The sequence below is a fragment of the Halosaccharopolyspora lacisalsi genome, from assembly GCF_014137975.1.
GTDB classification, from domain to species: domain Bacteria; phylum Actinomycetota; class Actinomycetes; order Mycobacteriales; family Pseudonocardiaceae; genus Halosaccharopolyspora; species Halosaccharopolyspora lacisalsi.
On the sequence record NZ_JACGWZ010000001.1, the window covers coordinates 1,140,341 to 1,195,828 of the forward strand.

Consider the following 55,488-nt stretch of genomic DNA (forward strand, 5'->3'; position numbering starts at 1 on the left):
CCTCGGAATCGCTGGGTGAACTCGGTGCACTGTGGACATGGCGTGCCGGTGGTCTCACCACGGTCGATCTGCTCGGTGCGGATTTCGTTGCCGCACGCCATGCGTACCAGGCCGCCTTGTAGCTGTTCGACGGATTCGTGCACGTAAGGTGGAAATTCGCCGGTTCCCTCGGAGCGGTAGACGACCCGCATCAGTGCGACACCACCCGAAGCTGAGGACGACGGGGAGGGGAAGTCGTGACCGCGGTGGAGCGCTCTGCCCGACTGGGCGTGTGGGTGCGCATCCACTGGCCGAGCAGCTGTGTGCCGGCCAGGGTCAGCTCGGCGGGGACCCATTCGTCGGTCGAGGTGGTGTGGTGAGCGAGTTGGACGTAGCCGTCTCGGCGAAGCATGAACAGGGCGCTGATCAGCCGGGATGACAGCTCGTCGGTGCGATGCCGCAAGGTTCCGGTCGCACCGGCTGCGCCGATCTCGCTACGGGCGACCTTGCGCAGTGCGCGGTACAGAAACGCGTCGAAGACCGGGGGGTTCGACATGAGGGGAGCTCCATTCGTTGAGGGGAGGCCCGCACGACCTGGCGGTAGTACCCAGGCCGTGCGGGCCTCCGTCGGCACGCGGCTGGACCGGGTGCTTGGGTCCGTGGTGTTCGCCGCGTACCCGCGAATCACGCGACGGTCGAGAACACCGTCGACGCGGGCTGGTGCGGTTCGCCCTCGTCGCGTGGGGCCAACACCGGGGGAGGGGATGATGTTGGCCTCGGGTGGAACCCGGCGTGCCGTGCGGGGTCGGGGTCAGGCACGGTACGCCGGGAGTCGGGATTTTCGTCGGGTGTGGCCGACGGCGGGTTCGCTCGGGGCGACTCGGTGGTTCCGAGCCCGCACGATAAGGTGGAACTACAACTTGAACTCCAACCTGGCTGGCGAACCTGCTGGTAACGAGCATAAAACTGTAAGTACAATCTGTAAATACACCTAGTCGAGTGAACTTTCCGCCGCGGCAGCGGCACTCCCGGGAGGGCTTCGATGTCAACGCCGTCCGCGACGATCACGATGCAGCAGCGCCAGCTCGGCAACGAGCTGCGCAAACTCCGCGAGGCAGCCGGGCTCAACCAGGACGAGGCCGCCGAGCACCTGGGCAAGGCGTCCAACAAGATCAGCCGCGTGGAGAACGGCAAGGTGGGCATCTCCAAGCTGGAACTGGACGCGTTGCTGACGCTGTACAAGGCTTCGGACAAGGACAGGGTGTGGTGCCGCGAGCTGGCCAAGGGAGCTCGCCGCCGTCGTGGTCGCCCCACGGAGGAGACCACCGTCTACCTCGGTCCGAAGTGGTTCCGCGCCTTCCGGGACTTCGAGCAGAGCGCCTCGGAGGTCATGATGGTCGGTTCCGAGATCGTGCCGGGCATCCTGCAGACCGCCGACTACACGCGCGGGATGTTCGCCGGCCGCGGCGACGATCCCAACGGCAAGATCGCCGAAGACACCGTCCGGGTCCGCCAGGACCGGCAGGCGATCTTGAGCTGGGACAAGCCGCCGCGCTTCTCGTTCGTGCTCAGCGAGTCCACGCTCCGCCGGGAGATCGGCGGATCGGAGGTCATGGCCGCGCAGCTGCGGTACCTGGCCGAGGTGGCGTTGTCGGACCACGTGAGCATCCAGGTGATCCCCTTCGACACGGCCTCCTACGGAGACATGGGCTACGACTTCGTGCTCTTCCGGTTCGACGAGGACACCAGCACCGACATCGTCTACATCGAGATCTACGGCGACGCCCTCTACCTCGACAAACCACCCGAGACCGTGCACCGCTACACCGAGCTGCTGGGCAGGCTCTACGGCATCGCCCTGGGGCCGGTCGAGTCGCGTACCTTCATCCTGGAGCTGGCCGACCAGTTCGCCGGAAGGAAGGCGGGGAAGGACTGAGCATCATGAGCACCAGTGGGATCGACTGGACCGCGGTCCGGTTCACGACGTCGTCCTACAGCGGTTCCGACCAGGGCAACTGCGTCGAACTGGGAACCGCAGCGAGCACCGTCGGCGTCCGCGACTCCAAGCTGGGTACCACCGGCCCGGTCCTCGAGTTCGCCGAGGTGAGTTTCCGGATCTTCCTGGACGCGACGAAGGCCGACAGCTTCGACATCCGAGGCTGACTGGCCGGCGGCTTATTCCTGGGGCCGCACCGTCCCTGCGAGGGGTTCCGCTCTACGGCTCGGCGCAGAGGGCGCGTACGCGATCGAGCTGGTGGTGGAAGTCGCCGGAGCGGGTGGTGCGGCGTTTCCAGAGCACGGCCAGCCAGCGCAGTGCGCAGAGCCGCCGCGCGGCGCGGAAACGTTCGCAGGTGTGTTCCTCGATCACGCCGAGCTCGGGCAGGAACTGCTCCCACTGCTCGTCGGGGAACTGGTGGGCCAGCTCGCGGGTGCCGGGGTGTTCGAGGAGGTCGGCGGCGTCGAAGGCGGTATCGCTGTAGCCGGCGAATTCGAAGTCGACCACGCCGAGAGACTGGTTGGGTTCGTGCCAGTGCCAATTGAGCAGGTTGGAGTCGCCGCGACTGAGCACCCGCTGCGACGCGGGCACTTCGCCGAGCAGGGTGGTGTCGCCGCTGTCGCGCCACCGGTTCAGGAGCGCGAGGAGCTCGTCGGTCAGTGACTCGTCGGGGTGCTGGTGCAGCTGTTCGGGCCACGTGGTGATGACGCGCCGCAAGTACGTGGTGACGGTGTCAGCGCGGGAGAATTGGGCGAACGGGCCGAGCGGAACATTCCGGATCTTGCGCTGGAGAGCGATCACGGCGGAGATCGCAGACCGCGCATCAGACAGCTGCGGAACTGGTGTGCCCGGAAGCAGGCTCATGGCCACGGCGGGCAACTCCAGATCGGGGTCGTACCACAGCGGTGCGGGGATTCCGGGCACGTCGTGCGCGGCGAGGTGGTTGAGAGCCTGCCATTCGCAACCGGCGCGGTCGCGCTTGTCGATCTTGTACAGCTTCAGGCAAACCTGGCCCCCAGGACTGTCCCAGGCGTAGACGTGGTTGTTGCGACCTCCGGTCAACGGGCGGAGCCGCCAGTCGTGAACGGCCTGGTCGAGCTGGCCGCTGCGATGCCGTGTGCGCAGGTCGTGCAGCAGCTCGGTGGGGACGGTCGTGAGGTCGTGGGTCACGGCGTTGCTCTTTCTCGGAGAGTGCTGGGCAGGGAGGCGATGGGTGAGAGCCGGTCGTTGACCAGCGCGCGAATGCGGTGATGGAGCTGGTCAGCGGTAGCGCCACCGGTCTCGCAGCGCAGCAACTGCTCATCGCGCGCGACGAGCTCGCGATACGCTTGATCGACGTCGGTGAGAAAGGCCTGCTGCTCGACTCTGGGAGCATGGTTTCGGCGCCTGCTCCAGCACTCGATAGCACGAGTGATATCGCAGCGCAGCCATAGCGCGAGGTCGGCATCGGGGCCGGCCATGAGCGCGAAGGACTTCAACCAGGCGATCGCCGCGTCGGTGTCCAGGTCGCGATGCTGACGCAGCAGTCGGGCGAGGCCGTAGCTGTACATGGTGTGGGCACCGCGGTCCTCGATGACGACGTCGTACTGGTCCAGCGCGGGCTGCAGCATCGTAGCGACGATCTCGGCGCGCATCGCGGCGGCCAGGAACGTCTCGGTCGTGACGTCGTCGTGCCGCATGAAGGGATCGTCCGAGGCCGACATCAAGCTCAGCAGGCTCGTGCCGAGCTCGGTGCTCTGCCCCTGGGACAGGTCCGGCAGGTAGGCGGTGCGGTAACCGTCCTCGCGCAACCGCTCGGTCAGCAGCCGAGCTTGGGTGGTCTTCCCCGATCCGGGAAGACCTTCGAAACTGATCAGCACGGCGTTCTCCTGAGATGAGAGTCCGGGAGCGAGAAGTGTTCCAGGCACTGCTGTACGCACTGCTCCACCGGTCGAGCGGTGTCGAGGACGAGCTTGGGTTCGGGAACGGGGGCGGCCTCGTCCTGAAGGCTGCGGTACAGATCCGCGCTCCGGTTTCTGGCGACGTGTGTGCCGTCGGACTGGTCGCGCTGCAAGCGGTCCAGCGCGACGGAGTCGGGGCAGGAGCACTCGACGAGACTGAAATCGTCCTGCTCTACGCGCAGCCGATGCAAGAGATCGACTTGTTCGGGGCGGGTGAAGGTGCAGCCGTCCAGCAGGACAACGGTGGTGGATTCGCGATCGAGGAGCCACCCGGCGGTGCGGCACAGCAGCTCGACGCAGAAATCGTCCTGCTCCCAGGAGTAATCCACGTACGAGGGTGGAAAAACCTGGGCACGTAGGTGATCCTTGTCCAGGATGACACCGCTCAGCCAAGGGGCGAGTGCGCGAGCGAGAGTGCTCTTGCCGGTGCCTGGGAGCCCGGCCATGGCTACGAGCATCAACGGTCTCCCGCTGACTCGGAGAGCACGAGGTACTGGCTTACGTGCGCCACGAGCTCATCCAGCGTTGTCGCGATGGTCGACAGGATTCCCGTGATCATGAGGTTGTTGTTCGTGCCGCTGAAGCGGCGGGCGTCGGTCTGCAACCCCACGCAAGGGGTGTTTTGGGCGTAGGCGATGCCGAGTTCCACGCAGGCGCCCTCGTCGGGGACTCGTCCGTCGAGCACCATGATGAGTAGGTCGCAGGTGCGTAGAGCGGTGACATCGGCGGTGAACAACTGCGCGCGGACCGTGCCGGGCTCGGCGCCGCGGGCGACCATGGCCGCACCGTCACCACCGTCGCGCTGAGGCAGGTAGGTCCGGAAACCGGCCTCGTGGAGTCGGGAGTCGACGGTGAGGTTGAAGGCTTTCTCGGCGTCGTTGAACAGCGGGGCCGCGATGTAGGCGGTGGTCATTGCTTGCTCCTGGGCTCAGGGGTGGATGCCGACGGTGGCCAAGGCGGTGAAGAACTCCCGGGAGCGGTGTTCGGGGTAGATGCCGTCACGCATCGCGGGCACGTAGTAGTCATGCACGCGTGGCCACTCCCAGGGAGTTGCGGCGAAGGGGGCTTCGACGCCGTTGTTGGCCAGGGCGATCCAGCGCCGCAGACAGCTCGGACAGCGACCGCAATGCTGTCCCGCGCTCCTGGGCTGGAGGCAGGAGAAGGTCGTCAGCAGGTCCTCGACGGGCAGCCCCTGATCGAGGTACCAGCGCACGATGTCGGTCTTGGTCATCGCCCAGAAAGGACTGTCGAGGCGGACCGGCTGCTCGGTGAACTCGGTGAGCATCCGCGAGACCTCGAAGAAGGCGTGCGGACTCTTGTCAGCGGTGTGGTCACCCTTGACCCCGGCGCACCAGATGGTCCGGGCACGGTGCGAGGCCAGCATCGCGAAGTAGACGTTGCGCAGCGGGATGATGCCGTCCTCGGCCTCCCACCGAGCGAGGTCGAGTTCGTTGCTGATGGTCAGCGGTATGGAGTGGCGCTCGGCCAGGGTTCGGATGGCGGCGAGTTCGTGGTCGCGGGAGCGGTGCCGGAGGTCGCAGTACAGCGCGGGCGGGTGGCCCAGGTAGTGCCAGGCGCAGAAGCTGTCCAGCCCGGCGGAGTACAGCAGCAGTTCGCTCATGAGGAAGCCCTCGCTGTCGTGGGAACGCGAAGCAGTTCGGCCGTGCTGGCGGCGATGTCGGTGAACACCTCGTCAGGGCCGCGCTGTCCGACCGGGACGCGCATGGTGCGCTTCGGGGAGCTGTCGACGACGAAGCGATAGGCCGCGTCGTAGTGGGGCAGAAACAGCAATCGCTCGCGCGAGGAGGACTGGCACTGATCCCCTCGATTACGAGCGATGGCCCGCTGGCGCGCCTGCTGCCACGGCTGGTCGAGGAAGAACGCGCGGTCAGGTGCCAACCACCACGGGCTGCTGATCGCGTGCAGGCGCTCCAGCAAGGCCTCTTGAGTAGCGTGCGGGTGCTGCTCGAGCAGGACCGTGATCGCGTAAGCCAGCTTGGAAAACGCCCCTCGGTCGCTGATGACGACGTCGTGACCGGCCAGCATCGGGGCGTAGAGCTCGCGGTGCTGGTAGGCCTCGCGGCACTGCCGCAGCAGCACGTCCACGGTGGCGTGGTGCGGTTGTTCGTACCCGCCGTCGCCCTCCCTGCTGCGCAGCGGCTGCTTGTCCAGCACGGTCGAGAGCTCGCTGATCACCCCGTCGTGGACTCCGTCGTGCAGCACCGTCGCACGAAAGCCCTGCTCGGACAGGTGCGCGGCCAACCGGCGGGCGTTGGTGGTTTTGCCCGCTCCCCAGACACCTTCCATCGTGATGAACCAGCCCCGACGGGGACCGAGGATCAGGTCAGTGTCCATGCTGATTCCCCCAGATCGTGACGTGCAGTCGCGGAGTCAGAGACCATCCGCGGACCAGGGCATGATCAGCGAGGAGGCGCAGTCCCGTCCGCACGACCGGTTCCGTGATGCCCTCCGGCATCAACCACACCTGTCGAAACGGGTGCTCGGTGACGAGCTGGTCGGCTTCGGCGAGGTCTGCGTCGCGGTGGGCGGTGGTGACGACGAATTTGCAGATGCTGTCGGCCTCGACCAACGCTGACAGCGCCTCGGGACGGTAACGACGCGAACGTGAGACGCCGCTGCTGGCCAACTTGGGACTGACGTTGAACCGGACCCCGTCGCCCCGGATCTCCGGCAACGGGGCGATGGTCCCGTTGGTTTCGATCTCGACGCGCTTGCCGCCGGCGACGAGCGCATCGACGAGTCCGACAAGCTGCTGCTGGTGCAGCAGAGGCTCGCCGCCGGTGATCACTACTAGCTCGGTGGGATGCGTCTGCGCCCATCGGGAGAGCTCCCGCACCGTGTGCGTCCTGGTGTGTTCCTGGAGATCGAAACGACTCGTGTCCCAGGTGTGCGGCTCGTCGCACCACTGGCAAGTGAGGTTGCAGCGCGACAGCCGGATGAACAGGGCCGGTTCACCGAGGTTCGGCCCTTCGCCCTGCAGGGTGGGGCCGAAGGTCTCGGTCACCAGCAGTCGGGCGGTGTCTGCCGCTGGTGGCATCAGCCTCTCACCGCCCGAGGCCGGAACTCGACGCTGAGGTCGTCGCCCTCGCTGACGGTGACGGACTCCAGCCGCCCGTGGACGGTCGGTTCGAGGTGCTGCTGGCACCAGGCGGCCACGAACGCGGCCAGGTTCTCCGAGGTCGGTGAAACGGGCAGGACCGCGTTGAGGTCCTGGTGGTCCAGGTGCTGCTCGATGAACCGGGCCAGTGGAGCGAGGTCACCGAAGTCGGTGACCCACCCCGGCCCGGTCAGTTCCTCAGCGTTGATCGCGACCCGGACGCGCCAGGTGTGTCCGTGGTTGCGGCCGCACTTGTGGCCGTCGGGAAGGCCCGGTAGGTGATGGGCGGCGGCGAAGGTGAACGTCTTGCTGATCGTGTAGCGACCGGCGATTGCCGTGGCGAGCGTGGAAACGGGCTCGATCGGAGCACGTGCTTTCGTGAGTGCGTTCTCAGGCATGGAAGTTTCCATAGGGGGATTGGTCGGTGGGAGGTTGCATCCACCCGCGAAAGGTTTCGGTGGGTGAACTCGAACTCGCGGGTGGTGGGCGGCCCGGTAATGCACGTATTCCTTCCTGAACCCGGTGCATCATGCCTTCCGGTAAGTCGGGGTCGTTACGCGGCCACTCCCACTGCTGCTCGGGGGATAGGTAGACCTCGTCAGGCAGGTGAGTGCCGGGTTTGCGCTGGGGAAGGGCGGACATGATGAGGTTTCCTTGAAAGCTCGGGGAAGCTGACTGCGGCGAGACGCTCGGGGGTACGCCCCGCCGCAGCCGGGGAAAGTCAACCGCTGCTTCGGGGGGTGAGAACAGAGCAACACCACTGCAACTTCGCTGCACGAATGCTGCGGGTAAAGCTCTGAACTGTCAGAACGGGAAGCATCACAAAAACCACCGCGAATGTGGGTATAGTTCACCGCGACGATGTCGAGGAGGTCGAGCGGAGGAGGTGCCGTGTCCGCCAAGCGACAGCGCCTCGTACGTCGCCGTCAGGCTGTCGGACTGACGCAGGAGGACCTCGCCGGTGAGCTCGGCGTCGAGCGGTCGACGGTGTTTCGGTGGGAGTCCGGGCAGACGCAGCCGGTCCCCGTCCAACAGCCTCTCCTCGCCCGACTACTGGACGTCTCGCTGGCCGAACTCGCGGAGCTGCTCCTCCCGGAACAACCGAGCGATCCGCGTCTCGAGCATGCTCAACGGCACCCGTCATCGGTGGATTCCGCGGTGGTCTCCGACTTGCAGCAGCGCGTCTGCGAGCTCGACGACCAATATGACCACATGCCGTCCACGGCGCTGCTCGCCGACACCGGGCGAGTGCTCGGGCACCTGCGTGCTTTGGCTCGAGAACCACTGGGTGATTCGCTACAGCGTGAACTGCGCACTGCGGAAGCTAGCGCTGCGACTCTGATGGGCCAGTTGGTTTGGGACTCCTCTCAGCGTCGCGACCAGCGGACCGCGCGTGAGTATTTCCGCCAGGCGATCCAGGCCGCCCGCGAGAACGGCGACAGCGTGGCCGAGGGGCATGCTGCCCTGCGCACCAGTTACCTCGCGCTCTACGGGGACAAGGATCCTGTTGGCGGGCTGTGCTGGACCGAGCGCGCTGCGACGGTGGCGTGTACGAGCAGCGATGTGCTGACCGGCCTGGCGCACCTGCACTCCGCCGAGGCGCACGCCATGCGCGGTGACGCCAACCGGTGCGATGCGGCACTGGCCGCAGCCGAGACCTCCTTCGCCCGCATCGCGCCGAGTGATCCAGCCGCGGGCGCGTTCTCCTCGTCCCAGTTCGATCGGCTCGCCGGGTCGTGCTCATTGTTCCTGGGGGAGTATCAGCAGGCGAGCCGGATTCTGGGACGAGCGGCTACCGCGCGAACCGCTGCCAGCAAGTCCCGTGCGATCGTCCTCGGCAACCTCAGCTTGGCCTACATGCACCAGCGGGAGCTGGAGGCGGCCACGCACACATTGCACGAGGCGATGGACGTTCTCGAGACCACGCGTGGGGGAGGTGGGCTGACCATCGTGTTCGACGCCGGGCGCAAGCTGGGCCGTTGGCGCACCGAGCCGGTGGTGCGGGATGTCCACGATCGTCTGCTTGGTCTGATGACCCTGGCCTGAGGAGCACCGTGATGACCGAAATCGATGACCGCAAGAACGCCATTCGACACCGGGTCTGGTCGTTGCTCGATGACAACGACGCGGTCATCGGTGGTAGCGCCCAGGGACGCATCCCGAACTTCGTCGGAGCCGAGGCCGCCTCCGACCGGCTCGCCACGTTGGCTGTCTGGCGCGAGGCGAGCGTGGTCAAGGCCGTGCCCGACAAGGCACAGCTGCCCGCGCGGGCGCGAGCGCTGCGTGAGGGCAAGCTCGTCTACATGGCCGTGCCCAAACTGGCCAAGCCCAATCCCTTTTACCTGCTGGACCCGGCTGCCCTGACCGTTCCGGCCGAGCAGGCCGCCTCCAGTCGCACCGCGCCCGAAGTGGCGCGCACGGTCGGCCTCGACGATCTACGGCCGGTGGATCTCGTCGTGTGCGGCAGCGTGGCGGTCACCCCCGGCGGGGTGCGCCTGGGCAAGGGCGCCGGCTACTCCGACATCGAAATCGCCCTGCTGGCCCGCACCGGCCTCATCGGCGAGCACACCACCATCGCCACCACCGTGCACCCGCTGCAGATCGTCGACGAAACCATCCCCGAGACCTCCCATGACTTCAGCGTCGACCTGATCATCACCCCCGACCGGACTCTCGAATGCTCCCCACCTCGCCGCCCCACCGACCTCACCTGGGACGACCTGACACCGGAGCAGCTCGAGGCCATGCCAGTGCTCAAGTCGCTTCAGCGCGCGTCCTGAGCCGTGGTCATCGGCTGATCACTTCCGGGAGGCTCCGGTGTGTTGTACCGTGTACATGATCGCGATGTCTTTGCCGTGGGAGGCTGCATGACGTGATCGGCTCGGGCCGGTTTTAGTACGCCGAGGCGTGTACGTGTCCGACTTCCGGCGCGCTGCTGTGGACGGGCTTTTCAGGCGGGTTGAGTGTGTTGTGACCTGCGATTTTACTCTCGGGTCCTCATCGTCCCTACGAGGGATCGCAACTGTATTGTTGAGGTTATGACAGTGAATATGACACTGTCCTCATTGCCCCTACGAGGGATCATGGCGGTTCCAGAGATCTGATTTCGGCTGGTCCTCAGCCGGTGTGCACCGAGTTCAGAGCAGCACCTGCGCCCATGTTGTGCGCTGAATACGAGACGGTGTTCAGGTTGCCGGGACAAGCACCGTGCTCCTACGTCATTGCCGATGCCGAGAGTTATCCGGTGAGGAGGAGGGTGGCGAAGGTGCCGATGAGGAGGAAGGTGCCGAGGGGGAGTGCTTCGCCAGCCTGGTCTCGGCGAACAGCCCGGAGGAAGAGCTGAGCGATGGCTGCAAGCGTCCATCCGAGGAGCAGTCCGGCGAAGACAGCTGACCACGCTGCGCTTGCCAGGACCGCGCCGAGTGGCCCGGCTATCTTGACGTCTCCGCCGCCGAGTTGGCCGGGGAAGAGGACGTAGAGCGTCCCGCAGAACGTCAGCAGAAGCAGTGCGCCTGCCAAGGTGCGCAGCGCGACTTCGAACGCTCCCGTGCGCAGCGCCGCCATGGCGGTGGCACTGGCGACGAGGGCGTAGGTGTGCAGCATGAGCCAGTTCGGGAGACGGCGGGTACGCGCGTCGAAGATGGCAAGTGGGGCAGCAGTGACGGCGAGCGCGATGGGGACGAGCGCCTGTGTGCCCAGGCCGTACCGCTCGGCGAGCATGATGAACAAGGCCGCTGTCGCGCTGAGCTGGAGCGCCACCTGCCACCAGGGGCAATCCTCCCGATGACGGATTGCGAGAAGGAGCATGGCAGCTCCTGCGGTTGCGCCAAGAGCAGTCGATGCGATAAGCGCCGGAGCTGAAATGAAGTCCCCTTCCTCGGCGAATGCTGCTTGCCACCGATGCTTCCCAGAAAGCTGTGTTCGGAGAGTAAACCCTCGTGTGATGGTGTGCCGGTGATCTAAGCTGATCGGGTGAGATTCGCTCTGATAGGTACGTGATCGGCTGCGGAAACGCCGTTTCGATTGGCGCGCCGCGTCATTCCTGCGGTAGAAGTTGACCAAGCTCGAAATCGTTTACTCATCGGGGGTCGGGATGGGGGCTACGGTGGTCTTCACAGCGTGGTGGCGCGGATGGGTGCTCACGGGGACGGCCTTGTGCGTGCTCGCGACCGCGGCGTGTCAGGCTCGGGATTCTTCCGTGTCGCCGCTCCCGCAGGGTAAGGACACTCCACCCAGTGCTACGACGTCGAGCTCTCCGCCTTCGAAGCTCTCTGCAGCGGAGAAGGCAGGTCGCCGGGCCACCGAAGCGTATTTGGGCATGTGGCAGGCGATGACGCGTGCGGGGCACACGTCGAACTGGAAGTCTCCGGAGCTGGGGCGATACGCGGCCGGGAACGCGTTGACCACCATCACGCGAAGCCTGTACGCCGACCACTTCAACGACGTGGTGACCAGGGGAGCGCCGGAGAACCATCCGGAGGTGACCTCGGTGGCTCCGCCGAAGGCCCCGACAAAGGTGATGATCGAGGATTGCGGTGACTCGAGCGACACGCTGAAGTACTACGAGGGCACCGACAAGCCGGTGAACGACACCCCCGGTGGTCGTCGGTTGATCACGGCCGAGGTCAAGAAGCAGTCGGACGGGTCGTGGAAGGTCACGCGTTTCGCGGTACGGGGGTTGGACTCATGTTGAGACGTGCGGCTGTCCTCGTCGGCTCGATGTCCACGATGGTCATCGCGGCTGCGGGGACGACCTACGCCGATGGCCTCTGGGGCAATGTGGATTGCAGCCAGACCTCCTACGCGGGATGCCAGCTGGGAGTGGGGAAACATCCACCGAGCCAGCGACCGGACCAGCCGAACCCTCCCGAGGCGGGGACGTCGCAGGGTTCGCAGCAAGACGCGGGAGCAGGCTCGTCGGGCTCCTCGAGCGATTCCACTTCGCGGCCTGCGCGGGGGGATCGCATCGTGGGTGGTGTGGATCCGAATCGGGCGCATTGCCGGTACGTGCCCACGGATTACCACCGACCACCTGGTGGGGTCGTCCCTGCGGGATATCACGAGATGCCCACCGAGGGGGCGGTGACGGTGCGGCCGGCGGTGTACCGACCGGCGTCAGCGGCGGCGCGGTTCGCACAGCAACCACCGGAGCAGTCGGGGGCGTGGTACGTGTACAAGTGCTCCGGCGAGGGATGGGAGGACCCGCTGTATCGACCGCCGGTGTGGATCGCGAACGGGCAAACCTCGTCTCCGGCGCCGTCGCCGCAGCAGGTGGCCCAGCAGGCCTACGGTCAGCTGCGGCTTCCATCTCTGAAGATCCACGCGAACCCGAAGGGTGCCCAGCTGGTGCATCTGCCGACCTGGCTGTGGTTGGAGTCGGACCAGTGGAAGCCGCAGTCGGCCACGGCCTCCCTCCAAGGGGTGTCGGTGACCGCGACGGCCACCCCGCGGTCGGTGACGTGGTCGATGGGTGACGGCACCACGCTCACCTGTCCCGGCCCCGGAGCTCCGTTCCCCGAGGGCACCGACCCGATGAAGCAGTCTCCCGACTGCGGGCACACCTACCGACGATCCTCGCTGGGACAACCCGGTAACTCCTACGAGGTTTCGGCCACGGTGCACTGGAGCGTGGACTGGTCCGGCGCCGGTGACAGCGGAACCTTCGAGGACCTGACCACGACCTCGACCACCTCGTTCGACGTCGCGGAATCACAAGCGTTGAACACGAACTGAGCAATTTTCAGAATACTGCTGCGGTAACTCGAATTCGGCCACTCGGAACTCCTCCTCTTGCGATGGGAGGCGTGGTGTGTCGTGTTCGTCTGGAGAGCGTCACAATGCCTACCACTACATCCACGCAGGAATCCGATCCTGAAACGCCGACACCGTCCCGTTCTTGGGCCGGTCGTAAATCCGGTGGACCGTCACGCCTCGTTCGACGAAACGGACGACGACGGCGAGTTCCCTACTTGCTCCTGGGCGTACTGCTCGTCGTGCTGTGCACTGCCGGAGCGATAGTCACGGTCTTGCGGGTGGGCGAGCGCGAACCCGCACTGGTGCTGGCACGAGACGTCTCAGTCGGTCACGTCCTCACCGCCCGGGATCTGCGCAAGGTACCCGTGAGCACCGAATCCGGCCTGAACATCGTCCCGGCCGGTCAGGCGCGATCCGTGCTGGGCAAGCCGATCGCCTACTCCCTGCCAGCGGGCACTGCGCTGTCGCGAACCGTTCTGGGAAAACCCCAAGTCCCACCGAATGATCGGGGCTTGGTAGCCGTGGCACTGCAGCCGGGTCGCTTTCCGCCCCGACTCGCGGCGGGTACGCACGTCTCGGTCGTTGTGACTCCCGAGGACGACACCGGAACCAGGGCGAGCTCGTCAGCAGGACCGTGGTCGGCGGCGGTCGTGCACGTCGCTCCGCAAGCCAATGGACAGACCACCGTGGTGTCCCTGCAGCTGCCCACCGCGGGCGCCCGCCGAGTCGCCGCGATCCCGCCCGGTCAGCTGTCGTTGGTCGCGATGCCGGCTGGAGGCCAGTGATGTTGATCGGACTGTGCTCGGTGAAGGGCTCTCCCGGGGTGACGACCACGGCGCTGGCCGCGGCCGCGCGCTGGCCGGTGGGAGACCCGATCGTGGTGGAAGCGGACCCCTCGGGCGGTGACCTGGCGACCCGGTTCGGCCTGCCGACCACTCCGGGAATGGTGTCGCTGGCGACGGCGGCTCGTCGGGCAGCGGACCCGGGGACGGTCGCCGGACACGCCCAGAGGTTGCCCGGCGGTGTGCGGGTCGTGGCCGGCCCGGTCGCCTCCGACCAGGCGCGAGCGGCGCTGGGCGTGCTGGCCAAACGTGGCACTCGGACGCTGCACCCCTCCACGGACGGTGATTCCCCGCTGATGGTGGACGCGGGCAGGATCGACCATGTCTCGTCCGCGCTGCCGGTCGTGCGCGGAGCTGATGCGCTGCTGGTGCTGGCCCGCCCACGCGCCGACGAACTGGCCCACGTGGCCTCCATGCTGGAGGCCGTTCCGACGTGGACGCGCACTCCGGGGTTGGTGCTGGTCGGAGCGGGTTATTCGTCCCGCGAAGTCGAGCGCGAACTGCAGGTACCCGTGCTGGCCGCGTTGCCGAACGATTGCCGTGGGGCGGGTGTCCTGTCCGGATCGTCCATGGGACCGGGGCCGGATCGCTCTCAACTGGGACGAGCAGCAGCACGTCTGGCCGAGGCAGTGCTCGACCACGTGCGCACGAACGAGCCCGCCGGGTCGGAGGAGCCCGAGGAAATGCTGCTGACCGAGCCGGAACATGTCGCATCGAGCGGAAACGGAGTGGGGCCGCGATGACGAGTGATTCGCCAGTCACGATGGATTCGGGCGAGCATCCCGGAGCGGCCGCGCTGCGGGACAAGGTGCGCCAAGCGGTCTCGGCCGGCTTGGCCGAGCGCATCCGCGCCGACGAGCAGGCCGGCCGCCCGAGCCTGGGCCATCAGGATCGTCGTGACATGGCCGAGAAGCTGGCCGCCGAGGCCGCCGATGAACACGCGGCCGCCGAGCTGGCCAACCCCAGCGAGGCGGGACTGATCCCCGATGAGGTGGAGCGCCGTGTCATCGCGCTCGTGCTGGACGAGGTGTTCGGCATGGGCGGGTTGCAGCCGCTGCTGGCCGATCCCGACATCGAAAACATCAACATCAACGGGTGCGACCAGGTCTTCGTCCGCTACGCAGATGGCCGACGCGCTCAGCTGCCGCCGGTGGCGACCTCGGACGCCGAACTGATCGACCTGGTGCGCTCGCTGGCGGCCCGTTCCGGGGTGGAGGAGCGGCGCTTCGACCGCGGATCGCCGGGCGTGAGCGTGGAATTGCCGGACGGGTCGCGGATGTTCGCGGTCATGGCCGTGACCGGTAGACCCGCGGTGGCGATCCGACGTCACCGGTTCCAACACGTCACCCTGAGCGGCCTGCGCGAACTCGGCACGATCGACGCCGGTCTGGAAGAGCTGCTCGGGGCGATGGTGCGCGCTCGGTTGAACATCCTGGTGTGCGGCGGGACCGCGATCGGCAAGACCACCATGCTGCGCGGCCTGGCCTCGGCGATCCCGCCCGAGGAACGACTGATCACCGTCGAGGACGCTTTCGAACTGGCGCTGGACCGCGATCCCCAGCACCCGGACGTGGTGGCGTTGCAGGCTCGCGAGGCCAACGTCGAAGGCGAAGGAGCGATCTCGCAGACCGACCTGGTGCGGTGGGCACTGCGCATGTCTCCCGACCGCGTCGTCGTCGGCGAGGTGCGCGGTCCCGAGGTCGTGCCGATGTGCAACGCGATGAGCCAGGGCAACGACGGCAGCATGGCCACTCTGCACGCCTCCACGTCGCAGGGCGCGTTCACCAAGCTCGCCTCCTACGCCGCCCAAGGCGTCGAGCGGTTGCCGCTGGAGGCCACCAACCTGCTGGTCGCGTCGGCCTTGCACGTAGTGGTGCACTTGGCTGAGGCCCGCGACGACAAGACCCGCGTCGTCTCCTCGATCCGTGAGGTCGTCGACGCCGACGACAAGCAGGTCATCTCCAACGAGGTTTACCGACCGGGCCCGGACGCGCGGGCTGTGCCCGGAGTGCCGCTGCGCACCGAGACCGTCGACCGGCTGGTCGAGGTCGGTTTCGATCCGGACTGCTTGGACCGGGCTGTGGGTGGGTGGCAGCCATGACTCTCTCCACCCTGCTCGCGGGAGCATTCGGAGCCGGGATTGCTGCCGGACTGATCCTGCTCGGCGTCGGTGTCCGTGGACGCTTCTCCACCGGAGAAGCGCGATGGCGGAAATGGTTGCGGCAGCGGCAGCACGGCTCTCCGCGCTGGCCAGCCGCAAGCATCATCTCCGGGCTCGTGGTCGGCTGGTTCACCGGCTGGGTGGTCGGGGGACTCCTCACCGCGCTCGCGATGTGGTCCCTGCCCCGTGTGCTTGGCGGCGACAAGGAGCACGACCGCCGCGTCGCTCGGATCGAAGCCGTTGCGGCGTGGGCGGAGATGCTGCGCGACACGTTGGCCGCCGCGGCCGGTCTGGAGCAGGCGATCACCGCGACCGTCGACACGGCACCCGAGGCGATCCGCGACGACATTCGTGAACTGTCCGTGCGTCTCGAACGCGGTGACCGGTTGCCCGTCGCCTTGCGCGAACTGGCTGATGACCTGGCCGACCCGACAGCGGACCTGGTGCTGTCCGCGCTCGTACTCGCCTCCCAGCACCAAGCGCGTCAGCTCACCGAACTGCTCGGGGAACTGGCCACGGAGGCCCGCGAACAGGTCTCGATGCGCCTGCGCGTCGAAGCAGGTCGGGCACGCACCCGCACCAGCGTGCGCGTCATCGTCGGCACCACTCTGGCCTTCGCCGCCGGACTGGTCGTGCTCAACCGGGGCTACCTCGCTCCGTACGACGGCGTCGCGGGGCAACTCATGTTGCTGATGGTGGGCGGCCTGTTCGGGCTCGCGTTCTGGTGGTTGGGCCGAATCACCCGTGCCAGCGAGCCGGAGCGGTTCCTGACCCATCTCACCGCCTCCGCGCACGATAGGCGGGAGGTCCCGGCGTGATCACGACAGCATTGGTGCTCGGCGCCGGGATCGGTCTCGGCCTGTGGTCGATCCTGGTCTGGCTGCTTCCGGCCCGGCCGACGCTGGCCAGCGCGCTGGCCGCGACGCGCACGACTTCGAAATCGTCTCCCGTCGCCGCTGTTCACGACGACGAAGGATGGGCCGCGCAGTGGGGTCGTTTCGGCGTTCGCCCGCTGGCCGCCCTCGGGCTCCCCGGCCAGAAGAGGCAGCGGGACCTGCAAGTGCTCGGCCGACGCCCGGAAGCACTCCTGGCGGAGAAGGCCGTACTCGCGGTCGCCGGATTGTTCCTCCCGCCGGTGCTCTACTTCGCCCTCGCCGTAGTGGGAACCAGGATGCCCTGGCAACTTCCCTTCGCCGCCTGCCTGGTCTGCGCCGCCGGAGGCTTCCTCCTGCCGGACCTGGACACACGCCAGCGCGCGGAACAAAAACGAACGGCCTTTCGCCACGCGTTGTCGGCCTACCTGAACCTGGTCCGAGTGTGTCTGGCCGGCGGTGCCGGTGTGGACGGGGCGCTGACCGACGCGGCGAGGATCGGGCAGGGATGGGCTTTCGCCCAGATCCGGCGCGCGCTGACCACGGCCACCCTCACCCGCAGCACACCGTGGTCCAACCTGCGTCAGCTCGGCGAGGAACTCGGCGTCCGTGAGCTCGTGGAGCTGTCCTCATCGGTGTCGCTGGCCGGAACCGAGGGCGCCAAGGTGCGCGCCAGCCTGGCAGCCAAGGCCACCGCCATGCGCACCCACGAGCTGACCGAGGCCGAAGGGGAGGCGCAGGCGGCCACGGAACGCATGAGCCTGCCGGTGATCTGCCTGTTCGCCGGCTTCTTGATCTTTATCGGGTATCCCGCCGTGGCCACGGTCCTCGGCAGTCTGTGAGAGGAGAGAGTGATCATGCTGGCCTACCTCGCCCTGGTCACCACGACGATCCGCGCCCGCATCGAGCGGATCCGCGCCGACGAGCGCGGCTATTCCACCGAGACCGTGCTGGTCACCGCCCTGCTGGTAGCCGGGGCCATCGTGGTGCTGGGCATCATCGTCGCGGCCGTGACCAACAAGGCCAACGAGATCAGCAACAAGCTGTGAATCCTCATGGTCAGGCGTACGCAAGTCAGACCGAGCCGGCGACGCGGAGACGGTGAGCGAGGAGCGGTCTCGGCCGAACTCGTCCTCGCCGTACCTGCACTGCTGGTACTCATCCTGCTGATCGCGCAGTTCGCGATCTGGGCACATGCCACCAACATCGCGCATGCCGCGGCTGCCCAAGCTCTCTCGACCACGCGCGTGCAAGGTGGCACTGTCTCCACGGGACGCACCGAAGCCGGCGAGGTCCTGAGTCAGCTCGGCGACGGGCCCCTGCGCGAGCCGCACGTCACGGTTCACCGGAGTGCCGAGCAGTCCAGCGTGGTCATCACGGGGACGGCTTCCAGCGTCGTGCCTTTCCTGACCCTGCCGGTCCAGGCTCGCGCTGTCGGTCCCAGCGAACGGTTCGTCGCCCCGGGAGCCGCCGCATGAGACTGCTTCGCCGCATGGTCAGGGACGAGCGGGGCTCCTCGGCGACCGAGCTCACTCTGCTGGCACCTGCCTTGATCGCGCTGATGCTGTTCGTCGTGCTCTGCGGACGAATCGCCGAGGCTCAACTGCACGTCGACGACGCGGCACACCAAGCCGTCCGAGCCGCCACCCTGGCTCGCAACAGCACCCACGCCCGCGCACAAGCCCGTGAGACAGCCACCACCGCGCTGCGCCAAGCAGGCGTGACCTGCCAGCACCTGACCGTCGAGACCCACTTGGACGGCTTCCGACCCGGAAGCACGGCCACCGTCTCCCTGGCCTGCGAAGTCGGCCTCGCGGACCTGACCGCACTCGGCGTACCCGGCACTACGACGGCCACTGCCGAAGCCACGTCGGTCATCGACCAGTGGCGCGGCATCGCAGGCGGGAGCAGCCGATGACACGACGAGGACGTGGGCTCATCACGGACGAACAGGGACGAGTCACCGCGTTCGTCGTGATCCTGACGACCGCGTGCCTGCTGTTCGCCGGCCTCGTGCTGGACGGCGGCCTCGCTTTGGCGGCCAAGATCCGCGCGATCGGCCACGCCGAGGAAGCCGCTCGCGCCGGAGCTCAAGAACTCGCCCTGACGGTGTATCGCGACAACAGCACCGTGCAGCTTCAACCCGCCGCGGTCAGAGCGGCGGCCCGCCAGTATCTCGACACCGTCGGCGCCCACGGCACGGTCACGGTCGCCGACAACACCGTGAGCGTGACCGTCACAGCTGAGCAGCCGACTCAACTGCTGGAGCTGATCGGCATCACGACGACCACCGTCTCCGGATCCGGACACGCTCAGCCCCACCAAGGACAACTCGGAGGTCAGTGATGCGCGTCGTCGTTCGCACCGCGTCCAAGCTGGGGCGGCTTGTCGGTGCTCTGCTGGCCCTGGCCGCACTCGGAGTGCTGCTGGTCGGTGTGCCCTGGGGACTGTGGACCTACATCGGCTGGCCCCTGCCCGGGCACGTGCCGAGTGGTGACGAGGTCGAAGCGCTCCTGCTGCATCCCATGTCGGTCTGGCTGCTGCTGGACGTCCTCGCCTGCATCGCCTGGCCTGCATGGCTGGCTTTCGTCGTCGACGTCGCTCGCTGCGTCCCCGACGTGCTGCGCGGTACCCGGCCGCCTACAGCAGGACCGCTGCAAGCCGTGGCCGGGTTCTTGCTGGTCGCTATCCTGCTCGGCGCCCCGGGTACGCGCGTCACGACTCCTGCGGCATCCGCGCTCACCGAGCGGGTTCCCGCGCCGATCACTGCCACGACGAGTGAACATCCTCCGGAGAAGCTGTCCGGCCCTGCCTCGCAGCAGGGCACCGTCACCGTCCGACCGCCGCAGAACGGGGTGCACGACAGCTTGTGGCGGATCGCCCAGCGCGAGCTCGGAGACGGGACCCGATGGCGGGAGCTCTTCACTACCAACTACGGCCTGACGCAGGCTGACGGTGAGAGCCTGACGGACCCCAACATCATCCATCCCGGCTGGGTCCTGCTGATCCCGGGCCACACGGCGTCCCGGCCGGTGACCCCGGAACCGTCGAAGCATCCAACCCCGCCGACCGTCTCCGAGGAAGCGCCGCAGTCGCCGTCAGTACCGCGGGAGACTCCCGAACCAGCGCCTCGCGATGAACAGCGGTCCTCCCATGCCGTGGGCATCGCGGTGGTCACCGGTGGATTTCTGTCAGCTGCGCTGGCTAGCGCGGTTGCCGTCGCTCTATGGGCGCGTCACCGCCGTCGACTCCGCGGCTACCGGGCTCCGAGGGACAGCGAGCCTTCGCTGGCACCAGTGGTGCGCGCGCTGCGCGTTGCCGACGATCAGTGTCAGTTCGACCTCGACGAAGTCGAGGAGAGCGAACCCACCGTCTCCGTGCCGGAGGCGACTCCTGAGACTTCGGTGGACATCGGTGTTCGCGACGGACAGGCCTGCGCCATCAATCTCGCCGCTGTGCACGGATTGGGTATCACCGGTGCGGGCGCGGAGGCCACTGTCCGCGCTCTCTTGGTACATCTGCTCGGCACCACGACGACCACCGTCGTCATGCCAGAACCCGATGTGGTCGCTCTCCTGGGAACCGACCTGCCGGACTCGCCACGCCTGCGGACCGCACCTGATCTCGACACCGCTCTTGCCGACCTCAGCGCCCTTTCCGAACACCCGAGTCCTGACGGGAATCCCGTGGTGACCGTGATCGCCACCGCCGATCCCGCTCATGCCGGACTGCGGTCCTTGCTCGACCACGGCAGTGAGCGCGGAATCGCCGGGATCGTGCTCGGCTCGTGGCCTGCCGGCGCCACCATCCGCGTACGTTCCGACGGCACTGTCGCCGCCGCCAGCCCGAGCATCAGTTCAGCTTTGGACGGGGCACGCCTGTTCCACGTCGATGCCGCCGACACTCGCGATCTGCTCGACCTCTTCGGCCAGTCCGCCACGCCCCCGGAATCTACCCACGTCGAACCCGACACCGCAGAGGAGGAAGTACCGCCACTCCCGGAAGTCGAGGTGGAACACGTCGATCAGAGCGAGGCCGAGCCTCCGCCGGAACAACTGGACGAAGTCTCCGAGTCCGTTACGGTGGCCAACCGCAGTGACTCCTCCCATGCGCTGACTCTGAACGTATTCGGGCAGGTCACCCTGAGTTGCAGGACGAACGGAGTCGGCGACCTGACCTCGCGGCTCACTCCGAAGCACAAGGCTCTCCTGGTCCTGCTGGCTCTACATCCCGGTGGCACCACGCGGGAAGTCGTGCGGGAAGCCCTTTGGCCCGATGCTGGAGGACGGCGGCCCTTCAATTCCTTCTACGCCACCCTGTCCCAGATCCGCAAGGTCCTGACCAACGCCACCGAGGGGCTGACGGTCGACCTCATCGACCAGCACGGCGATCACGTCGCCCTCAACGCCGGGCTCGTCGACGTGGACTACTGGAACCTGCGCGAGGCCGAACGCGACCGCACCACCGCCACCACCGACGAGCAACGGGTGGAAGCCTGTTCCCGCATCGTGGCGGCCTATCGCGGCGAGCTGGCCGACGGTTTGACCTCACTCTGGCTGGACGGCCCTCGCGAAGCTGCCCATCGCAGCGTGGTCGACGCCCTCGCGACCATGGCCGCCTACTACCGCGACATCGATTCCGAACGGCATCTCCAGTTCCTCGAACACGCTCGCCTGCTCAACCCCGAGAACGAGGACATCTACCGCGACATCATGCGCGTGCAGGCCGAACTCGGACGCATCGATGCCATCAGCCGCACCCTCCAACTGCTGACCACCGCCCTTGCCGAGATCGGCGCTCGTCCTGACACGAGCACCCTCACTCTCGCTCGTGCCCTTCAGGAACGCGAGTACCAGCGAACCGCCACTGGTTGAAATTCCGCAGGGCACCGAAGCCTGGTGTGCTTCGCGGTGACCAGTACGGTTGTGCTCGTGGAGTCAGCCTCCATCTGGGACTGTTTGACACAATACTTCGTGGGGGAGCTGTGGCGTAAGGGTGAAGCGCTCGCTTTCGACTCCGAGCTGAAGTTGGATATGGTGACGCGGGCCGGAAAAAACGGTCGCTCGCGGTCGGCCGAGGAACCAAAATCGGCGCCGAAGTGAGTGTGAGCCTCTCTGGGGGGCCGGAAACTCTGCAGGCTCTGTGCTCGTGGAGGTTCGGCTCCTCGAACTCGGCCAGATTCGGAGTAATCCCGTCCCAATAGGGTGCTTCGCGCCGAAGGGGTCGCTCTTGATCGTTGCTGCTTTTGGGCGGCCCTGCTCTTCTACCTGCTCTGCTGCCTGCTCATCCGCCAGCTCGGCTTCCCATTAAACAGGAAGCCCCTTCGCGCGGCAACGTTGCTGGCCACAGCTTTGTTGTCCCTTCCTGAGGTTGCCCAGCCTCGGTACCCAACGGGAACCTGTTGACGACTGAAGGTGTGCGATGGGCACCGAAAACAGGGCACACCTGGACAGTGCGAAACTCAACGATATCGGTATACCTGTATTTGTGTTGACCAATCTTTCTAGTGTTGAATACATTCTGTCTCTCGTTTTGAACAGTGCATTCCTTCTGTTGTGTACAGGTTTCTGCTACCTCGTATTGGTGCTTCTGCGAATTCCCTGAATACTTCGAAGTCCTGCTTTCTATTACTCGAAAGAGTGACAAAAAATCGGCCAGAAAAGTTGCGATACTCCCGGTTTGACGCTATGATGGTGACATCGCAAACAACGGGAAAGCGTCATCGCTCCGGTTGTTGTGAGCACTGCGGGTAGGGATTCGCACCCCGCTACGCCCGCCAACCACAATGCCATTGAAAAAGAGGTTCTCTCATGACACGTGTGCACGTGGTCGGTTACGGATATGGGGACGGCTGGCTCGAGACCGATACCCAGGAGTGGATCGACGATCGTGGGGAGTACGCGCAGGAGCTCACCGAGGATCTGCGCGACTGGATGGCTGAGCACGACCACGAGTGGCCACATGACGATGTGCTCGCGCAGTGGGTCACCGACCGCACCGGTCAGCAGCCGTGCGGGCTGCACGGTGATGGTCTGATGTGGCATCACCAGCTGTGCAACTTCGCGGACCACTTGCTGGACGACTTCGGTTTCGTGCTGCTGTCCACGGTCGAACACGACGACCTGATGGTCATCGTGAGCGATCAGTGTGGACGGATGGTCCAGCCGGAGGTGTATCGCTCCACGGAGCTCGAGCTGGAGACGTGGGCCGATTACTCCCGCGCCACGGGGGAGTGCGCGCGGGGTCACCGCTGGATGACCGAGGACACGGTCACTCTGCGCGCCGAAGACGGCAGGCACTCACAGAGCTACCGAGTGGCCGAGCGCATCCGAGTGCCGTTCGACGACAGGGACCGCGCCTACGTGGCCTGCCCGGACTGCGGCAAGGCCGTGCACTTCGAGACCTACTGACTCGCTCCGGGCCGGCCACCATACCGGCGGTCGGCCCTCCCACCCTTCCTACCCGTATCGCTCTTGTGAGGTGCGCTGTGTTCAGCCTGACCGCCAACGGTTCTCCCATTCTCCCCGCGGACGTCGACGACTCGCCGATGATCGTGCTCGAGAACGACGAGGACGCGCCCCAGTGGCGCTGCACTGCCTGCGGTGACTACCTGACCGAGATGCCCGACGGCTGGACCGACGAGTCCGGCGACCGAGTGTGCTGCGCCTACGATCCGACCGACCCGATGGAAACGGAATCCGTCGAGGGGCCGCACTCTCCGGAACGAGTGGCACTGTCCTGGGCCAACAATGCCGGAGTGCGCGCCGATACCGAGGAGGACTCGTTCACGGTCACGATCAGCGTCGGTGATCCGCGCGGAGCTTTCGCGTTCACGGTGCGCCGCATCCCCGATGGCGATCACGAGCACGCCGGCTGCCTGGTCCTGCACTCTCCGCATCCCGAGGAGTCGGCGCCACACGCGCGCCTGACCGAACTGCATCCGGGAACGTTTCTCATCGGCTGACAGTCGCCGCAGGGGCGTCCGGTCCGCGGGCGCCCCGCTCCACAAGCGGCCGACTACGTCACCGCACTCGGGTTGAGGGAGTCATCACCATGCTGATCTCGTGTATCGCTGGGGTGCGTGCCGTGCCGGAAGCACGGCCGACGGTCTCGCTGGGCTACCCTGGGAGTGCCGCCCTTCGGGGCCGGCGCCCTTTCTCAGGGCATTGTGGTGGCCGGCGGATCGTGCGAACACCTCTCGAGGTGGATCCGTCGGCCCTTCACCAGCGGAGTCAGCCCTCTTGTCCGCGGTACGGCGCCCGGGCACCTCCCGCACTCCTCGTCGTCGACGGTTTCCCCTTTTCGTTGCTTTCAAGGAGTGTGTGATGTCTCGGACCATGGGTCATGTCGAATTGCTGGGACGATTGCTTCACGCGGTCAACGGTGCGGGAGACACCGTTTACGCGCCCGCTTCGCAACAGCAAGGATGCGCGTACTTTCACGAGGAGTTCCCAGGATGCCTGCACGGACACGTGTTCGCCGCGCTCGGGCACGATCGCGACAGCATGGGGACGAACAATGAGAAGCCCGCGCCGTTGGCGTATCCGGCACTGGGATACGCGCTGACTTCGCGGGCGGAACAGCTCGCCGCGGTCAGTCAAGACGCTCAGGATCAGGGGGAGACGTGGGGCCGAGCTATCGACGCGGCCGTGAGCCTGATCAGGGCGCCTGAAGTGCGGCGGGATCGCCGTGTCGGTGATGTGCCCGTCTGGGCCACGCTGGATCACCTGGTCAGCCGGTACGGCGACCGGCCGAGCGTGTTGGACGCTACGGAACGGCCGTGCTTCCACCCCTACCGCGAATCCAGCTCGCTGCTGTCTTACGCGTTCGCGCTGTGGGGCGTGAGCGCAGAGGAGGCTAAGCGGGTCGCGTCGGGCGACGAGTGTCTCTGGTCGGTGGATGTGCTGGCGCGGCTGGACTGGCATCTCTCGGCACGGGCGTGGGTGGTGCTTGTGGCGACCGAGTCCGCCGAGGTTCACGGGTTCTCGTGGGCGGCGGTGGCGGAACTGGCTCGCCAGGTGCGCGTGAATCTCGAGTTCCGCGAGGAGGTCGACCAGTGAAGACCTCCGCACAACCCGCGTATGCGGCGATGATGACGACAGCGGCCGTGTTGGCGCGGTTGCCGGTGGAGACTCCGCCGGAGCACGTCCGTGCACTGGCCATCGAGCTCGCGAGGGCCGCGCAAGATCTGGACGCTCGAATGCGGGCGGGGCTGGCGTTGCCGGTGGCGTGGGCCCCGCAGCGTCCCGTGACGGTTCCGGAACGTTCCGGGAGCGATCTTCCGGAGGAGCCGGCGCCGGGCGCGGTGGTGGTTCCTGCTCAGCCCACGGAGGTCACCCGCGGGAGGTCGTGGCGCCGGAGGGCTCCTCGACCGGATGGACGCGAAGCGTGGGTACCTCAGCACGGCACCGGTGCCGCGCAGTCGTGGGCGGCTGTTCTGGATCAGTGCGGGGGAGCGGTTCGGGTGACCTACCCGGCCGCTGTGGCGGCTCGCGTGCTGCGGCGCCACTGACCGTTCGACCCTGACTCCCGAATTCATTTCTCTTTCGTGAATACCTCATGCGCCACACGTGTGTCTGACGCATGCCTCGATACAGAAAAGGAATTGTGATGTCTGTTATCTCGCTGAAGACCGCGGGCGACTTCGTGGCGGCGATTCCCCACTTGCTGGGATTCCACCCGTATCGATCCCTGGTCGTGGCCGCCCTCGGTGAGGACGAGCGGATCGGTGCGGTCCTGCGTGCCGATCTCGACGACGGTGATCACGGCGGTATGGTCGCGGACCTGCTGCGGATGCTCGACCGGAGTCGGCCGAACGCACTGCTGATCGCTCTGATCGATGACCGCATCCGCGACCTCACCCACCCGCCACGCCGCCCCGCTGCGCTCGGCGACGTCATGCGGCACGCCGAGACACTGCGAATCGGCGTGCGAGGAGTGGTGTGGGCCAGCGCAACCAGCGCCGGCGCTACCTGGTGCACCACGGACAACCACGGGCACGTACCCGACCCGCGGAGCACGACACTGGCGGCCACCATGGCGCTGCGAGGACACGTCACCCATGCCAGCCGCGAGGAACTGGCCGCGCTGCTGAACCCCCCTGACCCCGACACGCTCGCTCGCCGCGCCGCCACACTCCGCCACCCCGTCTCGCTGCCTCCGGACGGAGCGGCGATGCGGCACGTTCGCGGAGCCGTGCAGCGTTCTCACGAAGGCACGATGCCCGAGACCGAGGCCGAGATCCTCGTGCTGGCTCGCGCGTTGACGGATCCGAACGGGCGCGATACCGGACTCGTGCTCACCGCCGACGCCCCTGGGCGTGCCCGGGAGCTGTGGCTGATGTTGACCCGGGCGGTCCCCGAACCGCACCGGGCGTATCCGGCCGCGCTGTTGTCCGTGGCGGCTTATCTCGACGGTGACGGTGCCCTGGCGGAGATCGCGCTGACCGCGGCACTGGAAGCCGACCCGGAGCACTCGCTGGCCGAGCTGCTGCGTCAGGCCCTGCACGCCGGAATCGGACCGGCCGAGTTGGCCCGTGGGTTGCGGGACTCCGTCCGTCAGCTCGGCATCGACTACCACGGTCAGGAGTAAACGATGGGGACTGGCAACCGTGTGCCACGGGATTCGCAGCATCGGGCCGTCGCTATCGGGGAAGCCGTCGATGCCGCTTGGCATCGTGCGCACAGCGCCGGGCGTCTCGACGTGCCGCTGTCGGTGGTGGCTGCCCTGGCACTGCTCCGTCAGCACGATTCGAACGGACCGGATCCGGCCGAGCAGCTTCGCGGCCTGACCACCGACGATTTCTTCGGGCTGGTGCGGCAAGTCTGGACCGAGGTCGCCAACGCCCGGCCGGACCTGGTGACCGCGCTGTACCCACTCATCGCGTGGTGCTTCGACGAGCCCGATCGGCAGGTGCGCGCGGCCGCCCACGCCACGGCGACAGCGGCGATGAAGGCGGGGCAGCTGGAGGTGACCGGCACCGACGCCCGGCACGAGGTGGACGTGCTCGGAGTGGTGTTGGCTCTGCTCAAGTCCCGCTCGGCCAAGGGGGCACGCGGCCAGTTCTACACGCCCGCCCCCCTCGTCGAGGCCGCGGCGCGCTTCCTGACTCCGGATGAAGGGCAGACCGTCAGTGACCCGGCCGTGGGCACTGGTGGTTTGTTCCGCGCCGTGGCTGGAGCTCTGCGAGCAACCGGCCGCGATCCGACCACGGTCACCTGGGCGGGCTGCGACGTCGACGAGCTCGCCGTCGCCGCGGCCGCCGTGAATAGTCTGTTGTGGAACCTCGGGCCGCGTGTGCTGCTGTATGCCGGTGATGTGCTGGCCGAGCCGGACTGGATCGCCCACGCCCGAGCGCAACGCGCCGAGATCCTGCATCTGACCGACACCGTGCGTCGGGACAAACAGCTGCTCATCGCCCTGGACCGGCTCACCGACCCCTGTGAGGAGGTGGGCCAACAACCGACTGAATGATCCACACTGCTTGACGATCTTGTACGCTGTCCCCGCTCCGTGCTCCCGGTGGCTCCCAGGCCGGTCGAGCACGGAGCTTCTTTTCCCGGGAGCCATCGGTGATGGCCGTAGGCTTGGTGGTGTGCGGATCACCGTGTTGGGGGCGTGTGGGGCGTGGCCCGAGGTCGGGCGGGCGTGCAGTGGTTATTTGGTGGAGCACGGCGGGTTCCGGCTGGTGATGGATCTGGGGTATGCCACGCTGCCCCGCCTGCTGGAGTACGCGGAAGCGCACCAGGTCGACGCGGTGCTGATCAGTCATGGTCATCCCGACCACTGCGCGGACCTGAACCCGTTGCTGCGCGCTCGGGCCTTGTCGAGTCCTGCGGCGCCGCCGTTGCCGGTGTACGCCCTCCCCGGAGTACTGGATGCGGTGCTGGCCCTGGACGAGCCGCACATGCTTGCCGACGCCTGCGCGTTGCATCCGCTCACCGGTGGTGATCACGTCGGGCTCGGCCCCTTCACGGTCCGCACCGTCTGGTTGCCGCACTTCGTGGCCAACGTCGGCTTTCGCCTCTCGGCGGGTGGCTTGGTGGTGGCCTACACCGGTGACACCGGGCCGAGCCCGGCCGTGGTCGAGCTGGCCCATCGGGCCGATGTGCTGCTGGCCGAGGCCACTTTCGTCGACCACGTGCCGGACTCCGACGCCGGTTTTCTCACGAGTGCGGTGCAGGCGGGCCGGCAGGCCACCGCGGCCGGTGCGCGGCAGCTGGTGCTGACCCACCTGTGGCCCGGCACCGACCCCGAAGCAGCACGCCGAACCGCCGAAGACACCTTCCCCGGCGACGTCCGCGTAGCCCGCAGCGGACTCGTCCTCGACCTCGCACCCTGAGTCCGCAGGAACGAGCCTCACGAAGAGACGTGCTGAGCACACCGGATTTCGGGCATCCACTGCGGCACAGCGAATAGGCGACAGGAAGCCGTGCAAGCAGCCGAGCACCCGGGTCACTCGGGCGCCGCTGATCCCGGCGATCTGCGCTGACCACAGTCCTGCCCCGGAACCCCGCTGGTCACCTCAGGCGCAGTCGGACCTCTGAAACCACTGTCATCCCTTGTAGGGGCGATGAGGACTTTCGGACGCTGCACGGAGACCGGCCGGCCGTTGACGTTGCGATCCCTCGTAGGGGCGATGAGGACCCAAGAGTAAAATCGCAGGTCACAGCGCACTCAACCCGCCTGAGAAGCCTGTCCACAGCAGCGCACCGGAAGTCGAACACGCACACGCCGCAGCGTGCTGAAACCGACCCGAGCCGATCCTGTCATGTGGCCTCCCGGCTCAGCGACGTCACGATCACCACACGCACAGTACCGCACAGAAACGCCCGCAGACACAATCAAGCATCACCCCGACACCACGGTGCGAACCACGGTCGGTGGCACCGTGTTGGAGTGATGCGGTGGAGATGACTGGGGCGGTTCTGAGATCACGAATGTACTTTAGGTGCACACGATGACGACGACCCCCCGACAGGTAACCATCCTCGGTGAGCGTTCCGATGGGTGCTTCGTGCCAGTGCACGGCAGTGTAGGCCCCTTTAGGAGACGCGGCGTGTGGTGGCGGCTGCGACGTTGCCGAGGATGAGCGCGCAGCCGAGGAGTTGCAGCGGTGTCGGTCGTTCGTTGAGGACGACGGCGCCGAGGGCGAGGGCGCCGACCGGTGTCAGCAGGAGCAGGAGTGCGCCGACGTGGCTGGGTAGGTGGGGCAGGTGCACGGCGATGAGCAGCCATCCCAGGACTTGGCCGCACACGGCTACGAGCAGCAGCCATCCGAGCGTCGCCCAGTCCGGGGCGAGGTCGACGCCCTGCCACGCGGTTCCCAGCGCCGCTGATGCCACCGCCGCTGAGGCGATCACCACCACGTACGACCGCACGGTCTGTCCGCTGTGGCCTCCACGGCGTAGCAGGAACAGGAATCCCGAGTAGCATAGCGCGGCGAGTGCGGCGTGCACCGTTCCCCGGAGGGGGTCCGCGCCTGCGCCGCCGCCTTCCAGCACGCCTGACGTGAAGAGCACTCCGAGCAGCACCACCGGGACGGCGAGCAGATAGCGGCGCATCACCGGTTCCCGGTCCACGAGCCACGCGAGCGCGGGAACCAGCACGACCTGGAGGTTGACGAGGACGGCGGTCAATCCGGCGCCGACCTCGGCGATGGCCTGGGTCCACAGCAGCATGTCTCCGCTGAACAGCACCCCGGCGGCCACAGGCCGCGCCAGTTGTCGTGGCGGTGGTGTTCCTTCGTCACGGCCTTCCCGCGTTGCCAGCAGTGCCAGGAAGGGCAGTGCGAGGACACATCGGTAGACCGAGGCCGTTCCCGGCGAGGTGTCCGCCAAGCCGACCCATATCCCCGTCGTTGCGACGAACAGGGCGCCGACGGCTGTGCCCGACCGGGGACGGGACGCGCCGGCCGCGGCACTCGGAGAGGCGCTGTCGGCACGGATCAATCCGGTCCCCTTCGTAATGTGGACGATCTCGTCGCGGGAGTGGTGGGCGCGGAGTGGCCCAGCCGCAACGACGGTAGAGCCAACGTCCTCGTGCGGCCAGCGATTTATTCCGCCACTGGACGCACCCAGCGCGCAGGAGCTCAACGAGCCATCACCACCATGACAACCATCCACTACCGAAGGGGCCGGTCACCAGCGATGCGAGTGGATCGCCGCGGCGGAGGAACCACCCGAGACGTCCTCCGGAAGCGGGTGTCGCAGGCTTCTTTGTCGCGCCTGCGTCAGGGTCGCGGGTATTGGACCTGCTGCCCCGGGATCTCTGCGGGTGGCATGATCGGACTGTGCTTGTTGATCTGAATCCTGGGGACACACTTCTGCGGCGTGCAGTGCACGCCCGGTATGGCGGGAACCAGCAGGGAGGGATCACCACATCCCGGAAGATCACCGACGTAGTGCTCTTCTTTACTGATCCGGCGAAAGGCCACCGCCACGGCTACTACGACGGGTGGGGAACGGACGGATGCTTCCACTACGTGGGTGAAGGGCAGCAGGGCGATCAGCGGCTTGTGCGGGGCAACCAGCGGATCCTGAATCACTACGGCGAGGGACGCACCCTGGAGGGGTTCCGCGCGGACGGCAGGTCGGTGACCTATCTCGGTGAGTTCGACCTCGTGGGCCACTACTTCACGGACGCCCATGAAACGAACGATGTGGAGGCCCTACGGCAGGTTGTCGTGTTCCGCCTGCGCCCGCGGAGCTCGGTGCCGGTGGAACTCCCGAAAGTGCCCCTGAGCCCCGTATCGGCGGCGCGGGCTGAGGTTGTTCCGGTCGAGGAGCGGCACACGGAGCGAGCGTTCGTGTCTCCGGATCGGGAGCCATATCGGCTCGAACGACGCGAAGCCGAACTCGTCCAGCGCTACAGCCAGAGTCTTGTCGACCAGGGGCACGAGGCTGGCCGGCTGCAAATCGTGCCTCCCGGAGAGTCGCGTCCCCTGTACAGCGACGTGTGGGACAAGACCACCAACGAGTTGGTGGAGGCCAAAAGCAGCGTCACCCGGGATCAGCTGCGTACTGCCGTCGGACAACTTCTCGACTACGGCCGATTCATCGAGGCAGAACGATGGACCGTCCTAGTTCCGTTGCGCCCGCGGGCCGACATGCTCGATTACCTACATCGGTACGGGATCGGCGTCGTTTACCCCAACGGCAATAACTGGAGCCGTCTCGAACCCGAATCCCCAGATCCCCTGGGGCCGGTACAAATCCGGTACATCTGATACCGATCAGCGCCCACCAACAATGACAAACGATCACAGCCGTTATGCCTGGTCAAACGACATTCGAGGATTAAACAGCTGGTCAGCGTCTGCCCAGGTGCGCTACATCTCCAAGCGCAGAGTACACGAGCGAGCGCGTTCGGTCGAGCGCGTAGGTGTTGAGGGTGATCGTCGGTGAACCGTGCACGAGGGCGAGCTCTTCGCCGAGGCCCCGTTGTGGATCGCGTATGAGTCCCTGGCCAAGCAGGCGTTGCCGCAAGGCTGGGCGTGGGAGTGGCTTGTCCAGGAGGACGGGCAGGAAGGGTTCCTTACCGGTGTGTTGCCGGAGGAGGAGCGAATCAGTTCCGGCAGCAGTCGTCACGGTGGTGCGGGCGTGGCCCGGGCGATGGTGCTGTCCTGCGCGAGTGGCGAACTCGTGAAGGTCCTCGACGTCGACGACGTGTTGTCTGACGGTGTGCTTGCTCGTGACATTGAGGCTTTGTCCTTGTCCGCGGTCGACTGGACTACCTCGCGGGTGTTGGATCTCCTGTCGGACGGGTCAACGGTCGGGTTCGACCAGGACCCGCACGAGGGTGTACTTGCCCGCCGGTCGGTGCTCGAGCACTGGCGCGCACACGGGCACCGCTCCTCAGTTCACCCCGCAACGCTGTGCGTCCGCCGAGAACTGTTACTCGCGCTCGGCGGATGGATGGCCCTACCGGCCTCCGAGGACACGGGATTGCTGATCGCGCTCAACGCGGTGTCCGATGGCTACTTCTCCGCCGAGTGCGGGCTGTTCTACCGCAAGTGGGACGGCCAGACGACCAAGCACGCCGCGCACTCCACCGGCCCCGAACACGAAGCCCGGATGAACATTATCGACGCTCGCGTCGAAGCACTGGCCACCACGTTCCCGAGTCGCACGTAGTGCGTGTGTTCAGAGTTTCTTTTCTTCATCAAGGGCGGCCCCTCCGGGGCCGCCTGCCTGCGAGTTCGCTGCGTCCGTCGAGAGCCGCCCGCCCCCTGTCTGCGAGCTCGGCCGCCGGCGCCGGGCGTGCGGCTGGCGCCGGTCCCGGCGCCGGCGGCCGAGCGCGAGCGGAGGGCGGACAGCACCGCCGGACGCGGAGCGGAAGGCAGGCGGCCAGAACCCGCGGAGGGGCCGCCTACTGCCGGACACGGTTGGGCGGTGACGATGGCTGGATACCTACCTCACCGCACAGCAGGGCGTACTATTTGGTCCCATGTTCTGGCAAGCATTCTATCCAGCGATCATCGCAGCGGTGCTCGCGCTGGCGGGTAACGCAGTCCTGCTTCAGCTGCAGACTAAGGTAAAAATTGCCGAAGAACGGCGTAATTTCGTACGTGAGAAGCATGATGAAACTGTCGACGTAGTAGCTGACATGACCCTTTTTCTTCGGGAGTTGCGTCGTTACGTCATAGTTCCGCCCACTGCGGAGGATCTCCAAAAGACCGAGAGTATCATCACTGAGCGATGGGAAGGTGACCTCCTGCGTCGACTAGGAAGATTACGCTTTGGGCATCCCGACCCCGATGTACGACAAGCTGCTGAGCAAGTTGATACTGACTCATGGCCGTACATCACTGCTGCAGCTTATCGGGAAGATGCAGGTGCAGATGCGGGATTTCCGTCTCCGATGTTTTCTCCGGAAAAGCGCAAAGAAATATCACGCGCGATGGACTCCACGATGAAAGAATTCCGCCGAGCAGTATACGCCGCGCCGGTTAGAAAATTGCCAAAGAATCCCGGGTACGATGGGGAAGACTCGCCAGCGAAGTTCAGAAATAAGCTCACTTCGGAGCAAAACGATGACGAGTCGAAATAGTGTAGCGATGAATTCTGGGGCTCGCCGCCCCACGCCCCGCAGGTCTCCGGGATGGAGGGAAGCGACGCCGGTTGCGGTTCGGGAGTAGCCAGGCGTCCTCATCCCGTCTGACCTCCCCAAGGGCAATCAGACCGAGTCAAGGGCGCAAGCCTGGCAACAAGAGGTACCGTCAAGCTCGGCGGTTGCACCCTTGACACGGCCTGATCGGGCGAAGCCAGGTCAGACGGGATGAGGACGAAGCCCCCCCTTGGCGGGGGAGCGGATACAAGATCACCTCCACACTTTTCTCTCACAAAACCACGGCAGACAGCGTCACAGACTGACAAGTAACCCCGTTTGCACTTGCAAACCATGCAGGGCATGTCAAGCGTCGACAAACAACCGCGAAACGTTCCCACGATTCGTCAGGTCGTCGGTTCAAATCCGACCCGCCCCAATCCATCCCAGGTTAGCGACTGGGGGGGGGGTGATCGAAGCAAGATCATTGTCATGCTTTTGCCTCGCTTTACTCGTCGAACCACGTAACCTCGCTGAGCGCGTCAGCGGCCTCGCGCCCGGCAGCACGACGGCCCATGTACACGTCTTGGGTCATGGACACCTCGGAGTGCCCGAGCTGATCGGCGATCTGACGAGCGCTCAGCCCCGCCTCGTCGAGGATCGTCGCCACGGGGCGCCGGAACGTCACCCACGGATACCCGGCCCGGTTTCGGAAGTCGCGTCGGCGAGCCCCGGTGTTGTGCTTGCCCCGCGGATCGCCGAGCGTGTTCGGAAAGACCGGCCCGTCCACGTCCTCCACGGCAACGTCGTAGCTGAGTTAAGCCAGCGCGGCAGTCCGACGCCGAGACCCGGAGTGCGTGTGTTCAGAGTTTCTTTTCTTCATCAAGGGCGGCCCCTCCGGGGTCGCCTGCCTGCGAGTTCGCTGCGTCCGGCGAGAGCTGCACGCCCGCTGTCTGCGAGCTCGGCCAAGCCGGCGCCGGGCGTGCGGCTGGCGCCGGTCCCGGCGCCGGCGGCCGAGCGCCAGCGGAGGGTGATCAGCTTCACCGGACGCCACGCGGAAGGCAGGCGGCCGGAAGCCACGGAGGGGCCGCCGAGAAGAGCTGTGGACGTTGGGTGCCTCGGGTCGATCGCCCCCAGGGTCACCGGGGAGCCGCTGATCCTGGCGATCGCTGCCGCGGCCGTGGACATCGGGGATCGCGGGGCGATCCGCGCTGACCACAGCCTTGCCCCGGAACTCCGCTGGTCACCTCAAGTGCACTCGGACCTCTGAAACCACTGGCATCCCTCGTAGGGGCGATGAGGACTGTCGACCGGGCACGCACTCGGCGTATTCCAACTGTTGCGATCCCTCGTAGGGGCGATGAGGACCGGGGCCGTCGCCAACGCCGTCCTGCGGCTGGCCTAGTTGCGATCCCTCGTAGGGGCGATGAGGACAAGCATGGGGCAACCTCGCCGCGCGGTGCCTCAAGCTGTTGCGATCCCTCGTAGGGGCGATGAGGACCCGAGAGTAAAATCGCAGGTCACAGCGCACTCAATCCGCCTGAGAAGCCCGTCCACAGCAGCGCGCCGGAAGTCTGACGCGCACACGCCTCGGCGTGCTGAAACCAGCCCGAGCCGATCACGCCATGTGGCCTCCTGTAACAGCGACGTCACGATCACTACACGCACAGTACCGCACAAGCACGCCCGCAGACATAACCAAGCATCACCCCGACACCACGGATGCGAACCACGGTTTAGCCCCTTCCCGTTCTGGCGGATGCTCGACCTGGCTCTGATTGATGAGGTGTTGTTGCCCGATAGACCGGGACGGGGTTGGCCGGTCGGGGTTGGTTTTGCGGACTTCAGGGGTGTGTGGAACGCGTCTGAAGGAGTGGATGTCATGAGCAGCGAGGGCTTTCAGAGGGTTGCTGACCAGGTTATGGAGGCTGTCGTTCCGGCCAGGGGGTCTGAGGAACGTGTGCGTGAGGCGGTGCGGGCGTTGCCGGTGGCGGGGTTGCCGGCGCTGGGTCGGGATGGGTCGATGCAGTACCGGATCTCGGTGATGGATCACCGGGGCCGTGTCGCTGAGTGGTCGTTGATGCAGGTGTTGGGCTGGTGTCAGCGGGATCCGGTGGACCTCGCTGTGAGCGCTGGGGCAGTGGTGTGTCGCCGGGATCGGTGTGGTGCGTTCCGGCTGACGTCGAAGGGGCATGTGCAGGTGCCCGCTTCGGTGCGTCGATCGTGCGGGCTGGTTGTGGGAGAGCGGGTGTTGCTGGCGGCGGCCCCGGGGTTGGGCGTGCTGGTGGTGCATTCGATGGCTGCGTTGGATGTCATGGTCGTCGACTACCACGCCGCGATGGCGGCTCGGGAGACAGCATGAGCACCGGCGGGACTGGTCCGTCCGATGTGGAAGCTGCTCGGGTGTTGTTGGCCCGGATGGGGCTGGATCCGGCGGATTTGCTGACGAGTTCGGTGGATACTGGGCCGGCTCCGACGTTTGCCGACTATCTTCCGCGGGTGGAACGCGCGGTGCCGGAAGGCACGCGTCGGGTCTATGGGCCCTATTGGAAACGGGTGCTGCAGGCTTGGGGTCGGCGTCGGTTGGATGAGCCGAGTGCTTCGGAGATCAAGCAGTTGGCCGAGCACGTCAAGACCCAGGTGGTGGTGCGCCGTAACGGTCGCGGTGGCCGCAGTGCCGCCGAGCATCTCATTGCTGCGCTACGGTGTGTCTATAACCATGCCGTCGCCGACGGGCTGATCACCGAGGCCAACGATCCCGCCCGTCGGGTACCTAAACCGCGTCGGTTGCCCAGTACCCGACGAGGCTTGCCGGACGAGCGGCTGCGCGAGCTCAACCAGGTCGCTGCCCGCACCGGCAACGACCCGGCGCTGGACACGCTGTTGCTGCGGCTGCACACCGAGACGGCCTGCCGCCGCGGGGGCGGGCTGGGCCTGCGTGTTCAGGATCTGGACCGTGAGCAGTGTGTGCTCCTGTTGCGGGAAAAGGGCGGCACGCAGCGGTGGCAGCCGGTCTCGCCGACGCTGATGCAACACCTGCAGACTCATGCTGAGGATCGCGGAGTAGTTGAGCCGGCCGCGCAGGTGTTGCGGTATCGCGATGGCCGTCCACTCACCACGCGCCGTTATGACTATCTGTGGTCCCGGCTGGGCAAGCATCTTCCGTGGGTAGCTACCCAGCAGGTCAGCACCCACTGGCTGCGCCACACCACCTTGACCTGGGTGGAACGGAACTTCGGCTACGCCGTCGCTCGGGCCTATGCCGGTCACAGCGACACTGGCAGCACTGGGACGACCACGACTTACATCCGCGCCGACGTGGCTGAAGTCGCCACCGCGCTGGCCGCACTCACCGAAGAGTCACACCCGCTCATGACACCGAGCTGATCCTCCTCCCTGGAACTGCCGGTCAGGAAGTTCTCAAGCCGGATCGGATTGTTCCTTCGAAAGGGGGAGAGTAATGCGGGGAGCTTGCGCCGCCGTACAGGTTTCTCGGTAGTATCAGCGTTATGGAGATGAATCCCCGTAACGGGGATTCCACCCACGTGCGAGGGGCCGAGTCCCCCTCTCCGACACGTTATTACCCCATGGGGTTCAGGCTGGGTCGCTGCGTGCGGCCCAGCCTTTCTCGTCACAGACGATGATCAGGTCGTTGTCGCGCAGGTAGCCGACGATGTCGTCGGCGCGAGTCTCCTCCTCGTGTAGGACTGCGGTGCCATCCGGGCTGGTGAGGTGGGCGGTGAGCTGGTCCAGGAGGTGGTCTTCGCGCCGGTAGAGGGTCTTGGGCTGGCCGGGACTGCGTCGTTGGCTGCTGGTGTGGCCGTGGCGGCAGCGGTAGCCGGGGCGGTGGTTGGTCCAGTGGGAGTCCATGCGGCGCTCGCAGAGTCCGCACTGCAGGAGACCGGCGAGTAGGTAGGTGCGGGTGCTGCCGTTGCTGGTGGGGCGGGCGGCGCGGATGGCTTGGGCGGCGACGAAGTCGGCTTCGGTGACCAAGGCCGGGTGCGTGGCCGCCTTTGAGACCACCCAATCGCGCCGGACAGTCCACTGATGCACCAGCGGTGTCTCGGTCTCGGTCGGGGCGTGGTGGGCACGCTGGCGATTCCAGACCTGGCGGCCGGTGTAGCGGGGGTTGGCCAGGATCGCCGCTACGGTGCGCAGCGTCCAGGCCTCTCCGGTTCGGTGCGGGTTGCGATCCGGGTCTGCGCTGGAGGGGCACGGGATGCCTTGGTCGTTGAGTGCGCGGGCGATGCTGGCCGTGCTCGTGCCGGCCAGGCGTTGGGCGAAGATCCACTGCACGTGCGGCGCGGTTGTTGGATCGGGATCGAGTCGCTGGGCGCGGCGTCCCCATCGTGCGTGGGCTTGGTTCGGGTGAGGGCCGGCGTCGACGAGCCGATAGCCGTAGGGCGGCCGGCCGCCGAGGTAGCGTCCCTGGTCACGGGTTTGGGCACTCATCGCGGCCAGCACGCGGTGCCGCGCTCGGAGGACTTCTCGCTGAGATTGGGCGCCGAGCATGGTCATCAGTGCCTGGTGTGCTGGGTTGCTGGTGTTGACGGGCCCGCCTGTCTCGGGCAACCACATCTGGACGTTGTGGTGCTGCAGCAGCGCGATGATCCGGGTGAACTGACTGTCGGTGAACGCGCGTTCGTACTCGCCGACCACGATCGCCTCGAAGCCGGGATCCTCGTTGTCGAGGGTGGCCAGCAGGGCGGCTGCCTGAGGGCGGCGTGTCCAGGGCAGGCGGCGTGAACACCCGGTGTCGAAGAACTCGACGGTGATCGCACCGTGGTCGGCGATCACGCTTTCGGCGGCCTCGCGCTGCCAGGCCGCCGAGGTGGAGTAATGCTGGTGCTTGCGGGTGGAGGTGCGGCCGTAGAAAGCAAACCGCACCCCACCGGTAACACTGCCGGTGTCGAGTGCCTGCTGCCTCGTGCGGTGGGGTGCCCGCTGGGTCCACCCACCGAGCAGATCCACCCCGTCTTGTCCGTGTGCAGTAGTCACGCTGATCACTCCCGTCCGCGAGGCCTCCTGCCCGGAGACGGCGGAGAGAGCCACCCGCGATGCTCGCCCCCGGATCAACCACCCGTTCGGCCCAACGTGGACAGCGATACCGCGATCAGGATGCATGCGCTTGCTCCCGCTCAGCGTTTCGCCACGCCCGCGCACTCTTCCAGTTACTAGCTCGGAGCTGAGGGGATTGGTCGTGATCTCCTGGCGCCACGTCAACGACGTGGTCGCGTGCGCGCCCGCACGAGGTGGACGATCCTGTCCGCGGCGGTGTCGGGATCCTCGTGCTCCCACACCCGGACGACGAGCCAACCGGCCTTGGTCAGCTCGGCGTCGGTGTCCCGATCGCGGCGCACTACCCCGGCGAGCTTGCGGGCCCACCACTCCCGATTGCTCTTCGGCAGGGTCCCGTGCTCGGGGCAGGAGTGCCAGAAGCACCCGTCCACGAACACCGCGATGCGCGGCCCGCGGATCAAGACGTCGACCCGGCGACGCCTGTTCCCTCCTCGGGGCGCCGCGTCGACGAGGAACCGCAGGCCGCGGCGGTGCAGCGCTTTCCGCAGCCGCAACTCCGGACGGGTGTCTCTGCGTTTCGTCCTGCGCATCACCTTCGCCGTCGCAGCGGACGAGGCCGGCGGTGTCGGGCCGGGATCGACGTACCGGTACGCGTTCATTCACGATTCCCCGACATCAGAGCTGGCAGGAGCAGGCAGTCGCACGCTGCGGCTGGCACCGGACTTGAGTAGCAGAACGCGCGTCGCGCTCGTGCGAAATGACGTCCGACTCGCCGACTTGTCATCAATCAGAAACAGCAGCTGGACGGTGACGCAGGCGCTGGGGCAGGCGATGGGGCGCCTGACTCAGTGCCGGCGCAAGACTTCCTGGCCCATCGCCCTTCGATGACTGCTGTACTCCGCACGCGCTCCTTCGGGAGCTGCACGCGCGTCGGAGCGAGTGCAAGAACGCTGGTGGCGCGTTCCAGTGGTAGGCATGCTTGTTTGGTTGTGGCATGAGAGTAGGCTGGTAGCCTACGGAGGTGACGGTAATGACGCCTACGACACCGCGCGTGCCTTCCGTGCTGTTGCGAGGTTCGTCCAGGGTGTTGCGGCCCCGCGACGCCGCCACCGTGTATGCGAATCCGCGTGGCGAGTTCGCACGGCTGGCCCGTGCCGGGGCGTTGCACCGGTTGGCAACCGGTTATTACGCCGTGGTTCCCGACGATCAGCTCGACCGGGGCTGGATTCCCGAGCTGGAGGCGGCCGCGTTGGGCATCGCGGCCGCTGACGAGGGCATCGGCTCGGTCGCACTGATGGGACTGTCCGCCGCCCGCGTACACGGGGCCGTCCCGCGCGCGCTGGCGATTGCGGTCGTGGCTGCCACCCGGCACCGGTCGACGCTGCACGTGGCCGACCGCGAGGCCACCGTGCTCTTCGTCCGTCGCCGCGTGGCCGCCCTGGACGTGCAACGCCACACCAGCGAGCTGGGCCAGGGATGGGTCACCACGATCGAACAAACGGTGCTCGATCTCGCCGCCCGCCCCGAGCTGGGTGGCCTGCCCGACCAAGCTCGCACCGCCGCCCACGATCTGCTGGCCCGCTGCGATCACCAGCTGCTGGATGAACTGGCAGTCGGACAGCGCCGCCAAGCCAGCCTCGCCCGTCTCCGCGCAGCCGCCTAACCATGCTCGACCCTCGTGAAGAAGCCGCCATCGCCGAGCAATTCGGCGTGGCCCGCGCCCAGGTGCGCCGGGACCACCTCATCTCCCACCTGCTCGCGGCCATCAGCGACCGTCTGGCCGACGAGGTCATCTTCTTCGGCGGCACCGCCCTCTCCCGCACGTTCGCCCCTGACGGGCGGCTGTCCGAAGACATCGACCTCATCGCCTGCAGCAGCCGCAGCAGCACAGCCGAGGCGCTCGAGACAACGCTGCTTCGCACGACCCGGCGCGAATTTCCGGGTCTCATCTGGCAACCGGCACTCACCTCGGTCCGTGACGCCACGCCCGCCGTGCTTGCCGCACCCGACGGCACGACCGTGCGCGTGCAGCTGCTGAGTTCCACCGGCTACGCGCCCTGGCCGACCGAGCAGCGCCCGCTCGTGCAGCGCTACAGCGACGCCGCACCCGCCGCGCTGAGCGTGCCCACCGCACCCGCCTTCGCAGCCTGGAAAACCACCGCTTGGGCACACCGCGCCACCTCCCGAGATCTCTACGATCTCTGGCTGCTCGCCCGCCTCGGCGCCATCACCACCGACGCCGCCGAGCTGTTCACACGCCTCGGCCCCACCAACAAGCCCCCATCCAGGGCACTCTTCACTCACGCCCCCGACGAGCAAACGTGGCACCGCGAACTCGCAGGCCAAACCCACCTCGACATCACCGCGAACGCCGCACTCACCTACGTCCACGACACCTGGCTCGACGCCTCCTCGCAGGACAGCGACGTAGGAGATGCTCGGTGATCATTCGCATCCCCCGCGTCACCCACTCAGCCGCAGCCGGGTGGATAGTGCGCAGCTCGCCCCTCCGACACAGCATTTACCCCAGGTCAAGCTTGTTACCTGGGGTTCTTTGTGTTCGATGCCTGTCACGCTGAGTTGGCATGGTGCTGACCTGCGATTCTGTGCGTGGGGGTGTGACTCGCCCTCGGATACGCTCGGTTCGTCCACGGGGTGTTCATCCATGGTTCGCGGCGAGGGTGTCGAGGGTGGTGATGGCTGTTGTTGCGCGTCAGACTTTGTGGCTCAGGGGGTTATGTAGGTTCCTGAGCAGGAGGTTTTGACGATGTCACGTCCACCGGAGATCGCAGCGGAGGACAAGCAGCGAATCGTGTTGAGCGTGCTGTCCGGGGAGATGACCATCGCGTAGGCGGCTCGGCGCAACAAGGTCTCCGAGCAGTCGGTGTCGCGGTGGAAGTCTCAGTTTCTGGAGGCGGGCCGGGCCAGTCCGGCCGAAGGCGGCAAGTCGGGTCCGTCGTCGCGGGAGCAGCAGCTGCAGGCTGAGGTCGATGAGTTGATCACCGCGCTGGGTGAGGCCCATGTCGAGGTGCGGGCCTGGAAGAAGTCCGCGGAGTATCGGCTGGGCCCTACGAGGACCTCGAGATGATCCGATAAGACGCGGGGATGCCGGTCTCGAGGTTCGCGCGTCTGCTGGGCACTCCCCGCCGTTCGTATACCCGCTGGCTGTCCCGGTCTCGCACCGGCGATCCGCCGGCGAAAGGCCCATGGCCGGAACCGGTGATCTCCGCGGCGGAACCGATCGTGGAGAAATACGCCCAAGCGTGGCCGGCCTGGGGGGCATCGCAAGATCTATGGGCTGCTGGTTGCTGATGGGTATGACTTCTCGCTGTCCACCATGGAAAGGGCCATGCGCCGGCGGAACCTACTGCAGCCGGTGGCGTATCAGCACCAACGTCGCGAACACGCCAAGGCCCGCAAGGCCGCCTTCGCGGACAAGCCCACGGCTCCGCATCAGGTCTGGCAGCTGGATTTCTCCGAGTACGAGACCACCAGCGGTGGGGTGTGGCGACTGGTCGGATGCGCGGATTATTATTCCAAGTACGAGTTCGGTTGGCACACCTCGACGACGAGCACAGTCGCCGATGTCATCGCCGCGGTCGAGCTGGCCATCGCCGAAACCGAACGGCTGGCCTAGCGATCGCTGACCGACCAGCAAACCGATCCGGACACCGGCGAAGTCCGGCCGATCACGCTGGTCACCGACAATGGTGCGGCGTTCAAGGCGGCTCGGTTTGAACGCTTCCTTCGTTCGCATCCGGAGCTGTCCCACATCCGCACGCGAGCGAACAACCCTGGACAAAACGGCGTGCGCGAGCGGGCGTTCGGCTCATTGAAGTACGAACACCTCTACCGCATCGACATCGACGACGGCCAGACCCTGGCCACCGAAGCCGAGCAGTACCGGCAGGTGTTCAACCACACCCGCCCTCACGAGACCCTCGGCCTCCGCCGACCCGCCGAAGTCCACCACGAAGATCAACAGACACAAGCATCAACCGAGTCAAACTGAGCCACTTCCTTGACGCGGGACATTGTTGGGCGGTATTGGAGCCGCTTGAGTCGGTTCCGGAGGATGCCGGCCAGGGAGTCGACGCCGTAGGCGGCCAGGTTGGCCACACTGGACTTGAGATGCGCCCAAACAGCCTCGACCGGGTTGAGTCCGGTGTGTAACGGCAGCGTGTCGACGGTGAGCCAGTCGCTGCGGGCGGCGAGAACCTCGCGCATTGCGACGCTGACGTGGGTGTTGAGTTGATCCCAGATCAGCATGATCGGCGCGTCCAGCTGCTGGTGCGCGGCGGATAGCAGGGCGGCGTAGTCAGTCTCGTTGAAGCTGCGTCGTCGTCGGCGTGTTCCGGGCCGGTGGATCCGCATCCGAGATCCAGCAGCCGAGTACGTTCACCCGGTTTGATACAGATCAACGCTGCGATCGAGATGCGCCCGGAGCCTCGGCCGGACACCCGCACAACAGAAGTGCGTCCTCGGAGTGACCAGGTGCGGGCTTTTTGGCGGCCTCAGGGTGTGCCCGTCTTCGTCTTCGAAGCAGATCCAGGCGTCCTGGGCCGCCGCCCTTTTACCCGCTGCCACGTCTCCTCCCGCCACGTGGCTACCGCGTGCTCATCGCGTTCGGCCGCCCGGTGGATCGGTACCTGTGGTGACCAGCTCAGCCGGTACAGCAGCAGCGACACGCCTCGCAGCGAGTACCGGATGCCGAACAGGCAACGGATCAGCTCGGCAACACGGGACAGCGTCCAGCGTTGACCCTCCACGTAGCCGACCGCCGCAGGCCCGGACAGCAACTCCTGCTCCAACCGGGCCAGCTGGTCGGCATCGAGTCGGCACTGTGCTCCGCCTGCATCGCGCGAGACCAGCGCCTCGGTACCGCCCTCACGCCAGGGCTGCCATGCGTAGACTGACTTCGGCGAGACCCGCAACCGGCGGGCAACCTCAGCCACCGACACTGGCTGCTCGAACAGGCCCGCTCCTGCAGACGCACCCGCTCCCGCCGCGCCCGTTCCGGGGCGGTCAACCCGCCCCGTCTGGATACCGCATATACCAGATCTACCCACTCCCCAGCCACTCACCTCCCGCACTTCAACATCAGTAGTGCTAAGCCGGGATCTGCTGGTTGTTGACTGGCGTTCGCCGTGTCCTGCCCCGCATGTGGGTGCACGTGAGGTTCACCGTGCGGAGCTGTGTGCGACAGCGTGCGTGCACGAGCATGTCGTCCGGCGGCGCCAGACTCACTCGTCAGTGTGATGACGCTGCTGTGACGAAGGGTGCACGATGTTGCGCGTTCCAAGATGTCTTCGAGGTTTCCTGGCTGCGGCCACCGCGGCCGGCTGCGTTCTCGGCCTGGCCGTGCCTGTGGGAGCTTCGCCGTCCCGTCCCGGAGAGGATACTCGCCCCAGTAATGGTCCGGAGCGGTTCGATCTGCAGGCGCACCGCGGCGGTATCGGCCTGGTCGTGGAGAGCACGCTGGCGGCGTTCGCGAACGCGCTCGAGCTCGGGGTAAGCACGCTCGAGCTGGACGTGCAGATCACCGAGGACCGGCGTGCGGTCGTCACGCATGACCGGCAGGTCTCCGCCGCTGTGTGCCAGGACACCGGTCCCGCGTTCCCCGGCGATGCGGAGTATCCCTACGTCGGCAAGTACGTGCACACGTTGACCCTGGCGCAGGTGCGCACGCTGGACTGCGGGTCGCGGACCAAGCCGCAGTACCCGGGGCAGCGTCCGGTGCCCGGCGCCCGGATGGCGTTGCTGTCGGAGGTGTTCGACCTCGTCGAGCGCTACCGCGCCAAGCAGGTCGACTTCAACATCGAGACGAAGGTCGAGGCTGCGGCACCGGAGGAGACCGCGCCGCGGGAGCAGTTCGTCCAGATCGTGGCACGCGAGGTCCGCGAGGCCGGGTTGCTGGAGCGGGTCAGCATCCAGAGCTTCGACTGGGGTGCGCTGATGCGGATGCGTGAGGTGGAGCCGCGGCTGCCGCTGGTGGCCCTGACCAACGGCGACTTCCTCGAGGTCGGCCGGCCGGGCGCGTCCCCGTGGCTGGGCGGGATCGACATCGACGACTACGGCGGCGATCTCGTGGCCGCCGCGGAATCGTTCGGCGCCGACGCGATCTCGCCGGTGCACGGGATGCCGCAGGACGGCCGCGTCACCGACCCCGACTACCGGCCCTACACCACCCCCGAACTCGTCGTCCGCGCGCACGAGGCCGGTCTCGCGGTGATCCCGTGGACGGTCAACGACAAGCCCACCATGGCCTCCCTCATCGACACCGGCGTCGACGGGCTCATCACCGATTACCCCGACCGGCTGCGCGAGCTGATGGCCGACCGCGGACTCAAGCTGCCCAAGACCTACCGGCGCCCGCACGGCCCGCGCCACGCGGGCGGAGGCACGGCGTGACGGGCGAGCAGCCGGTGGGGCGGATCAGCCGTAGGAACTTCCTCGGTGGCGCGAGCGCGACCGCGGTGCTGCTCGGCACCGGTGCGCTGAACAGTGGGCAGGCACACGCGCTGCCACCCGAGCTGGGCGACCCGTTCACCCTCGGCGTCGCCTCGGGCGACCCGCTGCCCGACTCGGTCGTGCTCTGGACTCGCCTCGCGCCCGACCCGGTGGCCGCCGACGGACGGGGCGGGATGCCACCCGAGACGTTCGGGGTGCGCTACGAGGTCGCCGAGGACCGGGAGTTCGGGCGCATCGTCCGTCGCGGCGCGGCGGAGGCGACCCCCGAGCTGGGACACTCGGTGCACCCCGAGGTCGACGGCCTGCGGCCGGGACGGGAGTACTTCTACCGATTCCGCGCGGGCCGTGCCGTCAGTCCGGTGGGGCGGACCCGGACCGCGCCCGCGCGCGGTGCCCGCGTCGACCGCCTGCGGTTCGCGCTGGCCTCCTGCCAGGCGTGGGTCGGCGGGCGCTACGCCGCATACCGCACGATGGCCGAAGACGACCTCGACTTCGTCGTCCACGTCGGGGACTACATCTACGAGGGTGGTGGAACGCGGACCCTGGCAGACTTCCGGTTGCTCCATGCCCGCTACAAGGGCTCGGAGGACCTGCGGGCGGCGCACGCCGCGTTCGCCTTCGTCACCACCTTCGACGACCACGAGGTGGACAACAACTGGACAGGCGACGTCCCGCAGGACGACACGCCCAGCTTCCTCGAGCTGCGCGCCAACGCGTTCCAGGCCTACTACGAGCACCTCCCGCTGCGGATCGGTGCCCGGCCGGACGGCGCGGACATGCGGCTGTACCGCAGGTTCACCTTCGGCGATCTGCTCGAGCTCACCGTCCTCGACACCCGCCAGTACCGCACCGACCAGGCCGACGGCCGGTTCATCGCGCCCAGGGACACCGACGCGCTCGACGGCGACCGGACGATGACCGGAGCCAAGCAGGAACGGTGGCTGCTCGACGGTCTGGCCGGCTCGCGGGCCCGGTGGAACGCGATCGGCCAGCAGACGATCATGGCGTTCTACGACTACGACACCAGCGAGAGCGTGAGCATCAACCACGACCAGTGGGACGGCTACGCCGCGGCGCGTGACCGGCTGCTCGGGTTCGTCGCCGAACGCAGGCCGTCGAACGTTGTCGTGCTCTCCGGCGACTGGCACTCCTCGTGGGTCAACGACCTCAAGGCCGACTTCACCGACCCCGGCTCGGAGACCCTGGCCACCGAGTTCGTCGGCACCTCGATCAGTTCGGGCTGCGGCTGGCGCGACTCCGTTGCCGCAGCGCTCGGCGCCAACCCACACGTGAAGTTCTTCGACGGGGACTTCCGCGGCTACACCCGCTGCACCGTCACCCCCGCGAAATGGCGCACCGACTACCGCGTCGTCAACGACCCTTCCGACCCGGCGGGGCCGGCGTTCACGCTCGCCTCCTTCGCCGTGGCCGACGGGGTGGCAGGTGCGCGGAGGCTCGACACAGGCGACGGCATCTCCGGGGAGGTGACCGACGCCGACGGCGGCGCGACCTTGGCGAGCGTCGCCGTGGAGGCACGTACCCCGAATGGGACAGTCGCCGGGCGGGGCAGCACCGATCCGGACGGCCGGTACCGGCTGCTGGTCACTCCCGGCGACTACGAGGTGGTCGCCACGGCGGGCAGCTACCGGACCGCGAGCCGCGCCGTCACCGTCCCCGCGGACGGTGTGGCACAGGTGGACCTCACGCTGCAACGACTCACCGGGGCGGCCGCCGGAATCGGCAAACGGCTCGCCAGCTCGCTCGCGCAGGCCTCCACCGAGGACATCGTAATCGAGAACGGGATGCTCGCCATGGTGGTGGCCGCGGTGACCGAGGACGGGCAGCTGCGCGGTACCACCCGCGGCAAGGTACTGGACATGGCAATACGGGGACGTGCCGACCAGCTCGACTGGATCAACGTTGGATACGCCTCCGCCACCGAGCCTGCGGGTACCGAGGCGTGGCAGCAGACCACGGTGCGCTACGACGATGTCCGAGTGGAGCGGCCGGGACCCGGCAGCGCGGCCGTGCGCGCGAGCGGGTCGGCCACGGACTTCCCGGCGTTGCGGGTGAGCACCACCTACCGGATCGAGCCGGAGCAACCGTGGATCGTGGCCGAGTCCACTTTCACCAATACCGGTTCGGCACCGATCACCTCCTGGATCGGGGACTCGATGGACCACGACGGCGCAGGCCAGCGCAGCGGCGTGCCTGGGCACGGAACCATCACCACGCCCTACGGCAGCCCCCGGCACTACGAACCCACCGAACCGTGGATCGGCCAGACCGGCACCGATCCGCAGACCTACGGCCTGATCTACGACGATGGCTACCCGGGCCTCACCGCCCAGGCGACCGGCAACTGGGTGCTCAGCCAGCTCCGGGTGGACATCCCGCCCGCCGGTAGCACCACCTTCACCCGGCGGATCGTCGCCGTCGACAACGCTGGGGCGATCGATCCGTTCGCCGTGCTGTCCGAGCTCTACCGCGCGAGCCGCTGACCTCGAATGGGAGTGTCCATGTCCTCACTGCATCGCCGGATCTCCGCGACCCTGTCGGCACTGCTCGCCCTCGTCGCGATGGCGGTCGCCACCCCGCTCGCGGCGGCCGGTGACCGGGAACACCGGGGGAAGCCCGAGCCCGACGTGACCGTGCTCAGCTACAACATCCACCACGGCGAGGGAGTGGACGGCACGCTCGACCTGGGTCGGGTCGCGGAAGTGATCCGCGACTCGGGCGCCGGCGTGGTGGCCCTGCAAGAGGTTGACCGGCACTGGTCGGCGCGCAGCGACTTCGCCGACCAGGCCCAGGAGCTGGCGCGGCGGCTCGGTATGCACCACGCCTACGGAGCCAACCTCGACCGTGACCCTGCCGCACCGGGGCAACCGCGGCGCCAGTACGGCACGGCGATCCTCTCCCGGTTCCCGATCGTCTCCTCGCGCAACACCCCGCTGCCCAACCTCGGTGGCGAGCAGCGCGGGCTGCTGCAGGCCCGGATCACGGTGTGCGGCCGTACCGCGTCGGTGTACTCCACCCACCTGCAGCACGACAACGCCGCCGAACGGGCCGCGCAGACGGAGGCGGTCGCCGACCTAGTCGGCTCGGCGACCGAGCCGGTGATCCTGGCGGGCGATCTCAACGCCCGCCCAGGATCGCCGGAGATGGAACCGATCCGGTTCTCGTTCACCGACACCTTCGCCGTGGCCGGTACCGGGGACGGAGCCACCTACCCGGCCACCGACCCGTCCGCGCGCATCGACTACGTCGTGACCAACGACCACGTCCGCACCCGGTCGGCAGAGGTGCTCCGCAGCCCGGCCTCGGATCACCTGCCGGTGCGCGCCGAGGTGGCGCTGACCGCGCCGTACGCGACGGTGCCGCCGCTGGAGCGGGCGCACGCGCACAACGACTACGAGCACCGCAGGCCGCTGTTCGACGCGTTGCACCATGGCTTCACATAGATCGCTCCCGAGGTCGGGTCCACGGCGAGTGCCTCGTGGGAGTAACGCCCCAGGAACGTCAGCGGCCGAGGATTTTGGTTGCGCTCGGGATGGTAGGGGTCAACTTCGAACACGAACCCGTGGTCCTTGGTGTCGCCGGCCTCCCCGGTCCGCCGTTCGGTTTCCTCACAGGTCAACCACGTGTTCCACGGTGTGCGGCCGCCGGCACAGTTGTTGTCGGTACCGCACAAGCTCGCGTATTCGCGGATCCGGTTGCCCTCGGCGTTGACGTGAATGGTCGTGGTCCCGCCCTTGGCGCCCGGATCGTAGGTAAGTCCTGCCAGGGAGGGGCACCGGGAAGTCGGTGTCCTGGTTCGACCCCACTTCGTGGTTGTTGACCAGGATCGAGCTGGTGTCGGACCCGACGAAGCTGGCGGTGCCGTCGGCGTCGGCGGGGGTGGGGTGCCCCGATTCCAGTTTCGTCGCACCCGCTTCGGTCACGACCGTGTAGCGGAAGCCGCGTGGCAGGGCCAGTCGTCCCGCGGGGTCGTTGACCAGTGGCCCGTATCCACCGGTTGCGCTCGTGCTGGGTCGGCCGCCGGGTGCGGCGGCGGCCGAGCGGTTGATCGTGTCGAGGTTGCCCAGCAGCATCGCACCCACACTGAGTGCGTCCGAGCGATTGAGAAAGTCGCGTCGGGACACGCCCGTGGCGAAAAAACCTTTCTACGTTGAGGGAAAATCTGTTCAGGGCCAGCGCGGGCCCCGCGGGGTGGTGGGCGAGCGCGGCTCGTACGCCGCGCTCGCCCGCAGTGCGTCAGGCCTGTTGCGCTCCCGGCTTCCCGCTTTCGATCACGAAGGTGGCGCGGTTGCGGATCGGTGCACCGCGGCGGGTGACGTAATCAACGGTGCGGAAGTCGGTGGTCCACTCGGTGGGGGTGACGACGTTGCGCACGTAGCCACGCTTGTGATTGATGAACTTGATGTGGGGGTTCTCGTCCAGCTGAACCTGGTCGTCCGGATGGTGGTCCTTGCCGTCGCCGCCGCTGCTGATGGAGGTCCCCACCAGTTCGGTCCCGACCGTGGCCGAGGAGGGGTCGTTGAAGTCGGCCTTGATGTCGCAGACGTAGCTCTTGTGCACGTCGCCGGTGAGTACGACCGGGTTGGAGGTTCCGGCCGCGGCGAGGTGGTCGCGCACCTCGTTGCGCTCCACGCGGTAGCCGTCCCAGGCGTCGTTGCTGAAGTTGGTCTCCGATCCGGCGACGAAGTCGCGCTGGGAGAAGAACACTTGCTGGGCCAGCACGTTCCAGCGGGCCGTCTGTCCGGCCACCGCCTGGCGCAGCCAGGACTTCTGCTCGTCCCCGAGAATGGTGCGGTCGGGATCGGCATGGTGGGCATCACCCACCTGGTCGCTGCGGTACTGGCGGGTGTCGAGCAGGTAGAAGTCCATCAGGTCACCGAAGGTGAGGCGGCGGTGGAGCTGCACGTCCGGGCCGTTGGGGCGTTGGGCGCGGCGTAGCGGCATGTGCTCGTAGTAGGCCTGGAACGCCCGGGCGCGGCGCTGCAGGAACACCGCGGGGTCGGAGTCGGGCTCGTTGTCCTCCTGGGAAACCTCGTCGGCCCAGTTGTTTTCCACTTCGTGGTCGTCGAAGACCACCGCCCACGGAAATGCCGCATGCGCGGACTGCAGGTCCGTGTCGCTCTTGTACTGTGCGTGCCGCATCCGGTAGTCGGCCAGCGACCGGATTTCCCCGTCCGGGACATGCCCGCGCCCCAGCTCGCCCTGGTAGGGGCCTTCGTAGATGTAGTCGCCGAGGAAGGCGACCAGGTCGAGGTCCTCCTCGGCCATGTGGGCGTAGGCGTTGTAGTAGCCGGACGGGTAGTTCTGGCAGCTGGCGAAGGCGAAGGCGAAGCGGTCCGTCCGTGCACCCACAGCCGGTGCGGTCTTCGTACGACCGACGGGACTGAGCTCCCCGTTAGCGCGGAAGCGGTAGAAGTAATCGGCACCCGGCCGCAAACCCGCCAACTCCACGTGCACCGAGTGCGCCTCTTCCGGGCGGGCGAGTGCGCTGCCGGTTGCGACCACGCGCCGGAAGCGCTCATCCTCGGCGACCTGCCACTCAACCGGCACCGGCCGATCCGGCATTCCGCCTCGCCCGTCCTCGGCCAACGGGTCGGGCGCCAGCCGGGTCCACAGCACCACACCGTCGGGCAGCGGATCCCCCGAGGCCACGCCGAGACTGAACGGCGCCCGCGGACTCTGGCTCCGGATCGGCTCGTTCGCCCACACCGGAACAGACCCCAGCGCCGACGAGGCCCCCAGCGCGGCGGCACCCGCCGCCCCGCCCAGCAACACGCGGCGGCGGGACACCGGCCCAGGAGACGACGAACTAGCGGAATCAGACATGTGCGGCAGTCCTTCCTGCTCGATGGCACTCGACTGCCCCTGCCGACGCGCGGCGGAGCCGAACCATCAACTCATCCGCACCCCGACACCCCAACCACGAAAGAGTGAACATTCAAGACTCCTTCTGGAGCCTTCCTGCATGCGCCTCTGGCATCGGCAGACTCGGCGTCGCCGACGAGCGGATTTCCCTCGACCACGGGCTCGCCGGCACCACCCGCGCCCGTCCCGGACTCGACCAAGCCCTGGCCGCCGTCCGGACCGGTGACACCCTCGTGGCGCCCAGCTCGACCGACTGGCTCGGTCGGTGCCGGATGCTCGCGCGATCGGCGGCGCTCTGACCGAGCGCGGCATCAAGCTCTCACTCGGCGGTCAGGTCTACGACCACGCCGACCCCATGAGTCGGCACAATGCTTGTCACCATCCTGGCCACCTTCGCCGAGTTCGAAGTCGACCTCCTGCGGGCCAGGACGAAGGAAGGCATGGCCATCGCCCGCGCCAAGGGCACGCTCCGCGGCAAGTGGCCCAAGCTCTCGGCCAAGCAGCAGCGCGAGCTCGTGCGCATGCACGGCACCGGCGAGTACACCATCGCCGACCTCGCCGAGGTCTTCACCGTCTCCCGCACCACGGTCTACCGCATCATGTAGCGATACTCGACCTCTGCCGCAACTCGGTGACCAGCGACTTTCCATTACTTTGCGGCTCAGGAGATCTTCAGGAGTACCGGACCAGATAAGTTCCTCACCAGCAGCACCCCATGGTGCACAGTCGGTGTGCTCAGATCGGGTGTGGGAGTCTGATCTGCACGGCCTCGTCGTCGGTGAGCTCGATACGGTCCAGGCCTGCGCGGTGGGCCGCGCGCAGCACCCCGCTCTGGCCGGGCAGGCAGTGTGCGTGCACGGTGTGTATTCCCGTGGCCGTGGCCAGGCCCATCAGCGTCGAGATCAACGCGCTGCCGATGCCGCGCTGCTGCCAAGCGTCCTCAACCAGGACGCCGAGCTCGGCGCTAGCCGACTGCGCCACGGGCATGAGCTGGGCCATGGCCACCACATCCTGATCACGCCAGGCCAGCAGGCAAACTCCCTGTTCTGGGGCGGTCAGCTGCGCCAGCCAGTGCTCCGATAGATGGGAGCTGGCGGCGTGGTACCGGGTGATGAGAGTCTGTGGCGAGCACCGGTGGTGCGTCACGGCCACCGCATGGCAATCCTGTGGTTGGCCCTGGGTGAGCACGATGTCCACGCCCTGGTGCGTGCGCACGGTCGCCGGCAGGTCCACGGCCGTCGCATGCGCCCGGGTGAGCGCCGCGCCCAGGACCCGGACCTCGGACCGATCGCCCAGCGCGCCCCGCCCTGTCCCATACTCGGGGTTGTTCATCCATAACGTGGGTTCCATGTCCCCAGGTTTGCCCTGTGCGTAACACAGGCAGAATCCGCAGGTTACGAAGACGCGAAGCCTGCGGTGCATCGATCTTGCTTAGGGGCGAGGACATCGCCAGCGGCACATCGAGTTGCACGGCCAGGCGGTTCACCGCCGCTCGAGGCGCGTCGGACACGAAAACCCGGCCACGACAGGAGGCAATCCCCCTGTTCTGCCGCATGCACGAACGCTACCGCCACAGCACCACGTACGAGGGGTAGGGCAGCTGCCAACCCGGTTTGATGCTGGTCGGCTGCGTACGCGTGGTCGCCAGGTGTTGCGGAATTGCTGACTCCATGGTGGTTCGCGGCGCCGATGCAGGAAGCGGCCCGGTTCGTCTTTGACGACCCCGACGTAGTCACCGAACGCATCACCGCCAGCCGCCCACCTGCACCTGTCGGTGGCCCGAGCCATGCACCGCGTGTTCACCGAGGCAGGAGCACGCTGCCGGCTCCCGTCCGCGGCGTTCTACCTCCCCGACCTGGGCCGTGGCGGAACGCGTTCGCCGCGCGGTGCGGTGACGGGTACTGACGCCGCTCGCTGCTTGCTGGATCAGCACGGGATCGGGGCGCTTCCCGGCGAAGTCTTCGGCGACGATCCCTCGGCCCTGCGATTCCGCGTGGCGGACGAGCCTGCTCTACGAGGAGAGTGAGCAACGGCTGACTGCGCTGCATAGCCAGGACCCGAAGAACCTGCCGTGGACCGCCCAAGCACTGGACACGGTCGGCGAAGTGCTCCATGTGCTGAAACAGACAGGTTGAGCAACTCTGCCGGAAGACGACAGCGTGGACGAGCCGCGATCGCAGGCAACCGCCACATCCGGAAACCGTGACGAAGCGGGTGCTGAGCGACAGCGGATCGTCTCCTCCACCTCGAAGTGGTCACTTCTCCTCAATGTTCTCCGGTTGTCTTTCCAGTGCCCAATCCGCTCTGAACTTCATGAGGGCAGGGTGCACGAGACGTCCGACATCGCCACCTGAGCGACCCGGGCACCTCGGGTGCGTGCGTTCATGAGGGGCGTGGTGGATCTCGTGGTCCTCGCGAGGCGTGTCAGAGCTGTGAAGCGCGCTCCATCCGGCTTTCCGGAGTCCACCAAGCAGCGCACGGCGGTTTTCATGCTTGTGGTGGCTGCTCTGCGGCGACCACGCGATTTACGCTGCAATTCGTGTTCATCCTGTTGCGGGCGGTGATCGGAGAGTTGTGATCCCTTCGGGAGGTTTCAGCGCGCTGGTCGCGCTCCGCGCGAAGCAAGGAGAGCTCGAGGCGCTTGAGGCATGGGATCGAATGGAGCAGGTCCGAGGCCTGCAGCCGTTGCTCGAACTCGAATCACCCGGGGGAGTGTCCCCGAGTAAGCTCGACACCATCGAGACCGCGGTCCGGAAACTCCACCAACTGCACCGTCCCGTCATGATCGATGTCTCCGGCGTGGCCCATCCGCACGGCTTGGGCGGCGGGTCTGCAGGAGTACTCGGAGAGCTGGCAGACCGGTTGGCTGACCCGGTTGATCTCCTCGATGAGCACTATCCCGTTCCTTTCATCCCCGTCGTGCACGGTGAGGCCACCGATGGCGAAGTCACTGTGCTCGGTCGCCTCTGTCACGAACTGGGCCTCGGCGGTGCTCTCCGGATCCGGACAGCCACAGCGAACCGACAGAACATCGAGCAAATCCTCGAACGACTCCACCTCGACACCGCCGAGCTCGACCTCATCGTCGATCTCCAGTACGTCCCGGAAGCAACGGAGCGGCTCATCGAGCACGTCGCCACCGCGATCAGCACTTCCGCGGAGTTCGGCCCCTTCCGGACGACGAGCGTGTTGAGCGGCTCCATCCCCTCTGCGCTCGACCGGACCTCCACTTGGCACCAGCCGCGGGCCGAGGAACAGCTGTGGCAGTCACTCGTCCGCGGAGGCCTCGCCGACCTGCGCCTCGGCGACTACGGAGTGGTGCACCCGCTTTCGCGCAACGGATACCGCAGCAAGCATGTCGCCGTGAAGTACACCTGCTTCGATCACTGGCTGTACTCACGAGAACGGACGCAGGATACGCAGGCCGAAACACCGAAACGGAGCAAGGAAGGCCCGCGTGCACGCACTTTTCGGGCGGTCTGCCGAAACCTCGTCGACTCCGACGGCTTTACCGGACCTGACTTCTCCTGGGGTGACCAGGAAATCCTCAACGCGGCCGAGGGGCGGGGACGTGCTCTCGGTGCGACCAGCAAGCCGGTCGCCCTCGCGACTTCGCACCACCTCGCCTACCTCGTCTCCCGCGTCGCAGCATGACCTCCACGTCTGCTGACGGCTGGCCACGGCAGTTGGCCGGGTTCGGAGGAGAGGGCTTCCCGCCGCAGCTCGAGGCTGCCGCGCGGTTGTCCGCGCAAGGCACGCCTACGGCAGTCGGAGCTCCAGACCCGGGTGAGTTCGGAGTCCGCCCACCCGGGGCGGTTTCCGCCGCAGCACCCGGCGCGGCTCGTCGCGATCCAGGCGGGTTGCTGGCTTGGGTTGCGTGCCTCGTTCAGGGCGTGGGCATGTTCGACGTTCGCGGGCCAAGCGGACGATCCGGTCGGCCGCGGCCTCGGGGCCTTCGTGCTCCCACCCCCTGATGATCAGCCATTCGGCTGCAGTGAGTTCCGCATCGGTGTCCCGGTCGCGCCGCAGCACTCTGCCGAGCGTGTGCCTCCCCTGCTCCCGGTTACTCTTCGGGAGGTGCGCGTGTTCGGGCAGGAGTGCCAGAGACAGCCATCGACGAAGACGGCGATGCGCGCTCCCTGAGAAGGAGGTCAGCCGGCGCCGACGATCTGTACAGAGCGGGGGCGTGTCCACGAGGAACCGCAGGCCGCGACGGTGCAACACCTACCGCAGAGCGAGTTCGGGAGCAGTGCCACGGCGCCCGGTTCTGCTCAGCCTTCGCTGTTGAACGGTGAACCTGGCTTGGTTCGGCACGTTGAGTGAGAACTTGGCCGGAGGAGCGGGCGCAGCCGAGGTGCCGAACCTGCCACCGAGGAGTCAGCCCCCGAGCACGAGTCGTTTGCGCTGGGTGGGGGTGTGGGCGTAGTGGTCGGGTCCGGCCTCCGACACCACAGCGAGGGAAATTTCCCCAGCGTACTGAGTGTATTTCGGATCTCCCGCAGCGTCCAGAGGGGCGCTGCGGTCGAGGTGTGTTCGCACCGTTCTGGTGCGGGTTCAGGCACGGTTACCGGGGTGGTGCCGGTGTCTGATGAGATCGTGTCCGCGGTGGTGCCGTCCGGGGCCGGTGTGGCCGAGGCGGGGCGTCGTGCGGCTGGGGTGGTGCGGTCGTTGCCGGTGGCGGAGGTTCCTGTACCCACGAGTGAGCCGACGATGGTCTACGGCATGGGTCGGGTGGATGCTTCCGGCCGGATCAGTCAGCGCGCGCTCGTGCGGGCGCTGGGCTGGCAACCTGGCCAGCGGGTGGCCGTTGAGCTGGTCGCTGGGTCGGTGTTGGTGCGTCCGGATGCGGCCGGGACGGTGGTGCTGGGTGGCAAGCCGTATGTGGTGTTGCCGGCGGCGGTGCGGCTGCGCTGCGGGGTGCGGGCCGGAGACGCCGTGCTGGTGGCCGCGCGGCTGGATCGCGGTGTGTTGGTGGTGCACCCGTTGAGCGTGGTCGACGGGTGGCTGGCCGAGCACCACGCCGGACTGCTCGGGGGTGAGGTCTGGTGAGTACTCCTGAGCCGAGTGAGCTGGAGGCGGCGCGGCTGTTGCTGGCTCGGATGGGTCTGTCCCCGGAGGATCTGGTGGCCACGCCGGGGGAGAAGCCACCAGCGCCGACCTTCGCTGACTACGTCCCGCAGGTGGCCGAGGCAGTGTCTGAGGGCACGCGGCGGGTGTATCGTTCCTACTGGAACAAGATCACCACGGTGTGGGGTGCGCGTCGGTTGGATGAGCCGACGGCCTCGGAGATCAAGCAGTTGACCGAGCAGGTCCGCACCCAGGTCGTCCAACGCCGCAACGCCCGGGGTGATCGTAGTGCGGCCGAGCACTGCATTGCCGCCCTGCGGTGCGTCTACAACCACGCGG

61 protein-coding genes (2 of these 61 only partly in view) are annotated in these 55,488 nt (G+C 67.1%); 41 read left to right on the plus strand and 20 right to left on the minus strand.

Annotated features, from left to right (window positions below):
* Positions 1-122 carry the 3' portion of a hypothetical protein gene (locus tag FHX42_RS05505; protein WP_182543033.1) on the plus strand. It extends 67 nt beyond the left edge of the window, so only the last 122 of its 189 coding nucleotides appear in the window; the start codon falls outside the window, past its left edge; it ends in the stop codon at positions 120-122.
* Between the two features lie 68 nt (positions 123-190).
* On the opposite strand, the gene FHX42_RS05510 is transcribed toward FHX42_RS05505, so the two are convergent.
* Positions 191-535, minus strand: a complete 345-nt coding sequence (locus FHX42_RS05510; protein ID WP_182543034.1) for a hypothetical protein — start codon at positions 533-535, stop codon at positions 191-193.
* Between the two features lie 486 nt (positions 536-1,021).
* Between FHX42_RS05510 and FHX42_RS05515 the strand changes: the two genes are divergently transcribed.
* The gene (locus FHX42_RS05515) at positions 1,022-1,915 is read left to right on the plus strand and encodes a helix-turn-helix domain-containing protein (RefSeq protein ID WP_182543035.1); all 894 of its coding nucleotides are present in this window, start codon (positions 1,022-1,024) and stop codon (positions 1,913-1,915) included.
* Between the two features lie 5 nt (positions 1,916-1,920).
* On the plus strand, positions 1,921-2,142 hold the full coding sequence (locus tag FHX42_RS05520) for a DUF397 domain-containing protein (RefSeq protein ID WP_182543036.1): 222 nt from the start codon (positions 1,921-1,923) through the stop codon (positions 2,140-2,142).
* A 52-nt stretch (positions 2,143-2,194) separates the two neighbouring features.
* On the opposite strand, the gene FHX42_RS05525 is transcribed toward FHX42_RS05520, so the two are convergent.
* Genes FHX42_RS05525 through FHX42_RS05560 form a run of 8 tightly spaced genes read right to left on the minus strand, consistent with a single transcriptional unit; the run spans position 2,195 to position 7,431 of the window.
* A complete protein-coding gene (locus FHX42_RS05525) occupies positions 2,195-3,145 on the minus strand; it encodes an aminoglycoside phosphotransferase family protein (RefSeq protein ID WP_220479512.1) in 951 nt (316 codons plus the stop codon).
* Complete coding sequence (locus FHX42_RS05530; RefSeq protein WP_182543037.1) at positions 3,142-3,834, minus strand: dTMP kinase; 693 nt, start codon at positions 3,832-3,834, stop codon at positions 3,142-3,144. Before FHX42_RS05530 ends, FHX42_RS05525 begins: the two co-directional genes overlap by 4 nt.
* Positions 3,828-4,361, minus strand: coding sequence for an AAA family ATPase (locus FHX42_RS05535; RefSeq protein WP_182543038.1), 534 nt, complete (start codon positions 4,359-4,361; stop codon positions 3,828-3,830). Before FHX42_RS05535 ends, FHX42_RS05530 begins: the two co-directional genes overlap by 7 nt.
* Before the next feature lie 11 nt (positions 4,362-4,372).
* Positions 4,373-4,828 carry a nucleoside 2-deoxyribosyltransferase gene (locus FHX42_RS05540; protein ID WP_182543039.1) on the minus strand — a complete coding sequence of 152 codons (456 nt, stop codon included), beginning with the start codon at positions 4,826-4,828 and terminating at the stop codon, positions 4,373-4,375.
* Between the two features lie 15 nt (positions 4,829-4,843).
* Positions 4,844-5,536, minus strand: coding sequence for a 7-cyano-7-deazaguanine synthase (locus FHX42_RS05545; protein WP_182543040.1), 693 nt, complete (start codon positions 5,534-5,536; stop codon positions 4,844-4,846).
* On the minus strand, positions 5,533-6,270 hold the full coding sequence (locus tag FHX42_RS05550; RefSeq protein ID WP_182543041.1) for a nucleoside/nucleotide kinase family protein: 738 nt from the start codon (positions 6,268-6,270) through the stop codon (positions 5,533-5,535). Before FHX42_RS05550 ends, FHX42_RS05545 begins: the two co-directional genes overlap by 4 nt.
* The gene (locus tag FHX42_RS05555) at positions 6,260-6,973 is read right to left on the minus strand and encodes a 7-carboxy-7-deazaguanine synthase QueE (RefSeq protein ID WP_182543042.1); all 714 of its coding nucleotides are present in this window, start codon (positions 6,971-6,973) and stop codon (positions 6,260-6,262) included. Before FHX42_RS05555 ends, FHX42_RS05550 begins: the two co-directional genes overlap by 11 nt.
* Complete coding sequence (locus tag FHX42_RS05560) at positions 6,973-7,431, minus strand: 6-pyruvoyl trahydropterin synthase family protein (protein ID WP_182543043.1); 459 nt, start codon at positions 7,429-7,431, stop codon at positions 6,973-6,975. Before FHX42_RS05560 ends, FHX42_RS05555 begins: the two co-directional genes overlap by 1 nt.
* A gap of 493 nt (positions 7,432-7,924) precedes the next feature.
* On the opposite strand from FHX42_RS05560, the gene FHX42_RS05565 reads away from it, so the two are divergent.
* Together FHX42_RS05565 and FHX42_RS05570 are read left to right on the plus strand one after the other, a co-directional pair.
* Entirely contained in the window at positions 7,925-9,079 is a 1,155-nt protein-coding gene (locus FHX42_RS05565) for a helix-turn-helix domain-containing protein (RefSeq protein WP_182543044.1), read from the plus strand.
* Positions 9,080-9,090: 11 nt separating this feature from the next.
* On the plus strand, positions 9,091-9,813 hold the full coding sequence (locus FHX42_RS05570; RefSeq protein ID WP_182543045.1) for a 5-formyltetrahydrofolate cyclo-ligase: 723 nt from the start codon (positions 9,091-9,093) through the stop codon (positions 9,811-9,813).
* Between the two features lie 457 nt (positions 9,814-10,270).
* On the opposite strand, the gene FHX42_RS05575 is transcribed toward FHX42_RS05570, so the two are convergent.
* Positions 10,271-10,840: a prepilin peptidase gene (locus FHX42_RS05575; protein ID WP_182543046.1), complete on the minus strand. Its 570-nt coding sequence runs from the start codon at positions 10,838-10,840 to the stop codon at positions 10,271-10,273.
* Positions 10,841-11,351: 511 nt separating this feature from the next.
* Here FHX42_RS05575 and FHX42_RS05580 point away from each other — a divergent pair.
* From FHX42_RS05580 to FHX42_RS05670, 19 genes are all read left to right on the plus strand, one after another.
* Positions 11,352-11,726, plus strand: a complete 375-nt coding sequence (locus FHX42_RS05580) for a hypothetical protein (protein ID WP_182543047.1) — start codon at positions 11,352-11,354, stop codon at positions 11,724-11,726.
* 371 nt (positions 11,727-12,097) lie between these two features.
* Positions 12,098-12,766: a hypothetical protein gene (locus FHX42_RS05585; protein ID WP_182543048.1), complete on the plus strand. Its 669-nt coding sequence runs from the start codon at positions 12,098-12,100 to the stop codon at positions 12,764-12,766.
* A gap of 299 nt (positions 12,767-13,065) precedes the next feature.
* Positions 13,066-13,572, plus strand: coding sequence for a hypothetical protein (locus FHX42_RS05590; RefSeq protein ID WP_235986899.1), 507 nt, complete (start codon positions 13,066-13,068; stop codon positions 13,570-13,572).
* Positions 13,572-14,372 (plus strand): MinD/ParA family ATP-binding protein, encoded by an 801-nt coding sequence (locus FHX42_RS05595; protein ID WP_182543050.1) that lies wholly within the window; start codon positions 13,572-13,574, stop codon positions 14,370-14,372. The genes FHX42_RS05590 and FHX42_RS05595 overlap by 1 nt, the downstream gene beginning before the upstream one ends.
* The gene (locus FHX42_RS05600; protein ID WP_235986900.1) at positions 14,369-15,730 is read left to right on the plus strand and encodes a CpaF family protein; all 1,362 of its coding nucleotides are present in this window, start codon (positions 14,369-14,371) and stop codon (positions 15,728-15,730) included. The genes FHX42_RS05595 and FHX42_RS05600 overlap by 4 nt, the downstream gene beginning before the upstream one ends.
* A complete protein-coding gene (locus FHX42_RS05605; RefSeq protein WP_182543051.1) occupies positions 15,727-16,608 on the plus strand; it encodes a type II secretion system F family protein in 882 nt (293 codons plus the stop codon). The genes FHX42_RS05600 and FHX42_RS05605 overlap by 4 nt, the downstream gene beginning before the upstream one ends.
* Complete coding sequence (locus FHX42_RS05610; protein ID WP_328795914.1) at positions 16,605-17,504, plus strand: type II secretion system F family protein; 900 nt, start codon at positions 16,605-16,607, stop codon at positions 17,502-17,504. Before FHX42_RS05605 ends, FHX42_RS05610 begins: the two co-directional genes overlap by 4 nt.
* A gap of 15 nt (positions 17,505-17,519) precedes the next feature.
* Positions 17,520-17,711, plus strand: a complete 192-nt coding sequence (locus FHX42_RS05615) for a hypothetical protein (RefSeq protein ID WP_182543052.1) — start codon at positions 17,520-17,522, stop codon at positions 17,709-17,711.
* Positions 17,712-17,717: 6 nt separating this feature from the next.
* On the plus strand, positions 17,718-18,140 hold the full coding sequence (locus tag FHX42_RS05620; protein ID WP_182543053.1) for a TadE/TadG family type IV pilus assembly protein: 423 nt from the start codon (positions 17,718-17,720) through the stop codon (positions 18,138-18,140).
* Entirely contained in the window at positions 18,137-18,580 is a 444-nt protein-coding gene (locus FHX42_RS05625; RefSeq protein WP_182543054.1) for a TadE/TadG family type IV pilus assembly protein, read from the plus strand. Before FHX42_RS05620 ends, FHX42_RS05625 begins: the two co-directional genes overlap by 4 nt.
* Complete coding sequence (locus tag FHX42_RS05630) at positions 18,577-19,008, plus strand: pilus assembly protein TadG-related protein (RefSeq protein ID WP_182543055.1); 432 nt, start codon at positions 18,577-18,579, stop codon at positions 19,006-19,008. Before FHX42_RS05625 ends, FHX42_RS05630 begins: the two co-directional genes overlap by 4 nt.
* The gene (locus FHX42_RS05635; protein ID WP_182543056.1) at positions 19,008-21,536 is read left to right on the plus strand and encodes a BTAD domain-containing putative transcriptional regulator; all 2,529 of its coding nucleotides are present in this window, start codon (positions 19,008-19,010) and stop codon (positions 21,534-21,536) included. The genes FHX42_RS05630 and FHX42_RS05635 overlap by 1 nt, the downstream gene beginning before the upstream one ends.
* Before the next feature lie 936 nt (positions 21,537-22,472).
* A complete protein-coding gene (locus tag FHX42_RS05640) occupies positions 22,473-23,072 on the plus strand; it encodes a hypothetical protein (protein WP_182543057.1) in 600 nt (199 codons plus the stop codon).
* A 77-nt stretch (positions 23,073-23,149) separates the two neighbouring features.
* Positions 23,150-23,626: a hypothetical protein gene (locus FHX42_RS05645; RefSeq protein ID WP_182543058.1), complete on the plus strand. Its 477-nt coding sequence runs from the start codon at positions 23,150-23,152 to the stop codon at positions 23,624-23,626.
* Positions 23,627-23,987: 361 nt separating this feature from the next.
* Positions 23,988-24,722 carry a hypothetical protein gene (locus FHX42_RS05650; protein ID WP_182543059.1) on the plus strand — a complete coding sequence of 245 codons (735 nt, stop codon included), beginning with the start codon at positions 23,988-23,990 and terminating at the stop codon, positions 24,720-24,722.
* On the plus strand, positions 24,719-25,174 hold the full coding sequence (locus FHX42_RS05655; RefSeq protein ID WP_182543060.1) for a hypothetical protein: 456 nt from the start codon (positions 24,719-24,721) through the stop codon (positions 25,172-25,174). The genes FHX42_RS05650 and FHX42_RS05655 overlap by 4 nt, the downstream gene beginning before the upstream one ends.
* Before the next feature lie 98 nt (positions 25,175-25,272).
* Positions 25,273-26,253, plus strand: coding sequence for a DUF4192 domain-containing protein (locus FHX42_RS05660; RefSeq protein ID WP_182543061.1), 981 nt, complete (start codon positions 25,273-25,275; stop codon positions 26,251-26,253).
* Positions 26,254-26,256: 3 nt separating this feature from the next.
* Positions 26,257-27,135 (plus strand): N-6 DNA methylase, encoded by an 879-nt coding sequence (locus tag FHX42_RS05665; RefSeq protein ID WP_182543062.1) that lies wholly within the window; start codon positions 26,257-26,259, stop codon positions 27,133-27,135.
* 121 nt (positions 27,136-27,256) lie between these two features.
* A complete protein-coding gene (locus FHX42_RS05670; RefSeq protein ID WP_182543063.1) occupies positions 27,257-28,003 on the plus strand; it encodes an MBL fold metallo-hydrolase in 747 nt (248 codons plus the stop codon).
* A 703-nt stretch (positions 28,004-28,706) separates the two neighbouring features.
* Here FHX42_RS05670 and FHX42_RS05675 read toward each other — a convergent pair.
* The gene (locus tag FHX42_RS05675; RefSeq protein WP_220479516.1) at positions 28,707-29,612 is read right to left on the minus strand and encodes a DMT family transporter; all 906 of its coding nucleotides are present in this window, start codon (positions 29,610-29,612) and stop codon (positions 28,707-28,709) included.
* A gap of 341 nt (positions 29,613-29,953) precedes the next feature.
* Here FHX42_RS05675 and FHX42_RS05680 point away from each other — a divergent pair, with 341 nt between their 5' ends.
* The 3 genes from FHX42_RS05680 (at position 29,954) to FHX42_RS05690 (ending at position 32,712) form a co-directional block, all read left to right on the plus strand.
* Entirely contained in the window at positions 29,954-30,889 is a 936-nt protein-coding gene (locus FHX42_RS05680; protein ID WP_182543064.1) for a restriction endonuclease, read from the plus strand.
* A 181-nt stretch (positions 30,890-31,070) separates the two neighbouring features.
* Positions 31,071-31,796 carry a glycosyltransferase family 2 protein gene (locus FHX42_RS05685; RefSeq protein ID WP_220479518.1) on the plus strand — a complete coding sequence of 242 codons (726 nt, stop codon included), beginning with the start codon at positions 31,071-31,073 and terminating at the stop codon, positions 31,794-31,796.
* 313 nt (positions 31,797-32,109) lie between these two features.
* Entirely contained in the window at positions 32,110-32,712 is a 603-nt protein-coding gene (locus FHX42_RS05690) for a hypothetical protein (protein ID WP_182543065.1), read from the plus strand.
* 505 nt (positions 32,713-33,217) lie between these two features.
* On the opposite strand, the gene FHX42_RS05695 is transcribed toward FHX42_RS05690, so the two are convergent.
* Entirely contained in the window at positions 33,218-33,508 is a 291-nt protein-coding gene (locus FHX42_RS05695) for a site-specific integrase (protein WP_235986902.1), read from the minus strand.
* 1,083 nt (positions 33,509-34,591) lie between these two features.
* Here FHX42_RS05695 and FHX42_RS05700 point away from each other — a divergent pair.
* Both FHX42_RS05700 and FHX42_RS05705 read left to right on the plus strand, forming a co-directional pair.
* On the plus strand, positions 34,592-35,071 hold the full coding sequence (locus tag FHX42_RS05700) for a hypothetical protein (RefSeq protein WP_182543066.1): 480 nt from the start codon (positions 34,592-34,594) through the stop codon (positions 35,069-35,071).
* Positions 35,068-36,096: a tyrosine-type recombinase/integrase gene (locus tag FHX42_RS05705; protein WP_182543067.1), complete on the plus strand. Its 1,029-nt coding sequence runs from the start codon at positions 35,068-35,070 to the stop codon at positions 36,094-36,096. Before FHX42_RS05700 ends, FHX42_RS05705 begins: the two co-directional genes overlap by 4 nt.
* A 207-nt stretch (positions 36,097-36,303) precedes the next feature.
* Here FHX42_RS05705 and FHX42_RS05710 read toward each other — a convergent pair whose 3' ends face one another.
* Together FHX42_RS05710 and FHX42_RS05715 are read right to left on the minus strand one after the other, a co-directional pair.
* The gene (locus FHX42_RS05710; RefSeq protein WP_328795915.1) at positions 36,304-37,707 is read right to left on the minus strand and encodes a recombinase family protein; all 1,404 of its coding nucleotides are present in this window, start codon (positions 37,705-37,707) and stop codon (positions 36,304-36,306) included.
* Positions 37,708-37,928: 221 nt separating this feature from the next.
* Positions 37,929-38,387 (minus strand): very short patch repair endonuclease, encoded by a 459-nt coding sequence (locus tag FHX42_RS05715; RefSeq protein ID WP_182543069.1) that lies wholly within the window; start codon positions 38,385-38,387, stop codon positions 37,929-37,931.
* 371 nt (positions 38,388-38,758) lie between these two features.
* On the opposite strand from FHX42_RS05715, the gene FHX42_RS05720 reads away from it, so the two are divergent.
* From FHX42_RS05720 to FHX42_RS26315, 4 genes are all read left to right on the plus strand, one after another.
* Positions 38,759-39,391 carry a type IV toxin-antitoxin system AbiEi family antitoxin gene (locus FHX42_RS05720; RefSeq protein ID WP_220479520.1) on the plus strand — a complete coding sequence of 211 codons (633 nt, stop codon included), beginning with the start codon at positions 38,759-38,761 and terminating at the stop codon, positions 39,389-39,391.
* A 2-nt stretch (positions 39,392-39,393) separates the two neighbouring features.
* A complete protein-coding gene (locus FHX42_RS05725) occupies positions 39,394-40,173 on the plus strand; it encodes a nucleotidyl transferase AbiEii/AbiGii toxin family protein (RefSeq protein ID WP_182543070.1) in 780 nt (259 codons plus the stop codon).
* Positions 40,174-41,077: 904 nt separating this feature from the next.
* On the plus strand, positions 41,078-41,365 hold the full coding sequence (locus FHX42_RS26310; RefSeq protein WP_235986903.1) for a transposase family protein: 288 nt from the start codon (positions 41,078-41,080) through the stop codon (positions 41,363-41,365).
* A 171-nt stretch (positions 41,366-41,536) separates the two neighbouring features.
* Positions 41,537-41,740, plus strand: a complete 204-nt coding sequence (locus FHX42_RS26315; protein ID WP_328795916.1) for an integrase core domain-containing protein — start codon at positions 41,537-41,539, stop codon at positions 41,738-41,740.
* Here the strand turns inward: FHX42_RS26315 and FHX42_RS05740 are convergent.
* Both FHX42_RS05740 and FHX42_RS27260 read right to left on the minus strand, forming a co-directional pair.
* Positions 41,707-42,102, minus strand: a complete 396-nt coding sequence (locus tag FHX42_RS05740; RefSeq protein WP_220479521.1) for a transposase — start codon at positions 42,100-42,102, stop codon at positions 41,707-41,709. The genes FHX42_RS26315 and FHX42_RS05740 overlap by 34 nt on opposite strands.
* A gap of 140 nt (positions 42,103-42,242) precedes the next feature.
* A complete protein-coding gene (locus FHX42_RS27260; RefSeq protein ID WP_220479523.1) occupies positions 42,243-42,683 on the minus strand; it encodes a winged helix-turn-helix domain-containing protein in 441 nt (146 codons plus the stop codon).
* A 331-nt stretch (positions 42,684-43,014) separates the two neighbouring features.
* Between FHX42_RS27260 and FHX42_RS05750 the strand changes: the two genes are divergently transcribed.
* From FHX42_RS05750 to FHX42_RS05760, 3 genes are read left to right on the plus strand one after another with little or no spacing between them, the layout of a single operon-like run.
* On the plus strand, positions 43,015-44,139 hold the full coding sequence (locus tag FHX42_RS05750; RefSeq protein WP_182543071.1) for a glycerophosphodiester phosphodiesterase: 1,125 nt from the start codon (positions 43,015-43,017) through the stop codon (positions 44,137-44,139).
* On the plus strand, positions 44,136-46,700 hold the full coding sequence (locus FHX42_RS05755) for an alkaline phosphatase D family protein (protein WP_182543072.1): 2,565 nt from the start codon (positions 44,136-44,138) through the stop codon (positions 46,698-46,700). The genes FHX42_RS05750 and FHX42_RS05755 overlap by 4 nt, the downstream gene beginning before the upstream one ends.
* An 18-nt stretch (positions 46,701-46,718) precedes the next feature.
* Positions 46,719-47,660, plus strand: a complete 942-nt coding sequence (locus FHX42_RS05760; RefSeq protein WP_182543073.1) for an endonuclease/exonuclease/phosphatase family protein — start codon at positions 46,719-46,721, stop codon at positions 47,658-47,660.
* Here the strand turns inward: FHX42_RS05760 and FHX42_RS27620 are convergent.
* The 3 genes from FHX42_RS27620 to FHX42_RS05770 all read right to left on the minus strand — a co-directional run bounded on the left by FHX42_RS27620 (position 47,609) and on the right by FHX42_RS05770 (position 50,043).
* Positions 47,609-47,890: an alkaline phosphatase PhoX gene (locus FHX42_RS27620; RefSeq protein ID WP_220479525.1), complete on the minus strand. Its 282-nt coding sequence runs from the start codon at positions 47,888-47,890 to the stop codon at positions 47,609-47,611. The two genes, FHX42_RS05760 and FHX42_RS27620, sit on opposite strands and share 52 nt — an antisense overlap.
* Positions 47,826-48,290, minus strand: coding sequence for an alkaline phosphatase PhoX (locus FHX42_RS05765; protein ID WP_220479527.1), 465 nt, complete (start codon positions 48,288-48,290; stop codon positions 47,826-47,828). Before FHX42_RS05765 ends, FHX42_RS27620 begins: the two co-directional genes overlap by 65 nt.
* Before the next feature lie 163 nt (positions 48,291-48,453).
* Positions 48,454-50,043, minus strand: a complete 1,590-nt coding sequence (locus FHX42_RS05770; protein WP_182543074.1) for an alkaline phosphatase D family protein — start codon at positions 50,041-50,043, stop codon at positions 48,454-48,456.
* A 104-nt stretch (positions 50,044-50,147) separates the two neighbouring features.
* Between FHX42_RS05770 and FHX42_RS27955 the strand changes: the two genes are divergently transcribed.
* Positions 50,148-50,381 (plus strand): hypothetical protein, encoded by a 234-nt coding sequence (locus tag FHX42_RS27955; RefSeq protein ID WP_235986904.1) that lies wholly within the window; start codon positions 50,148-50,150, stop codon positions 50,379-50,381.
* Positions 50,382-50,450: 69 nt separating this feature from the next.
* Positions 50,451-50,687 (plus strand): helix-turn-helix domain-containing protein, encoded by a 237-nt coding sequence (locus tag FHX42_RS27960; RefSeq protein WP_235986905.1) that lies wholly within the window; start codon positions 50,451-50,453, stop codon positions 50,685-50,687.
* A gap of 130 nt (positions 50,688-50,817) precedes the next feature.
* On the opposite strand, the gene FHX42_RS05780 is transcribed toward FHX42_RS27960, so the two are convergent.
* Complete coding sequence (locus FHX42_RS05780) at positions 50,818-51,432, minus strand: GNAT family N-acetyltransferase (protein WP_182543075.1); 615 nt, start codon at positions 51,430-51,432, stop codon at positions 50,818-50,820.
* Between the two features lie 1,308 nt (positions 51,433-52,740).
* Between FHX42_RS05780 and FHX42_RS05785 the strand changes: the two genes are divergently transcribed.
* The 3 genes from FHX42_RS05785 to FHX42_RS27265 form a co-directional block, all read left to right on the plus strand.
* Entirely contained in the window at positions 52,741-53,736 is a 996-nt protein-coding gene (locus FHX42_RS05785) for a beta family protein (protein ID WP_235986906.1), read from the plus strand.
* A 927-nt stretch (positions 53,737-54,663) separates the two neighbouring features.
* The gene (locus tag FHX42_RS05790; protein WP_328795917.1) at positions 54,664-55,131 is read left to right on the plus strand and encodes a hypothetical protein; all 468 of its coding nucleotides are present in this window, start codon (positions 54,664-54,666) and stop codon (positions 55,129-55,131) included.
* Positions 55,128-55,488, plus strand: partial view of a hypothetical protein gene (locus FHX42_RS27265; RefSeq protein ID WP_328795918.1) — the 5' portion only. Its footprint extends 281 nt past the window's final position; only the first 361 of its 642 coding nucleotides appear in the window; its start codon is at positions 55,128-55,130; its stop codon lies off the right edge, out of view. Before FHX42_RS05790 ends, FHX42_RS27265 begins: the two co-directional genes overlap by 4 nt.

Coding starts and splice junctions, on each gene's coding strand:
- FHX42_RS05785 (WP_235986906.1), top strand. CDS start 52,741: ATGGAGCAGGTCCGAGGCCTGCAGCCGTTGCTCGAACTCGAATCACCC.
- FHX42_RS05515 (WP_182543035.1), top strand. CDS start 1,022: ATGTCAACGCCGTCCGCGACGATCACGATGCAGCAGCGCCAGCTCGGC.
- FHX42_RS05700 (WP_182543066.1), top strand. CDS start 34,592: ATGAGCAGCGAGGGCTTTCAGAGGGTTGCTGACCAGGTTATGGAGGCT.
- FHX42_RS05585 (WP_182543048.1), top strand. CDS start 12,098: ATGCCCACCGAGGGGGCGGTGACGGTGCGGCCGGCGGTGTACCGACCG.
- FHX42_RS05555 (WP_182543042.1), bottom strand. CDS start 6,973: ATGCCACCAGCGGCAGACACCGCCCGACTGCTGGTGACCGAGACCTTC.
- FHX42_RS05715 (WP_182543069.1), bottom strand. CDS start 38,387: ATGAACGCGTACCGGTACGTCGATCCCGGCCCGACACCGCCGGCCTCG.
- FHX42_RS05520 (WP_182543036.1), top strand. CDS start 1,921: ATGAGCACCAGTGGGATCGACTGGACCGCGGTCCGGTTCACGACGTCG.
- FHX42_RS05690 (WP_182543065.1), top strand. CDS start 32,110: ATGTTCTGGCAAGCATTCTATCCAGCGATCATCGCAGCGGTGCTCGCG.
- FHX42_RS05575 (WP_182543046.1), bottom strand. CDS start 10,840: ATGCTCCTTCTCGCAATCCGTCATCGGGAGGATTGCCCCTGGTGGCAG.
- FHX42_RS05535 (WP_182543038.1), bottom strand. CDS start 4,361: ATGGCCGGGCTCCCAGGCACCGGCAAGAGCACTCTCGCTCGCGCACTC.
- FHX42_RS05625 (WP_182543054.1), top strand. CDS start 18,137: ATGAGACTGCTTCGCCGCATGGTCAGGGACGAGCGGGGCTCCTCGGCG.
- FHX42_RS05580 (WP_182543047.1), top strand. CDS start 11,352: ATGTGGCAGGCGATGACGCGTGCGGGGCACACGTCGAACTGGAAGTCT.
- FHX42_RS05660 (WP_182543061.1), top strand. CDS start 25,273: ATGTCTGTTATCTCGCTGAAGACCGCGGGCGACTTCGTGGCGGCGATT.
- FHX42_RS05550 (WP_182543041.1), bottom strand. CDS start 6,270: ATGGACACTGACCTGATCCTCGGTCCCCGTCGGGGCTGGTTCATCACG.
- FHX42_RS05665 (WP_182543062.1), top strand. CDS start 26,257: ATGGGGACTGGCAACCGTGTGCCACGGGATTCGCAGCATCGGGCCGTC.
- FHX42_RS05595 (WP_182543050.1), top strand. CDS start 13,572: ATGTTGATCGGACTGTGCTCGGTGAAGGGCTCTCCCGGGGTGACGACC.
- FHX42_RS05605 (WP_182543051.1), top strand. CDS start 15,727: ATGACTCTCTCCACCCTGCTCGCGGGAGCATTCGGAGCCGGGATTGCT.
- FHX42_RS05570 (WP_182543045.1), top strand. CDS start 9,091: ATGACCGAAATCGATGACCGCAAGAACGCCATTCGACACCGGGTCTGG.
- FHX42_RS27960 (WP_235986905.1), top strand. CDS start 50,451: ATGCTTGTCACCATCCTGGCCACCTTCGCCGAGTTCGAAGTCGACCTC.
- FHX42_RS05600 (WP_235986900.1), top strand. CDS start 14,369: ATGACGAGTGATTCGCCAGTCACGATGGATTCGGGCGAGCATCCCGGA.
- FHX42_RS05770 (WP_182543074.1), bottom strand. CDS start 50,043: ATGTCTGATTCCGCTAGTTCGTCGTCTCCTGGGCCGGTGTCCCGCCGC.
- FHX42_RS05510 (WP_182543034.1), bottom strand. CDS start 535: ATGTCGAACCCCCCGGTCTTCGACGCGTTTCTGTACCGCGCACTGCGC.
- FHX42_RS05615 (WP_182543052.1), top strand. CDS start 17,520: ATGCTGGCCTACCTCGCCCTGGTCACCACGACGATCCGCGCCCGCATC.
- FHX42_RS05630 (WP_182543055.1), top strand. CDS start 18,577: ATGACACGACGAGGACGTGGGCTCATCACGGACGAACAGGGACGAGTC.
- FHX42_RS05725 (WP_182543070.1), top strand. CDS start 39,394: ATGCTCGACCCTCGTGAAGAAGCCGCCATCGCCGAGCAATTCGGCGTG.
- FHX42_RS05560 (WP_182543043.1), bottom strand. CDS start 7,431: ATGCCTGAGAACGCACTCACGAAAGCACGTGCTCCGATCGAGCCCGTT.
- FHX42_RS05780 (WP_182543075.1), bottom strand. CDS start 51,432: ATGGAACCCACGTTATGGATGAACAACCCCGAGTATGGGACAGGGCGG.
- FHX42_RS05705 (WP_182543067.1), top strand. CDS start 35,068: ATGAGCACCGGCGGGACTGGTCCGTCCGATGTGGAAGCTGCTCGGGTG.
- FHX42_RS05720 (WP_220479520.1), top strand. CDS start 38,759: ATGACGCCTACGACACCGCGCGTGCCTTCCGTGCTGTTGCGAGGTTCG.
- FHX42_RS05635 (WP_182543056.1), top strand. CDS start 19,008: ATGCGCGTCGTCGTTCGCACCGCGTCCAAGCTGGGGCGGCTTGTCGGT.
- FHX42_RS05620 (WP_182543053.1), top strand. CDS start 17,718: ATGGTCAGGCGTACGCAAGTCAGACCGAGCCGGCGACGCGGAGACGGT.
- FHX42_RS05750 (WP_182543071.1), top strand. CDS start 43,015: ATGTTGCGCGTTCCAAGATGTCTTCGAGGTTTCCTGGCTGCGGCCACC.
- FHX42_RS05540 (WP_182543039.1), bottom strand. CDS start 4,828: ATGACCACCGCCTACATCGCGGCCCCGCTGTTCAACGACGCCGAGAAA.
- FHX42_RS05650 (WP_182543059.1), top strand. CDS start 23,988: ATGTCTCGGACCATGGGTCATGTCGAATTGCTGGGACGATTGCTTCAC.
- FHX42_RS05545 (WP_182543040.1), bottom strand. CDS start 5,536: ATGAGCGAACTGCTGCTGTACTCCGCCGGGCTGGACAGCTTCTGCGCC.
- FHX42_RS05640 (WP_182543057.1), top strand. CDS start 22,473: ATGACACGTGTGCACGTGGTCGGTTACGGATATGGGGACGGCTGGCTC.
- FHX42_RS05740 (WP_220479521.1), bottom strand. CDS start 42,102: ATGCGGATCCACCGGCCCGGAACACGCCGACGACGACGCAGCTTCAAC.
- FHX42_RS26310 (WP_235986903.1), top strand. CDS start 41,078: ATGCGCCGGCGGAACCTACTGCAGCCGGTGGCGTATCAGCACCAACGT.
- FHX42_RS05760 (WP_182543073.1), top strand. CDS start 46,719: ATGTCCTCACTGCATCGCCGGATCTCCGCGACCCTGTCGGCACTGCTC.
- FHX42_RS05765 (WP_220479527.1), bottom strand. CDS start 48,290: ATGCTGCTGGGCAACCTCGACACGATCAACCGCTCGGCCGCCGCCGCA.